This window comes from Paraburkholderia franconis, assembly GCF_009362735.1.
GTDB classification, from domain to species: domain Bacteria; phylum Pseudomonadota; class Gammaproteobacteria; order Burkholderiales; family Burkholderiaceae; genus Paraburkholderia; species Paraburkholderia franconis.
In genome coordinates this window covers 56,817-109,843 of record NZ_WHNP01000030.1, presented here as the reverse complement: position 1 = coordinate 109,843, position 53,027 = coordinate 56,817, and the positions used below count along the sequence as shown (strand labels likewise).

The window sequence follows — 53,027 nt, the reverse complement described above, 5'->3', positions numbered from 1 at the left end:
ATCGCGGCAAAACTCGACGTCGCGCAGATCAGCGACATCACGGCCGTCGATAGCGCGGATACGTTCGAGCGTCCGATCTACGCGGGCAACGCAATCGCGATCGTGCAATCGGCTGATCCGGTCAAGGTCATCACGGTGCGTGCAACGGGCTTCGACCCGGTCGCAGCAGAAGGCGGCAGTGCGTCGGTCGGGAAGATCGAAGCGGCGGCAGACGCAGGCATCTCGCAGTTTGTGAGCCGTGAAGTGACGAAGCTGGACCGTCCGGAACTGACGAGCGCGAACATCATCGTGTCGGGCGACCGCGGTCTGGGCAGCGGCGAGAACTACACGAAGGTGCTTGAGCCGCTCGCCGACAAGCTCGGCGCAGCAATGGGTGCCTCGCGCGCAGCCGTCGATGCGGGCTACGTGCCGAACGACTACCAGGTCGGCCAGACGGGCAAGATCGTCGCGCCGCAGCTGTACATCGCGGTGGGTATCTCGGGTGCGATCCAGCACCTGGCGGGCATGAAGGACTCGAAGGTGATCGTCGCGATCAACAAGGACGAAGAGGCGCCGATCTTCAGCGTCGCGGACTATGGTCTGGTCGGCGATCTGTTCACGCTCGTGCCGGAACTCTGCACGAGTCTCGCGTAAGCCGATCAGCGGGTGGGGCAGGCGATGAGCTTTGAACCATTATCCGATCAGGATTGGGACAAGGTCGCGCACCTGTTCCCTCGGGACAGGATGTGAAGATACGGTCGCGTGCCCCGCGACCCGCGCGAACTCCTGAACGCAATCCTATGGGTGCTGACGCAAAACGAGCGCTGGCATCATCTGCCGCGTGACGGCCCGCCTGCGCAGACGTGCTACATGAAATATCGTCAATGGTGCCGGGATGGCACGCTCGCCGAAGTCGCAGACGCGCTCGGCATTGCGCTTCCCTTATCTCCTGCTACGACAAAGAGCAAGACGAAAGGGGATAGCGAATAGGGGGAAGGCCCGCTCCCGTTGATCCGCCTTTAAGCAAGCGTCCCGAAACACCTGCACGTTCGGTCACGTGCCGATGGACGAGCGGCGTCCAAAGGCACCGATCTCGTCGCATTCTTCTTCGCGCTGCTCAAAACCTGAACTCGGGCCCTGGCGACTTCAACGGAAGACGAGGACAGGAATCGCACTGTGGCTGAGCACCTTCTGCGTTTCGCTGCCCAGCAGAAGGCTGCTGACCCGGTTCCGGCCGTGCGACGCCATGAAGATCACGTCACATTCCAGCTCCATCGCCTTGGCGATGATCCCCAGATAGGGCGACGACGCGGCCGACGTGGCACCGACGCAATGCACGCCATTTTGCGCGGCGGCTTCCTCGATCTTCGCGTGTTCTGCACGGGCCTCGTCCTGCGCGCGTGATGCGTATTCAGGCCACAGTTCGTTATCGGTTGGAATCCACTGGTCGTGTACGCAGGTATAGGGTGTAAGACGCGCGCCACTGATCCGGGCGAACTCGATGGCACTTGCAACGGCCCTGCGCGATACGTCGGAACCGTCAACGGGAAGAAGAATGTGTTTGAACATGGATAGTGAGTTGCGCATCGCGCGGCTGTGACAGAGACAATCAGATCGACACGTGAGCAGTATCCCTCTTCCCGTCGCTCGGGTATTGACGATGGTCATCCGGCCATTTGCCGTCCCGGGTGGCAGAACGCCACAGCATGTCGACAACCTCATCTGAACGCGTGAAAACTCCACGGAGGCGATGCTCGCCGCGGCAAGTGTCGTAAGCCGTGTGCAGCCTGTGTCGAACGCGATGCGCAACTCGATGTCACCCGGCCGTCGCCCTTCGCCGCATTTGCAAGCGGCGGTCCCGATCGCGCTCTCCGCTCAAGGCCTCAAACGCGACGGGCGATCCGTTATTGCCTTGCAGTCACGAGCCTTCACACCACGCCGAACCGTTCCTTCAATTGCGCGGCGCGCGCCCGGCTGACGGGCACGACGCTGCGCTCGGCGTCGTCCATCACGAGGTTCATGTTCTCGTCGGCTTTCAGCATTTCGATTGCATACGGCAGGCTGACGATGTGGCTGCGATGCACGCGCAGAAAGATGCTGCTGTCGAGCCGCAATTCGAGGTCCGCGAGCGACAGGTTCGACAGATAGCGGTCGTCCTTCGTGACGATCGTCGTGTAGTGTCCGTCGCCCTGAAAGCGGATGATGTCTTTCAGGTCGATCAGGATCACGCGGTTCCCGCGGTACACGGGAATCTTGAGCAGCCGTCGCGGCGGCGTGACCGTGCCCGCCAGCGTTTCGGACAAGGGCTCCGTCGTGAGGTCGGTCACGTCGTAGAAGATCATGCAGGTGCCGCACGCGCCGTGCATGTCCGACATGCTCGACACCTTGATCATCAGAATACGGTCAGGAATATTAATCATCATCGCGACGGGCGGCGGCGACTTCACCGGGCAACCGCCCGCGTCGCGCGACTGCAGCAGGAAGCGCAGCTTGTCGCGGCTCTTCGCAGGGTGCAGCTGCACGACGTCGATGCCGAACAGCTTGTCCTGCGCGACGCCCAGCGACTGCTCGCCGGCTGGCCCGAGAATCTGCAGCGCGACGTCGTTGAACGCGGTGACGCGCCCCTGCGTATCGAGCCACACGACGCCCGGATTGAACTGTTCCAGCCGGTGCTGGAAGGTCTCGGCGCGACGCGCGTCGGTGATCGGCATGGCATGATCGAACAGTTTCATCCAGGGTTCTCCCGATGCTCCCGCACCGCTGTGCGCGGCGTCTGCAATGCCGGGACGGTGCATCCGTTTTAAGTCTTTTCCCCCTTTCACGCAAGTTTTCCGGCCGTCGACGCGGCCAGGCTGCCGTTCGGGAAATCACATTGAATTGCTGCGTTGCATTGTGAAATCCTCGGCCTCGGAACGATGACAACTGCAACGAGCCTGCATGGTCGACGAAGGAGACACGCGTGATTCCCCGACCTTTCGAATACCACGCGCCGCAGTCGCTGCCCGAAGCGCTCGCGCTGCTCGGCGCGCACGGCGACACGGCGAAGCTGCTGGCGGGCGGCCACAGCCTGTTGCCGATGATGAAACTGCGTTTCGCGCAGCCCGAGCATCTGATCGACCTCGGCAAGCTCGAGGAGCTTCACGGCATCCGCGAAGAAAACGGCGTGTTGTGGATCGGCGCGATGACGACGGAAAACGAGCTGATCTGGTCCGCGCTGCTGGAGGCAAAGTGTCCGCTGCTCATCGAGGGCGCGAAGCAGATCGCCGATCCGCAGGTGCGCTATCGCGGCACGCTGGGCGGCGACATCACGCACGGCGATCCGGGCAACGATCATCCCGCGCTGATGATCGCGCTCGACGCGTCGTTCGTGCTGCAAGGCGCGCAGGGCGAGCGGGTCGTGCCCGCCGACGGCTTCTTCGTCGGCACCTACGCGACGCTGATCGAGCCCACCGAAATTCTGACGGGCATTCGCATCCCCGTGCCCGCCGCCGGCACGGGTTACTGCTACGCGAAGCTCAAGCGCAAGACGGGCGACTTCGCGACGGCCGCGTCGGCCGTGACGCTGCGCATGCGCGATGGACACGTCGACGACGTGCGCATTGCTCTGACGAATGTCGGCGACACGGTGATCCGCGCAACGGATGCCGAAGACGCATTGCGCGGCCAGCCGTTCGACGATGCACATGTGGACCAAGCCGCGCGCCGCGCGATGGCGGCCTGCAATCCGCTGCCCGATTTGCGCGGCGACGAGGACTACAAGCGGGCGATGGCGGGCGAGATGACGCGCCGTGCGTTGCGGACCGCTTACGAGCGGTCCGCGCATTGAGCACACATCGGGAGAGCGCGACATGAGCAAGAAGACGATGGTGTCGTTCACGCTGAACGGCAGCGAGGTCGACGTGGCGGTCGAGCCGCGCGAGCTGCTGATTCACACGCTAAGGGAAAAGTGCCTGCACACGGGGCCGCACATCGGCTGCGAGACGTCGCATTGCGGCGCGTGCACGGTGGACTTCAACGGCATGTCGGTGAAGTCGTGCACGCTCTTGACCGTGCAGGCCGAAGGCGCGGACGTGAAGACAGTCGAAGGGCTCGCGCAGGGTGGTGAATTGCACGCGCTGCAGGAAGGCTTCATGCAGGAGCACGGACTCCAGTGCGGGTTCTGCACGCCGGGCATGCTGATGCGCGCCTATCGTCTGCTGCAGGAGAACCCAGACCCGACGGAAGCCGAGATCCGCTACTGGATGGCGGGGAACCTGTGCCGCTGCACCGGGTATCAGAACATCGTGAAGGCCGTGCAGTACGCGGCGCGCAAGCTGCGCGACGGCACGGCCGAAAGCTCGCATCCGCTCATCGAGGCGGACGCGGCTCACACGCATTGACGACGGGAGAAACGCCATGGGCAATCTCGACGCCAGTCTCGAACGTCTCGCCGCTCTTGAAGGCATGGGCTGCTCGCGCAAGCGCCGCGAGGACCCGCGCTTCATCCAGGGCAAGGGCACTTACGTCGACGACATCAAGATGCCGGGCATGCTGTTCGGCGTGATGGTGCGCAGTCCGTATGCGCATGCGCGCGTGAAGCGCATCGACAAGTCGCGCGCGCTCGCGCATCCGGGCGTGCACGCCGTGCTCACCGCCGACGATCTGAAGCCGCTCAAGCTGCACTGGATGCCGACGCTCGCGGGCGACGTGCAGGCCGTGCTGGCCGACGAAAAAGTGTGCTTCCAGAATCAGGAGGTCGCATTCGTCGTCGCCGACGATCGTTACGTTGCCGCCGATGCGGCCGAGCTCGTCGAAGTCGAATACGAGGAACTGCCCGCGCTCGTCGATCCGATGAAGGCGCTCGAACCCGACGCGCCCGTGATCCGCGAGGACATTAGCGACAAGGAGACGGGCGCGCACGGCGCGCGCAAGCATCCGAACCACATCTTTACGTGGACGATGGGCGACCGCGACAAGACGGACCGCATGTTCGAAAACGCGGACGTTACGGTGAAACAGGACATCCTGTATCCGCGCGTGCATCCGTGCCCGCTCGAAACGTGCGGCTGCGTCGCGTCATTCGACAAGGTGCGCGGCGACCTCACCGTCTACATCACGTCGCAGGCGCCGCATGTTGTGCGCACGGTGGTCGGCCTGCTGTCGTCGATACCTGAATCGAAGATCCGCATCGTCTCGCCCGATATCGGCGGCGGCTTCGGCAACAAGGTCGGCGTGTATCCGGGCTACGTGACGTCGATCGTCGCGTCGATCGTGCTCGGACGTCCCGTCAAGTGGATCGAGTCGCGCAGCGAGAACCTGTCCAGCACCGCGTTCGCGCGCGACTATCACATGACGGGCGAACTCGCGGCCGACAAGGACGGCCGCATCAAGGCGTTGCGCGTGCATGTCGTGGCGGACCACGGCGCGTTCGACGCATGCGCCGATCCGACCAAATGGCCCGCCGGCATGTTCCATGTGTGCACCGGCTCGTATGCGATCCCGAACGCGTTCGTGTCCGTCGACGGCGTGTACACGAACAAGTTTCCAGGCGGTGTCGCGTACCGTTGCTCATTTCGCGTGACGGAGGCCGTGTATCTGATCGAGCGGATGGTCGACGTGCTCGCGCAGAAGCTCGGCATCGACAAGGCCGAAATCCGTCTGCGCAACTTCATCCGCAAGGAGCAGTTCCCCTATGCGACGCCGCTCGGCCTTGAATACGACTCCGGCGACTACGAGCCCGCGCTGCGCAAGGTGCTGGCCGCCGTCGATTACGACGGGCTGCGCGCGGAACAGGCGCAGCGCCGCGCCGATCCGGACGCCGAATGGCTGATGGGCATCGGCGTCGTGAACTTCACGGAGATCGTGGGCGCGGGGCCGTCGAAGATGTGCGACATCCTCGGCGTCGGCATGTTCGACTCGTGCGAAATTCGCGTGCATCCGGACGGCTCGGCCGTCGCGCGCATGGGCACGATCACGCAGGGGCAGGGGCACCAGACTACGTACGCGCAGATCATCGCGTCGGAGGCGGGCATTCCCGCGTCGCAGATCACAGTCGAAGAGGGCGACACGTCGACTGCGCCGTATGGGCTCGGCACGTATGGCTCGCGCTCGACGCCCGTGGCGGGCGCGGCCGTCGCGCGCGCGTCGCGCAAGATTCGCGAGAAGGCGCGCAAGATCGCGGCGCATCTGCTCGAAGCGAGCGCGGAGGATGTCGAATTCGATCTCGACCGCTTCGTGCTGAAAGGCTCGCCCGACCAGTTCAAGACGGTGAAGGAAGTGGCCTGGGCCGCGTACAACAACGTGCCTGAGGGGCTCGAAATGGGCCTCGAAGCCGTCGACTACTACGATCCGCCGAACTTCACGTTCCCGTTCGGCGCCTATGTGTGCGTGCTCGACGTGAACCGCTACACGGGCGAGATTCGCGTGCGGCGCTTCTATGCGCTCGACGACTGCGGCACGCGCATCAATCCGATGATCATCGAAGGGCAGATTCACGGCGGGTTGACGGAAGGCTTCGCGGTCGCGCTCGGCCAGGAGCTGCCCTACGACGAGTCGGGCAATTTGCTCGGCGCGACGCTGCTCGACTACTTCGTGCCGACGGCCGTCGAGACGCCGCATTGGGAAACCGACTACACGGTGACGCCGTCGCCGCATCATCCGATCGGCGCGAAGGGCGTGGCCGAGTCGCCGCATGTGGGCTCGATTCCGTGCTTTACGTCCGCCGTCGTCGATGCGTTCGCGCACCTCGGCATCACGCATATGGACATGCCGCACAACGCGTATCGTGTGTGGCAGCAATGCCGCGAGCTTGGGCTCACGCGGCCTGGCTGAAGGCATCCGGCGCGGGATGCAGCTTGTTGCATGGGACCGGAGTAAGTGCTCTGCATGGGGCCGGTGTAAGTGCTAAAGCACTAACTCCGGCCGACAGCTAAAGCGCTAACTTGGGTCGACCGCTCTGCATGGGACCCAAGTAGGCGCTAAAGCGCTAACCTGGGTCGACAGGAGGCCCATATGAAAGTCGTACTCGACAAGGCATTCCCGCTCGACGCCACGGCCGACAGCGCATGGCAGCTGATGCAGGACATCGAGGCGGTCGCCACCTGCATGCCGGGCGCGAAGATCACCGAGCGCGTCGACGACACGCGCTATAAAGGCACGATCACGGTGCGGCTCGGGCCCGCGACGATGGCGTTCAAGGGCGACATCGAAGTGCTCGCGCTCGATGCCGCCACGCGCAGCCTGCATCTGCGGGGCAAGGGCACGGACGCGACGGGCGGCTCGGTGGCGACGATGGACCTCACGGCCGCCGTGGAGCCCTCGGACGCGGCCTGCACGCTTAAAGGCAAGAGCGAAGTGACGATGAGCGGAAAGGCCGCGGCGATCGGCGGACGGCTGATGGCGCCCGCGTCGGAGCAGTTGCTCAAGCAGTTCGTCGCGAATTTCGCGGCGCGGCTCGATGCGATGCAAACCGCGAACACCACGCAATCCGATGCGGCAGAAAGCGCCGCCGATGCAGCGACGCCAGCCTCAGCACCAGCGGCGCGCGCGGCCACGCCGCCGCCCGCGCAGGCCGCCGAGCTGAACGGTTTCGCCTTCATCTGGGCGATGATCCGCGACTGGCTGCACGGACGCTTCTCGCACAAGGCGCAAGGCCGCTGAGGCTCGCGATGACGCCGACCGACCGCATGCCCGAGGTCGTCGCGCTACAGGCGCGGCTCGCGAGTCACGGCTTTATCGCCGAGCGCAGCTTCGCGGCCGCGCTGCTGCTGACGATGGAAATGCGCCGCCCGCTGCTGCTCGAAGGCGAGGCGGGCGTCGGCAAGACGGAAGTGGCGAAAGCGCTCGCGCGTCTGCTCGATGTGCCGCTGATCCGGCTGCAATGCTACGAGGGGCTCGATGCGCACGCGGCGCTCTACGAGTGGAACTACGCGCATCAGCTGCTCGCCATCAAGCTCTTCGAGCAGGACGCGCGGCCCATGCGCGACAAGGAGCAGGACATTTTCTCCGAGCGCTATCTGCTCAAGCGCCCGCTGCTCGAAGCGATCACGACGACGCCCGCACCCGTGCTGCTGATCGACGAGATCGACCGCACCGACGAGGCGTTCGAAGCCTATCTGCTCGAACTGCTGTCGGACTTTCAGCTGTCGATTCCCGAGCTCGGCGTGATCCGCGCTATCGAGCGGCCGTTTGTGATCCTCACGTCGAACGGCACGCGCGAAATCTCCGACGCGCTGCGCCGCCGCTGCCTCTATCAGTACGTCGACTATCCGACGTTCCAGCGCGAACTGATGATCGTGCAGACAAAGGTGCCCGGCGTGCCCGACGCGCTCGCGCGCCAGGTCGTCGAGTTCGTGCACGCGGTGCGGCAGATGGCGCTGCGCCGCAAGCCCGGCCTCGCGGAGACGCTCGACTGGGTGGCCGCGCTGCTGCGCCTCGGCGTGAGCGCGCTCGACGAGGACGGCATCGACCGCGTGATGGATTCGCTCGCCGCGCTGGTGAAGACGCGCGAGGATCAGGCGGGCCTCACGCGGCCCGTCGTCGAAAGGCTGGTGGCGTCATGCTGACGGACATCGATCGCGCCTCATCACTCGACGCTCGTGATCTCGCCGCCGTGCTCGTCGCGCGCTATGCAGGCTTCGCGGGCTGGCTGCGCGAGAACGCGTTTTGCGTGACGAGCGCGGACGTCGCCGCTTCGATCGAAGTCGCGCAGCGCATGGGTCAGCTCGACAGCGACGTGCTGCGCTGGAGCCTGCGCGCGCTGCTGTGCTCGCGCGCCCAGGAATGGCGGCGCTTCGACGAACTGTTCGACGTGTATTTCCGCGCGCCGAACCGGCGCAAGATGGTGCAGACGCGTGCGGGCGGCGCAGGTCTGCTGGAACGCGATGAGGCCGCTCAGACGGAAGAGGCGCCGCGCGACGCGAGCGAAGGTGCGCCCGTCTCGCTTGCGAAGCACGGCGGCAGCACACCCGTCGAAGGCGCCACGGCCGACGAAGGCGCCACGCCGAACGAGTCGCTTGCTCACGCGGACTTCCGCCACCTGAACGAACGCAACGAACTCTTTGCGATCGACGCCGCGCTGCGCCGCTTCGCGCAGCGGCTGCGCGGCATCGAAACGCGCCGCGAGCAGCGCGCGAACCAGGGGCGCGCGATCGACCTGCGCTCGACGATCCGCCGCAGCGTGTCGCGCGGCGGCCTGCCCGTCGAGCTCACGTGGCGGCGCAAGCGGCGACAGCGCCCGCGCATCGTGCTGATGCTCGACGTAAGCCGCTCGATGAGCCTCTACAGCTTCTTCTTTCTGCGTTTTGCGCGCGTGTTGAGCGGACGGCTGCCCGATGTGCACAGCTTCATGTTCCATACGCGGCTCGTGTGCGTCGACGAGGCGCTGCGCGATCCCGATCCGCGGCGCGCGCAGGAGCGGCTGCATCTGATCTCGGAGGGCTGGGCGGGCGGCACACGCATCGGCGAAAGCCTCGCCGCGTTCAACGCGCACTACGCGCCGCGCCTGCTGCATGCGCGCACGGCCGTCGTGATCGTCAGCGACGGCTATGACGCCGGTGACAGCGCGCAGCTTGGCAAGTCGCTGGCCGCGATCCGGCGGCGCTGCCGCTCGCTTGTGTGGCTCAATCCGCTTGCGGACCGTCCGGGCTTCGAGCCCGTCAGCGCGGCGATGCAGGCCGCGTTGCCGCACGTCGATCTGTTCGCCGGAGCGCGCGATCTCGCGAGCCTCGAACGTGTGTTTCCTCAAATTCTCGGTGCGCTGCAATGAATGCCGGATCTGTCGAGATGGCTACCAACACTGCCGACCTGCTGCGACTCGAGCAGCAACTGATCGCGACGGGCACGCCGTTCGCCGTCGTCACCGTGATACGCGCAGCGCCGCCCACGTCGACACAGGTCGGCGCGCAGGCGCTGGTCGACGGGGACGGCGTGCTGCACGGCTGGATCGGCGGAGGCTGCGCGCAGACGATCGTGATCGAAGCGGCGCGGCAGTCGGTCCGCTCCGGGCAGCCGAGGCGCGTGCGGATCAGCAACGAACAGTCCGTGCCCGAAGCGGAAGTCGAAGCGCATGCGATGCCGTGCGCGAGCAATGGCGCGCTCGAACTCTTCATTCAGCCGACCGTGCCGGCGCCGCTCGTCGTCGTGTTCGGCGCGACGCCTGCGGCGCATGAGGCGTGTGTGCTCGCGCGGCGCGTCGGGTTGCGCGCGTGCATCGCCGCCGATGTCGCGCGTCCGGGCGAAGCGCGTTTCGATGCAGCGGCGCTGGACCGCGCGGGCGCATCGTTTGCGCTGATCGCGACGCAAGGCGACGGCGACGAGGACGCGCTCGAAGCCGCGCTGCGCAGCACGGTCGCGGCCGTGCTTATGATCGCGAGCCGCCGCAAGGCCGGGCGGCTGCTTGAGACGATGCGCGAGCGCGGCATCGACGAAGCGCGTCTCGCGGCGCTGCACGCGCCGGCAGGACCGGCAATCCACGCGCACACGCCGCAGGAGATCGCATTGGGCGCGGTGGCGGGACTCGTCGCGCTCAGGCACGAAATGGAGCAGGGCGCGGCGATCGCACAGGCCAGTGCCGCCAGCGTTGCGACGGAACCCGTGCCGCGGCTGCCGCCTTGCGAGGCGCTCGGCGCACCTGCCGCCGATGCCGGGCGTTATGTGAACCCCGTGTGCGGAATGAGCATCGACATCGCGACGGCGAAGCACGTCGTCGAATACGGCGGGCGGAAAATCTATTTCTGTTGCGACTGCTGCAAGGCCGAGTTCGAGCGGCGGCCGGAATGCTATCTGGCTGGCTCGCCGGACGATGGGCACATGGAGAAACGATGAGCGCGGCCACCTTTTCCGCCGTCGTGCTCGCAGCCGGCCTCTCTTCGCGGATGGAAGGGCGGCACAAGCTGCTGCTGCCCGTCGGCGGCGAGCCGGCTGTACGGCGCGTCGTGCGCGCCATCGTCGCGGCACAGCCGCAGGAAGTCGTCGTCGTGACGGGCTTCAACGGGCGCGCCGTATTCGACGCACTCGACGGACTCGATGTGCGGTTCCAGAGCAACGCGCGCTACCGCGAAGGGCAGATGACGTCGGTGGCGGCCGGCGTCGCTGCGTTGCAGGCCGCGTGCGATGCCGTCATGGTGTGCCTCGCCGATCAGGTGCTGCTCGGCGCGGCCGACTATCGCGAACTGATCGACGCGTATGCATCGATGCCGCGCGGCTCGATCCTCGTGCCGTCGTTCGGCGGCGCGCGCGGCAACCCGGTGCTGTTTGCTGCGAGCTATGCACCTGAGGTCGTGAGCGGTCACGTGAATCCGGGCTGCCGCAAGCTGATCGCCGGGCACGCCGACGAGGTGTTCGTCTACGAGACGACGCACGACCGGTTCACAGTCGACATGGACACGCCCGACGATTACGCGCGCATCGTCGCGCGGCTCGAACGGGAGGCGCGCGAGCGCGGACGTGAAGCGGGACATGAAGCGCTGGAGAGATGAAGCTTGCTCTCAGCGGCAGGTACGGAACCCCACGAAGATATCGCTACGGTGCGGCAGATAAAAGTTTCGATAACGGGGATTGCGCATCCGGTCGCGTGTGACGAACGACGCGCCGCGCACGCTCCGGTGCGAATGAAACCACGGCGCCGAATAGTCCTCGTATGGGTCAGCGGAAAAGGCCGCATATGGCTCGAAGGGATCGGCCATCCATTCCCACACGGACTCGCCCCACTCGATCAGCTCATTGCATGCGGCGTACTCCCATTCGGCTTCCGTCGGCAAGCGCCGGCCATGCCAGCGGCAAAACGCTTCCGCTTCGTACGCATTGACGTGACAGACCGGCTGCGACAGCGGAAGCGGCTGCCATTGCCCGAACCAGCGATGCTCCCAGCGCGCGGAGCCATTTCTTGCACCCGCTCCCGCCGCTTCGCGCCAACGCTTCGGCGCTTTCAGGCCGGTGCGCTTGAGCCACGCGATTCCGTCGCTCGACCACCAGCGTTCGTTCTCATAGCCGTTCGCCGCGACGAATTCCATGAACTGCGCGTTGCTCACGCATTGTCGGTCGATCTGCGCCGGCCCGACGGACACCGCGTGTCGCCATTTTTCGTTGTCGAACACGAACCCGTCGTCCTGTGATCCGCCCATCTCGAACGTCTCGCTGCCGATCGCGATCTCACTCGTCTCCGCGAGATGCTCGACGGGCCGCATCGCAAGCGGCGCATGCGGCGGATAATCCAGCGTCTGCCGCATGTAGGTCAGCGCCTCGGCATGCATGTCTTCGTGGTACAACGCGAGACGGAAATAATAGAGGTCCTCGTCCGATTCCGTCGATGCGGCGAGCTTCGCGCGCACCTGTTCCAGCACGGTGTCCGCGTAGCCGATAATCTCTGCAAGCGGTGGCAGGTCAAGATGCCAGCGATCGTCGTGCGCGACGCGTCCCGAGTCGAACCATCGGTCAGCGCTTGCGAGCAGCGAAGGGCGCGTGGGAGCGAACCGGCCTTGCGGGCCTCGTTGCGGATCGCGCAGTATCCAGTGTTCCGTGAACCAGGCAACATGCGCGTATTCCCACAGCGGCGGATTGATGCCGGGGTCGCAGGGAACCTGCATCTGCGAGGGTGTCAGATCTGCGAGGATCGCCCATGTTTGCCGATGAGCATCGATGAATGCCGCATCCAACTGGGCTTTGTCCAGTTTACGTGTTGTCACTCTGCCAATCCGTACCACCATGCATCCTCCCATGGCCAGAATATTCATCGCGAGCCCCGCACTGCGCAGCGCCAACAACGGAAACTGGCAGACGGCCAATCGCTGGTTCAGGTTCCTGCGGACAGACTACCAGGTGTCGCTCGACGCCGAATGGCCGCCCACCGATCAACGGCACGAGCCGCCCGCCTGTCTGATTGCGTTGCACGCGCGGCGTTCGGCTCCGAGTATCGCCAGGTTTGCCGAGGCTTGCCCGGATCGTCCCCTCATCGTCGTGCTGACGGGCACCGATCTCTACCGGGACATTCGCGTCGACGAATCCGCGCGCCGCTCGCTCGATCTTGCTACACATCTGGTCGTGCTGCAGGAAGAGGGGCTGGCTGAAATGACGGCGGTGCATCGCGCGAAATGCCGTGTCATTTACCAGTCCGCCCCGGCGCGCAAAACCGAAGTTCCTTCGATGCGCCGACGTCGCACGTTCGACGTCATGCTGGTCGGCCACATGCGCGCGGAGAAAGACCCGCGCACGCCGATGCGCGCGCTCGAGCGTCTGCCCGACGATTCGCGAGTCCGGTTGATCCATATCGGCCGCGCCCTGGAAGACGAGTATCGGCTGGCGGCGCAGGCATTGCAAGCGAGGGCGTGGCCCACGGTGCAGCGCTACGTCTGGTACGAGGGACTGCCGCATGGCGCCACGCTGCGGCGCATTGCGAACGCCGACGCGATGGTCATTTCGAGCATGATGGAAGGCGGCGCGAACGTGATCATCGAAGCGGTGAACGCGGGCGTTCCCGTATTGGCCAGCCGAATTGCGGGCAACATCGGCATGCTGGGCCGCGATTACGACGGCTATTTCCCGCCCGGCGACGACGAAGCGCTGGCTACGCTGCTCGATCGCGCGAGCCGCGACCGAGCGTTTCTCACAGCGCTCCAGCAGCAATGCGCGCGGCGGGCGCCATTGTTTGCGCCCGCCATGGAGCATGCGGCAGTAGTCAGTCTGGTCAGGGATGCACTGGCTCAGGTATCGACATAGCGCATCACCGACCGTGTGAAGCGGGCAGTTGCCGCAGCGTGCGCGCGGCCGCGACCATGTTCGTCAGCGCGGGGATCACTTCTTCCCATGCGCGCGTCTTCAGGCCGCAATCCGGATTCACCCATAAACGCTCCGCAGGAATCCGCTCCGCCGCCTTCTGCATCAGGTTCACGATGTGTTCCTCGCTCGGAATGTTCGGTGAGTGAATGTCGTAGACGCCGGGCCCGATCTGGTTCGGATAGTTGAAGTGGTCGAAAGCATCGAGCAGTTCCATGTCGGAGCGCGACGTTTCGATCGTGATCACATCCGCGTCCATATCGGCAATCGACGCGATGATGTCGTTGAACTCCGAATAGCACATATGCGTGTGGATCTGCGTTTCGTCCTTCACGCCATTCGCGGCGATGCGGAACGATTCCACCGCCCACTGCAGATATGCGTTCCATTGCGGACGGCGCAGCGGCAGCCCTTCGCGCAGCGCGGCCTCGTCGATCTGAATGATGCGCACGCCGGCCTTTTCCAGGTCGAGCACTTCGTCGCGAATCGCGAGCGCCAGTTGATTGCACGACACCGAGCGAGGCTGATCGTCGCGCACGAACGACCAGTTCAGGATCGTGACGGGGCCTGTCAGCATGCCTTTCATCGGCTTGCTGGTTTGCGACTGCGCGTATCGGGTCCATTCGACCGTCATCGCCTTCGGGCGGCTGATGTCGCCGAACAGGACAGGCGGCTTCACGCAACGTGAGCCATACGACTGCACCCAGCCGAACTGGCTGAACGCATAGCCATCGAGCTGTTCGCCGAAGTATTCGACCATGTCGTTGCGTTCGGCTTCGCCATGCACGAGCACGTCGAGGCCGAGCGCTTCCTGTTCCTGCACGGCGCGCGCGATCTCGCGTTCCATCGCCGCGTTGTAGCCGGCCCGATCGAGTGCGCCGCGCTTGAACTCGCTGCGCGCGTGACGGATTTCGTTCGTCTGCGGGAATGAGCCGATCGTGGTCGTCGGATACGCGGGCAGATCGAGAAGTGCCGCCTGCTTTTCGGCGCGCTGCGCATACGCGCTCGCGCGCTTGCCGAGCGCGGCATCGATGCGCGCGATTGCCGACTTCACTGCCGGGTTGTGCACGCGCGGCGAGACGCGGCGGCTTTCGATGGCGGCGGCATTCGCATCGAGCGCATCGGCCACCGATGCGCGGCCGTTGTTCAGCGCGCCGGCCAGCACCGTCAGTTCGTCGAGCTTTTGCAACGCGAACGCGAGCCACGATCTGATGTCGGCGTCGAGCTTCCGCTCGCTGTCGAGATCGACGGGCACGTGCAGCAGCGAGCACGACGGCGCGATCCACAGCCGGTCGCCGAGCATCCGATGCAGCGGTTCGAGCCAATGCAGCGCTGCGTTCAGATCGGTCTTCCAGATATTGCGGCCATTGATCGCGCCAACCGACAGCACCGCCGAATCCGGCAGTTGCGCCGCGACCTGCGCGACTTCATCGCGTGCATTGATCGCATCGATATGCAGGCCATCGACGGGCAGCTTGCACGCGAGTTCGAGATTGTCCTGCAACTGCCCGAAGTAAGTCGCAAGCAGCAGCCGCACGCGCCGTGCCGACAGCGCATCGTATGCGGTGACGAACGCTTCGCGCCACTTCGCATCGAGTTCCGTCACGAGCGCCGGTTCGTCGATCTGCACCCATTCGACGCCCTGCGCCGTGAAGTAATCGAGCAGCGCCGCGTACACGGGAAGCAGGCGCGGCAATAGCGCGAGCTTGTCGGAGCCGTCCTTCGATTTGCCGAGCCACAGATACGTGACGGGCCCGACGATCACGGGCTTCGCGTTCACGCCGACTGCGCGCGCTTGCGCAAGCTGTTCGATGAGACGCGAAGGATCGAGCGAGAACTGCGTATGCGCGTCGAATTCGGGGACGATGTAGTGATAGTTCGTGTCGAACCACTTGGTCATTTCGCCGGCGGCCACGCCGCCGCAGCATGCGTGGTGATCTTCGGCGCCTTGAGTCGAGCGGCCGCGCGCGACCCGGAAGTAGTTGTCGAGCGCATCGCCATGAAAGCCGCGCACGCGCTCGGGCAGATTGCCGAGCGTAAAGCTCATGTCGAGCACCTGGTCATAGAACGCGAAATCGCCGACGGGTACGAAGTCGAGTCGCGCCTGATCCTTCCAGTGACGCGCGCGAAGCTGCGCGCCGGCGGCCTTCAGTTCGTCACGTGACGACTGGCCTTTCCAGTAGCGCTCGAGTGCGAATTTCAATTCGCGGTTTGCGCCGATGCGCGGGAAACCAAGGTTGTGGGTCGTGACCATCGTTGTTATGCCGTCCAGAGAAAGAGTCTGGAACCGATGATAGAATTTTCGATGTATGAATAAAAATGGATTTATTTCATGCGTGCATTAACTCTGTTCATGGAGGCGGGATGCTCGAGCGCAGTCATCTGATGGTGATCAGAGAGGTGGAGCGCCAAGGGTCGCTCACGGCTGCCGCCGACGTGTTGAATCTCACGCAGTCGGCGCTGAGTCATACCGTCAAGAAGCTGGAGCAGCAACTGGGCACGCCCGTCTGGACGCGCGAAGGCCGCTCGATGCGGCTCACACAGGCGGGCCAGTACCTGCTTGGACTCGCGAACCGCATGCTGCCTCAGTTCGAGCACGCGGAAGCGCGCATGAAGCAGTACGCGCAGGGCGAGCGCGGCACACTGCGTATCGGCATGGAATGCCATCCGTGCTACCAGTGGCTGCTCAAGGTGGTGTCGCCGTATCTTGCGCGCTGGCCCGATGTCGATGTCGACGTGAAGCAGCGCTTTCAGTTCGGCGGCATCGGCGCGCTGTTCGGCTATGAGATCGATGTGCTCGTCACACCCGATCCGCTGAAAAAGCCGGGGCTGCGGTTCGAACCGGTGTTCGATTACGAGCAGGTGCTCGTCGTCGCCGATGGGCATGCGCTCGCGAGCGAGCCGTATGTCACGCCCGAGCATCTGGCTTCTGAAGTGCTGATCACCTATCCCGTCGAAACGGACCGGCTCGACATCTACACGCAATTTCTGACACCCGCCAACGTCGTGCCGAAGCGTCACAAGGTGATAGAAACGACGGACATCATGCTGCAGATGGTCGCGAGCGGCCGGGGCGTCGCGGCGCTGCCGCGCTGGCTCGCTGAAGAGTACGCGGGCTGGATGCCGATTGCGCCGCTGCGGCTCGGCAAGAAGGGCGTCGCGAAACAGATCTTTCTCGGCACGCGCGAATCCGATGACGCGATCGACTATCTGACGGCATTCGTCGCGATGGCCCGCGAGACGGAGGCAGAGGCGCGCGTTCGCGCGTAGCGCTGCCGGTGCGCGTCGGCTTCTATCCGCGCGCGTGCCGGGAGGACATCTCCTGCAAGTCCAGATCGTGTTCGAGGACATGCAGCAGCTCGTCGTGGATCAGGCCTGTCCGATGCATGCGCAACAGCTCCGCGCGTCCGCCTGCGATTGCCGCCAGCACGACGTCATAGTGCGCATTGCGCGCGTCGACTGGAAAGCTCGCCGCGTTCTCGTGCGCCCGCGTGATCTGCGCGCGATACGTGTATTGCTCGAGCAGTCGCGGATGAAGCACCGCGCCGTCCGGCGCGTAGACGAGCGGCTTGATTGCCTCCAGTTGCGCCGCCTCGAGTCTCGCCCACGCCTGGGGTTCCGTCAGATAGACGTGCGCGTGCGCATCGCCGGACGGCCTGACCGCTCGAATCACGAGACCGATGGTCGTGCCTTGCAGCAGCACCGTTACGAGAATCACGACGAACGCGGAGAACAGAATCAGGTCGCGGCCGGGTATCGTTTCGGGCAGCGAGAGCGCAATCGCGAGGGTCACGACGCCGCGCATGCCGGCCCAGCTCACGATGGTTGCAGAACGCCAGTCGGCGGGGCGCGAAAGGCGCTTCGAGATGCGATGGAGCGTCGCCTTGATCGCTTCGATGCCGAAGCTCCACATGCAACGCGATACGACGACGGTGACGACGGTCGCCATCGTCGCGGGACCGAGCAGCGCGATCGCGTTCTGAAGGCCGCCGAGCCGCAGCATCACGCCGCGCAGCGACAATCCGATCAGCACGAACACGAGGGCTTCGAAGACGAACACGACGACCTGCCAGAAGGCGGTGCCTCGCGTTCGGACCGTCGCCGAAAACACTTCGTGCTGATGCCAGCCGAGCAGCATGCCGCACGTCACCGTCGAAATGACGCTCGACACGCCGAGCATTTCGCCTGCGATGTAGCTGACCCACGCGGAAATCACGGCTGTCGTGATGATCAGATAGTCATCGTCGAGCAGGCGCAGCAGGCACACGAGCCCGTAACCCACGGCGGCGCCGACCGCAATGCCGCCGAGCGCGAGTCCCGCGAAGCTCAGCACGGCATGCGTTGCGCTGAACGCGCCCGTCAGCGCGGCGGCGATTGCGAAGCGGAACAGCACGAGGCCCGCTGCGTCGTTCAGCAGGCTCTCGCCTTCGAGCAGCACCATCAGGCGGCGCGGCAGCGCCACGCGTTCGAGCACGGCCTTCGCGGCAATCGCGTCGGGCGGCGACACGACCGCGCCCAGCGCAAAGCAGACGGCCCACGGCAACGACGGCACGACGAAATGCACGACCACGCCGACGATCCACGTCGTGAACGCAACCGCGCCGATCGCGAACAGCAGAATGGGCGTGAGGTGCCGCTTGAAGTCGGTCCAGACGAAGTAGTACGCGCCGTCCATCAAGAGCGGCGGCAGGAGCACGATCAGCACGAGATCGGGATCGAGCACGACGGGAGGCAGGCCCGGCGCGAACGCCATCGCGGCGCCACCCACCAGTAGCGCTGCCGCAGGCGGCAGGCGCAGGCGCTTCGCGACCAGTTCCAGCGCGACGATCGCCATCAATGAAAGCAGCACCAGCTTGAATGCCGACACAGCCGACATGATTCCCCCTGTTAGGCGTTTTATCGGTTGAACTTGGACTGCCCGATGCAGATGGCGAGATCATGCACGACGCGAAACGGTTGCGCAGCAGATCTCGCCGCAGCCCGATATATCGATATCGCGTTGACGGAAGTGCGGGAAAAGTGCGCCGCAGCTTCGATGCGAGGCAACGCGACTAATGCGTCTGCTGCGTATCGGCGAGAAAGCGGTGAATCTGCGCGACGACAGCCGCGCCTTCGCCCACGGCCGACGCGACACGCTTCGTCGACCCCGAGCGAACGTCGCCGATAGCGAAGACACCGTCGACGCTCGTCTGCAACGATTGCGATTGCAGGCCGGAGCCGGGAATGTCGGGGCCGGTCAGCACGAAGCCTTTGCTGTCGAGCGACACGCCGCAGGTCTTGAGCCAGCCCGTATTCGGCTCGGCGCCGATAAAGACGAACAGATGATGCGCGGTCATGCTGCCTTCGATGCCGCCTGCGCCGCGATAGTGGATGCGTTCGAGCCGCGCATCGCCTTCGAGCGCTGTCAGTTCGATTCGCGTATGCAACGTGACGTTGGGCAGCGACGTGATCCGCTCGACCAGATAGTGCGACATGCTGTGCGCGAGACTCGCGCCGCGAATGAACAGATGCACGTGCTCGGCGTGCGATGCGAGAAACACGGCCGCCTGCCCCGCGGAATTGCCGCCGCCGACCAGCAGCACGGGCTCCTTGCGGCACAGCCTCGCCTCGATGGGCGTCGCCCAGTAGTAGACGCCGCAGCCTTCGAAGCGCGCCAGGCCCTCGACATCGGGACGCCGGTACTCGGCGCCGCTCGCGATCACGACGGTGCGCGCAGTGATGCGGCGCGTGTCGGCAAGCTCGATAGAAGGCGGCTGGCTGTCGCAAAACAGTGCTTTGACTTCGCACGGAATGCCGATGTGCGCGCCGAACTTCTGCGCCTGGACGAACGCGCGTCCCGCGAGGGCCTGGCCTGTGATGCCTGTCGGAAAGCCCAGATAGTTCTCGATGCGCGAGCTCGTGCCTGCCTGGCCGCCTGGGGCGCGGCAATCGAGCGCCGCAACCGACAGCCCTTCGGATGCGGCATACACGGCTGTCGCGAGACCGGCCGGTCCCGCGCCGACGATGGCCACATCGTAGACGTGCGCCGGATCGAACTCGGGTATCAGCCCGAGACACGACGCGAGCTGCCCTTCGTCCGGGTTGCGCAGCACCGTGCCGTTCGGGCACACGACGAGAGGAAAGTCGTCGGGCTGCGGCGTCAGCCGTTCGAGCAGTGCGATGGCTTCGGCGTCCTGCTGCGCATCGAGCGTCAGACTCGGAAACACGTTGCGCCGCAGGAAGTTCTGCAACGCGAGCAGCCGCGCATTACCGGAAGGGCCGACGAGCACGACGCCGTGTCCACGCTCGATCACGAGCACGCGCCGCAGAATCAGTGCGCGCATGATCTTCTCGCCGAGATCGGCTTCGCTGATCATCATCGCGCTGAGTTCGTCGGGTCTGAGCAAGATCGCTTCGACATCTTCGACTACATGCGCGTCGACGACGGCAGGCTTGTTGGAGAGCTGCGTCACGTCCGACGTGAACTCGCCGCGCTTCGTGTACGTGTGGATGATCCGCTCGTGGCCGAGGCCGTCGCGGCCGACGATGCGGACCTTGCCCGACAGCACGACGAACACGCCAGGACAGAGATGCCCCGCGCGATACAGCAACTCGCCTTTCACGTAACGGCACAGGTTGCCGAAGCGGCGCACGCGGTCGATCTCGGCATCCGCGAGCACGGGAAACATCTGCTGGTAACGCGGATGGTCGCGCACGCTCGGATCTTCGGCGAGCGTGCCGTCGTCGATGGCGCGGCTCGCGTCCGCTGGATGCTGTTGATCGGGCGCTCCGTTTTCAGGCGTTGGCTCGTTGCTCATCGCGGGTTCTCCTCAAGCGGCTGACGGGCGCCGCCAGGCAGCCGGAGGCTCCGCAACGTCGAACAAAAGTGGAATGGCTGCGAAAGATCTTCGCTTGCCTGTCTCGGGCAGCAGGCCGTGCGCGCTGAATGGATTGCGTGCGGGACTGCCTATGCGATTGCATTGAACAGAGTAATCGAGTTGTCGTGGGCAGCCAAGGGGCGATGAAAAGCTTCACGCTCGATGCGCGATTATCGGTGAGCCTATTCGTGTGAACGGGTATACCCCATTGCGCTTTATTCCCGTTGCATTCGCTCGCGCGTGGATCGTCTAGCAGTCGATGGCGCCGGACACTGCATTGAGCAACACGTATCGCGTATTCGTCGTTCCGCGTCGACGTTCGCAGTCGAACGCGCGGGCCGCTCTCGATGCCTCAAGTCCCGCGCTCGCTTTTTTCGTCGGATCAATCAGCGGGAGGACAGCATGAAACGTTCCGATACATATGCTGCCGCGTTCGTATTCCGTGGATTTCTGGCCGCGACAATCGGCGCGATGAGCTCAATGGCTTTGGCGGCCGAAAGCGAAGGGGCCATGTCGAACATTGCGACGGAACCTGTCGCTCCCACCCTTGCCGCGCCTTGTGTCACTGCGGCGTCGGCGGGCAAGGGACAACTGACGTTGCTGGTCCAGTCGCCAACAGGCAGCGCCGTGCGGCTAACGTACGCTGCGAATGACGGATGGAGCGCAAACCCGGCTACGACCGCTGCGGAACAGGTCTCCGAGCGCGTCGGGCCCGTCGACGTATCGCACTCCACCGAAGATCCGGGCTTCGAGCAATCGCCCAGCAAGCCGCTGACGGTGTTCATCGACGGGCCAACCGGCTTCACATACTTGTGGAGCCAGGAGCGCGGCTGGAAGTTCGTCGGTCGGCTGACGGAGCGGATTCAGTAGTGCCGGCGACGTCGATGGTCGCGAAACGTTCGCGCGTTGGCCGCTGCGTGCCTTGCCGAAGCGACCGCGTGCCTGGCCAAAGCGACAGGCCGATCGCGAAGCGCGCCTGACGCGCTTACGCGAACGGCCGCGCGGATCGGGCCTAAAATCACGAGCAGTGCCCGCTGCTGTCGTTTGTTTCTTTGCGCGGGCTTCTCGTGATCGCTTCCATCGACGGCAGACGGCCCATGACCATTCGCGACGCGCGTTTCGTTCGCCCGACGTTGGCTGCGCTTTGCGCGGCTTCGCTCGCAGCGCTTGGCGCGTGCGGCGGCGGCAGCTTTTGCATCGGATTGGACGGCTGTACGGCTTCGAGCACGCAAAGCGTCACGTTGTCCGGTACGGCCGCGACGGGTAGGGCGCTGGCCAGCGCGACCGTGATCGCCAGTTGCGCGCAGGGTTCGGGCTCCACGCTATCGGACGGCGGCGGACACTACAGCGTCACGTTCAATGCGACGCCTCCGTGCATCGTTACCGCGACCTCCGGCAGCACGACGCTGCATGCGCCCGCATTCGCCAGCGGCACCTTCAACACCACGCCCGAGACCGAGCTGATGCTCGTGTACCTTGCCGCGCAACTCGGGACGAGCGAGGCCAATCTGATCGCGGGCTTCCCGGGCAACGCGCAGTTCCAGAAGGTGCTGTCGAACCAGGACGATGTGCTGGCCGCGCAATCGGCTGTCGTGACGAATCTGCAGCAGCACTACGCCGTCACGCTGACGGTGCCCGCGTTTCTCAGCACGCCGTTTGTCGTCGGGCAAGCGGGTGTCGACAGTGATCTCGACCTGCTCGCGAAAGCGGGGGCCATCGACGCGAACGGCATGCCCGATCCTGCCGCCGTCTCGTTGATGTCGACGGCGGGCCAGGCGCATCCGTTCACGGCGACATCGTCGCCTTCATCCGGCACGGGCGGCGCGATGTGATGCGATGATTCGCCGCGTGCCTTTCTTTACTGCGGCCCCCTTGTCGATGCAGCAAAGAAGCGGTCGCTCACACATCCGGTTCGCGAAAGCTGTAAATTGTTCTACGCTATAGAAGCTATGTGCTGAACGTTTCAATCCGTACTCAACGCCGCCGCTCAGGGGACAGTAACGGCGGTTCATTGACGCATCTGCTCGCACCTTTCTTATGGAGGATGAAGATGGCGATTCGACTAGGAGAAGAAGCTCCCGATTTCACTGCGGAAACCACCGAAGGCACGATCCGTTTTCATGAATGGATCGGCGACAGCTGGGCGATCCTGTTCTCGCATCCGAAGGACTTCACGCCTGTCTGCACGACGGAGCTGGGCTATATGGCGGGGCTCAAGCCTGAATTCGAAAAGCGCAACACGAAGATCATCGGACTCAGCATCGATCCCGTTAGCGATCACACGAAGTGGGTCAAGGACATCGAAGAGACGCAGGGCCATGCGATCAACTATCCGATGATCGGCGATGAGGATCTGCATGTTGCGAAGCTGTACGACATGATCCACCCAAACGCGAGCGGCGGTCCGCGCACGGCTGTCGACAACGCAACGGTACGTGCGGTGTTTCTGATCGGACCGGACAAGAAGGTCAAGGCGATGTTCGTCTATCCGATGAGCTCGGGCCGCAATTTCGACGAAGTGCTGCGTCTGCTCGATTCGCTGCAGCTCTCGGCGAAACATACTGTCGCAACGCCTGTGAACTGGAAGCCGGGCGACGATGTCATCATTCCGACTTCCGTTTCCGACGATGCCGCGAAAGAGAAGTATCCGCAGGGCTTCAAGACACTGAAGCCTTATCTGCGTTACGTGCAGCAGCCGAAGTGAGAGGTTGATCGATACGCCGATGCGCGCGCGTTCGAAGCGCGTGTCGGCGTGATACCCGCTTGACAGAGACGATGACGGCAATGGCCGCATGAACGGGCAAGGCGATGAAGCCGACGCCCGGCGCTTCACGATACAAGTTGAGAGAACATAAGCGTGCTGATCTTTAGACAGCTGTTCGACCAGCAATCGTCGACCTACACTTATCTGCTCGCCGATGGCGTCACGCGCGAGGCCGTGCTCGTCGATCCCGTCTTCGAACAGGCGCGGCGCGATGCGGCGCTGCTCGACGAACTCGGCCTGCGTCTGCTTTATACGATCGACACGCACGTTCACGCCGATCACGTGACGGGCGCATGGATGCTGAAGCAGCGCACGGGCAGCCAGATCGCGATTTCAGCGGCAAGCGATGCGCAAGGCGCGGACCGCTATCTGAAGCACGGCGACACGATCGCATTCGGCGCGCGTCATCTCGAAGTGCGCGCCACGCCCGGCCACACGAATGGCTGCATCAGCCTCGTGCTCGACGATCAGTCGATGGCCTTCACGGGCGACTGTCTGCTGATTCGCGGCACCGGGCGCACCGACTTCCAGCAGGGCAATCCGCATGCGCTCTTTCGCGCGGTGCACGAGCAGATTTTCTCGTTGCCCGAGACGTGCCTGCTTTATCCGGCGCACGACTATCGCGGCCTCACGGTGACGAGTGTCGCCGAAGAGCGGCGCTTCAATCCGCGTCTGGGCGGCGAGTTGTGCGAGGACGATTTCGCGGGCTATATGACGAACCTCGGGCTTGCGCATCCACGGCAGATCGATGTCGCGGTGCCTGCGAACATGAAATGCGGTGTCGCGGCAAGCGATCCGTCGAAAAAGCCTGAGCCCGATTGGGCGCCTTTGACGTACACGTTCGCCGGCATCTGGGAAATCCATCCGCAATGGCTCGAAGAACATCTGCAGTTGGTGCAGATCATCGACGTGCGCGAGCGCGATGAATACGACGGCCCGCTCGGCCGCATTCCCGAAGCGAGGCTGATCTCGCTCGGCGAGCTGGCCGCACGTGCGAAGGAAATCGGCAACGAGCGTCCCATCGTCACCGTCTGCCGCGCGGGTGGACGTTCGGCCCAGGCGACCGTGATCCTGCGTCAGGCCGGATTCGAAGACGTCGCCAATCTCGCGGGCGGGATGCTGCGCTGGCGCGCTGAAGGGCGCGTCGTCGAGAACGGCGGCGTGTAGCAAGCAGCGAATTCCGTTACTTGTATTTGTCACGTACCGCTTCGGTCGAATCCTGTCCGTCCGGCAGCGGTCTGACGACCGTATGCGGCCCGCATTCGGCCCGTAAGGTGCCGCTCGTCATATCTATGTTCCTTTTGCCAATCCATCGCTGTTTTCGGACGCGGCAACAGAATGGACACATGCATGCCCCGCCTGTTGAGTTAAGGTCAGCCGAAAGCATCCGTTCGAGCAATCGTCTGGCGTTCATCGTCAACATCGGTCTGGAGGGTGTGCATGCGTATGATGTTTGTAATCGGGCATCTGGGTGACTACCATGTGCCGCGATACGAAGCGCTGAAGAAACTCGTCGAGCGGCGAGGCGACGAGATTTTCCTCGTCGAGATCTTTGGACGCTCGGGCGTCTACGCTTTCCCTCAATTGACCCGCGACGCTTTCTTCGGCAAAGAGCCTGCGCGCGCCGTCACCCTCGAACCCGACATCACCGATGCGGGCGGACACTGGCCGAGCGTCGCATACAAGCTCGCCGGCATCGCGAGAACGCTGAGGCCCGATGTCGTCGTCACGCTCGGCTATCACACGCCTTACTCGCTGTGGCTCTATCTGATACGACGCACAGCGGGCACGTTCCGTATCATCTACATGTCCGATTCGAAGCTCGATGACGGCGTGAGGCATCGCTTCAAGGAACGCCTCAAGCGGGCGCTCGTATGCCGCTTCGACGGCGCGCTCGTCGCGGGAGAAAGACATCGTGCTTATGCGCAGACGCTCGGCATTCCGCTCGAACGCTCGCGCGTGGGCTTCGACGTGATCGACGTCGAGCGCTTCGCGCGGCTCGCGGACAATGCGCGCGCTTGCGAATCCGAAACGCGCCGGCGTTACGCGCTGCCCAGGCGCTACGTGCTGTGCGTGAGCCGCTTCGTGCCGCGCAAGAACGTCGATGTCGTCGTCGATGCATACGCGCGCACGGGACTCGCCGATAAAGGCATCTCGCTGGTGCTGGTCGGCCACGGGCCCGACATGCGCGCGATCGAAGGACGCGTGTCGAGCATGCAGCTCGACGGGAACGTGCGCTTTCTCGATCCCGTTCCGAACGCACAGATGCCCGCCGTGTATGCGTTGTGCGACTTCATGGTGCTCGGCAGCGAGTTCGATCAATGGGGGCTGTGCGTCAACGAGGCGTTCGCCGCATCGAAGACGGCGATCGTCACGCAGACATGCGGTGCAGCGGGCGAACTGGTGAAAGACAGCGTGAACGGATTCGTGGTCGAGCCAGGCAACGCCGATGCGCTCGCTGAAAAAATGCAGACGCTGGCGCTCAACGATGCGCTACGGGACGCGTTGTCGAAGCGGGCGAGACAGTCCGTCGACAAATGGAGTCCTTCGATGTTCGCCGCCAATCTGATGGAGCTGGCCGACCGGCTTCTGTGTTCCGAGCGGCGCGTCCTCGTTTCCGCGAAGCGCTAGCGGCGCCGCTTGCGGCGCAAGGTCAGATCGTGCCGAACAACGCGCGAGGACGATCGCGCAGCGCTTGCGCGAGCGTTTGCAGCGCGCTCACCAGCTGCTCGCGCGACGACGCGCACGCAAGGTTGATCCGCACGCCGTGCTCGACTTCGGCGCGGTCCACGGCAAACGCCGACGAAGGCATCACGACGACGCCGCGCGCCTTCGCGTTGGCGGCGAAGTCGTCCGCGCGCCACGGCGGCGGCAGCCTGAGCCACACGAACATGCACGCGGGATCGGAGTCGAGCCATTCCTGTGGCAGAATCTGGCGCGCCAGATCGTGCCTCACACGAATCTCGGCGAGCTGCGCATCCATGATGCGGCGCGCGGTGCCGTCTTCGATCCATATCGTCGCGATCAGCATCGACATCGGCGCGGGCATCCACGCGGTCGTGCGCACGGCTTCGGCGGCGAGCGCGGAACGCTCGGGCGGGCTCAGCAGATAACCGAGCCGCAGCCCCGGCGCGAGAATCTTCGAGGTCGCAGCGATATGGAACGTCAGCTCCGGGCACAGGCTCGCGAGCGTCGGCAGGCGCTGCGAAACGAGCGGACCGTAGACATCGTCCTCGATGATCGCGACGCCATAGCGGCGCGCGATATCGACGAGCGCCACGCGCCGTTCGAGGCTCATCGTCGTCACGGTCGGGTTCTGCAGATTCGGCACGGTGAAGATCGCCTTGACGGGCACGCGGCTGCAGATGCGCTCCACTTCGTCCGTGATGAGCCCGTCGCGGTCGCTCGGCACGCTGACGATTTCGAACTGGAACACGGGCGCAAGCGCTTTCAGGCCGTAGTACGTGAGACGGTCGGCGATGATCACGCCGTCGGTGCCGATCAGGCTGTTGAGCACGGCATACAGGCCGTGCTGCGCGCCGCTCGTCACGACCAGATGCTCCGGCGACGGCGTGAATCCGGGTGCGGCCGTCCACTTCGCGCCCGCGGCGCGCGCCCACGCGGGCCCCTGCGGCGGCTGATATTCCTGTAGCGACGCATAGCGCGGGTCGCGCGGCAGCTCGGCGAGCGTGACAGCGAGGCAAGACAGGAATTCACCCGTCGCGGGCCGATTGACGGTCAGGTCGATCGCGCCGCCCGGCGTGGCGTTGGGCGCGATGGCTGTTTCGACGCGCGGCATCGCGCCGCCCGTGACGAGCGAGCCGCGCCGCTTGCTGCCGATCACGAGCCCGCGCAGCTGCAACTCCTTGTACGCGCGCGACACCGTCGACACATTGATGCCGAGCTCCGTCGCCAGCTGGCGTTGCGGCGGCAGGCGGCTGCCCGGCGGATAGACGCCGCCGCGAATTTCATCTTCGATTGACGCCGACACCTCGATGTAGGTCGCGCGTTTTGTCTGGGCCTGGTCGCCGTTTGTCTGGTCGACTTCGGCCGTCGCACCGTTGCCGTCCGCTGCCTTGGGTTTGCTGGAAGCCATTGTCTTACCCTGTCTCCATACAAAACAGGTTTTGTATGCCTGCTTGTGCCAGTTCGCCGGATTTTATACCAGATATGCGTCCTTGCCTTGATTTTCAGGTGCGGCAAGGAACGCGCCCAATCCGGCCAGGGAAAGTCCTGGCCACACAATGAGGCTTTTAATTGCACACAAAAAAATGTTGTGTGATTCTTTGAATCAGGTTGAGCAGGTTTTGTGTGGTTTTTGAATCGCTGGATCGGCTGGAAGGAGATACGCATGGCAGAGAGCAGGACAAACGGGCTCGCATCGCGCGGCACACAGGACAACGCGGCGCCGCGTCTCGGCGTCGCGTTGCGTCAGCGGCACGTCACGATGATTTCGCTGGGCGGCATCATCGGCGCGGGGCTTTTCGTGGGCAGCAGCGCGACGCTCAGCACGGTCGGGCCGGCAGCGTGCCTGTCGTATCTCGTTGCGGGCATCGTCGTGCTGATGGTGATGCGCATGCTCGGCGAGATGGCGCTGGCCGTGCCGGGCGTGGGTTCGTTCACCGAATACGCGCGCATCGGGCTCGGCGACTGGGCGGGCTTCACGAGCGGCTGGCTCTACTGGTACTTCTGGGTAATCGTCGTGGCGGTGGAAGCGGTCGCGGGCGCGGCGATCCTGCAGCGCTGGATTCCCGCGCCCGTGTGGATGATCGGGCTCGTGCTGCTGTCGGTGATGACGTTCGTCAACCTGATGTCGGTGAAGTCGTATGGCGAGTTCGAGTTCTGGTTCGCGTCGATCAAGGTCGCGGCCATCATCGTGTTCATCGCGATCGGCGCCGCGTGGGTCTTCGGTCTCGGCCATACGCACGGCGCGGTGCGCAATCTGACGGCGGCGCAGGGCTTTCTGCCGTTCGGCGCGATGTCGGTGTTCGCGGCCGTGCCGACCGTGATCTTCGCCGTCGGCGGCGCGGAAATCGCGACCATCGCCGCCGCCGAGTCCGACAACCCCGCGAAGAGCGTCGCCGCGATGACGCGCTCGGTGATCCTGCGCGTGATCACGTTCTATGTCGGCTCGATGTTCCTGATCGCATGCATCGTGCCGTGGACCAGCATCGTCACGGGCCATTCGCCCTTCGTCGCCGCGCTCGAAACGATGCGCGTGCCGGGCTCGGCGGACATCATGAACGCAATCGTGCTGGTCGCCGTGCTGTCGGCGCTGAACTCGGGGCTGTACGTGTCGTCGCGGATTCTGTTCCGTCTCGCAGGCCGAGGCGATGCGCCGCGCGCGCTGTTGCGCCTCACGCCGTCGCGCGTGCCGCGTCTCGCGGTGTTGCTGAGCAGCGTGGTCGGCTATGTGGCGATCATCGCGGCCATCGTGTCGCCACAGGGCGTGTTCCTGTTTCTCGTGAACGCATCGGGTGCCGTCATGCTGTTCGTCTATCTCGCGACGGCGCTCGCGCAGATTCGCATCCGCCGGCGTCTCGAGCAAAAGGGCGACAAACCCGAGCTGCCAATGTGGCTCTTTCCGTGGCTCTCGTACGTGGTCGTGGCGGCGATCGTCGGCGTGCTGATCGCGATGGGCACGGATGCCTCACTGCGTCCGCAATTGATGGCGAGCATTGCGAGTCTCGCGGTTGCATCGGCGGCGTGGCTGCTCGGCACGAAACGGCGCGCTGCGGATGAAGGCACGCGCACGGGTTATCTCGGTGCCGACGCACGCGCGATGCAAGGAGAACGTTGATGGCGGAAGTGGGCATTGTCGGCGCGGGTTTCATCGGGCTTGCGAGCGCCGGCTGGCTGATGCGCGACGGGCACCGTGTGACGCTGTTCGATCCGTCCGGCGTCGCGCAGGGCGCGTCGTACGGCAACGCGGGCACGTTCGCGCCGTATGGCTGCATTCCCGTGAACAACCCGTCGGTGTTCCGCGATCTGCCGCGCTTTCTGCTGTCGAGCGAGAGTCCGTTCCGCTTGCGCTGGAGTTATCTGCCGCATGTGCTGCCGTGGCTCGTGCGTTTCATGATCAGCTCGACGCAGCGCCGCTACGAAGCAAGCGCAAGCGCGCTCGCCGCGCTGCTTGCGCAGGCGCAGGCGGGCTATGCACCGTTGCTCGAAGAGCGCGATCTGGCGAAGTTCGTGCGGCCGCGCGAGTGCCTGTATCTGTATTCGAGCGGCGCGTCGTTCGATGCGTCGCGCGCTTCGCTGAATCTGCGCGAGCGGCTAGGCGTGTCGTTCGACGTGTTGTCGGGCGAAGAGGTGCGCGACCTGGAGCCTTCGCTCGCGCCGATCTTCGAGCGCGGCGTGCTCTTTCGCGACAGCTGGCATTTCTCCGATCCGCTGGGCTTTCTGCTGTCGCTCTACGACCTGCTCGCCGCGCGCGGCCTCGAACTGGAACGCAAGAGCGTGAGCGCGCTGGCGCCCGCATCGGACGGCGTCACGCTGACGACCGATGACGGCACGCCGCGCCGCTTCGATCACGTCGTCATCGCGACGGGCGCGCGCTCGGCGAAGTTCGCGGCGCAATGCGGCGACCGCGTGCCGCTCGATACCGAGCGCGGCTATCACGTGCGTTATCGCGGCGCGTCGCAACTGATTTCGCGGCCGGTCGGCTGGGCCGAACGAGGCTTCTACATGACGCCGATGGACGAGGGCATTCGCGTCGCCGGCACGGTCGAGCTGGGCGGCTTCAGCGATGTGCGCAACCGTTCGCTGCTCGATCTGCTGACGTTTTCATCGAAGCGCGCGCTGCCTGCATTGCAGCAGCCCGACAGCACGTGGCTCGGCTTCCGGCCCACGCTGCCCGACGGCGTGCCCGTGCTCGGCCGCGCAAGCGCGAGTGAGCGCGTGATCTACGCATTCGGTCATCAGCATCTCGGGCTGACGCTGGCGGGCGTGAGCGGGCGCATCGTCGCGGATCTCGTCGCGCGGCGCGCGCCGCCGCTCGACCTGAGCCGTTACGCGGCGACCCGGTTCTGAACAGAGACACACACGGACGACTTCGACGCGTCGCGCATCGGGTCAGTCGACAGGCAAAACGCGCGGCATTTTCTATCGACAGGAGCGCATCATGAATCGACGTACATGGATCATCAGGCTGGCGGTGTGCGCTCTTGCAGCGCATGCTTCGTTCGCCGCTTCAGTTGCATCGGCCGCCGATCCGGAAGTGGTCAAGATCGGTTTTGTCGGCCCGCTGACGGGGCCCGTCGCGCGGGTCGGCAAGGACCTGCAATACGGTGCGCAACTCGCCATCGACGAAGAGAACGCGAAGCATCCGACCGTTGCCGGCAAGCCCGTCAAGTTCGTGCTCGACGTGCAGGACGACCAGGCCGATCCGCGCGTCGCGATCCAGGTCGCGCAAAAGCTCGTCGACGATGGCGTGGTCGGCGTGATCGGCCATTACAACTCGGGGTGCAGCATTCCCGCGTCCACGGTTTATCACAACGCCAACGTCGCGATGATCACGCCGGGCTCGACCAATCCGCAACTCACCAAGCAGGGCTTCAAGAACGTGTTCCGCACGATGGGGCATGACGGCGTGGGCGGCGTGGTGGCGGGGCACTTCGTCGTCGAGCAGATCAAGGCGAAGCGCATTGGCATCATCGACGACCGCACGGCGTTCGGCCAGGGCCTTGCCGATGCGTTCGAAAAAGGCGCGAAGGAAGCGAACGGCAATATCGTCGACCGCGAATTCACGAACGACAAGGCCGTCGACTTCCGCGCGATTCTGACTTCGCTGAAGAGCAAGAATGTCGATCTGATCTTCTTCGGCGGACTGGACGAACAGGGCGCGATGCTGGTCAAGCAGATGCGCTCGCTCGGCATGACGGCGCAACTGTTCGGCGCGGGCGCGCTGAAGAGCAACGCGTTCCTGCAGATTGCCGGGCCTTCGGGCGAACGCACGCAGGACCTCGAACCCGGTCCCGCGCTCGACAAGCTGCCCGCCGCGCAGGACTTCGGCAAGCGCTACAAGGCGCGCTTCAACCAGGACGTCGAACTGTACGCGCCGTTTGCGTATGACGCCGCGCTCGCGATGCTGAAGGCGATCCACGACGCGAATTCACTCGACCGGCAGAAGATCGTCGACAGCCTCGCCAAGGTTTCGCTGACGGGCGTGACGGGCAAGATCACGTTCGATCCATACGGCGATCTGATCAAGCCGCCCTATACGCTGTTCCAGGTCGAGCAGGGGCAGTGGAAGAGCATCAAGACCGTGGGAGGCGGAGCCTGACGATGGACTGAGAGATGGCGGCGCAGCGTAGATCGCTCGCGCCGCTGCTGTTTTAAGTGCCGCTGACGCATCGAAGCGCAATGGACCGCTTCACAAATCCAGCTCCAGGAAACGCGTGCCCTCGACGGGATTGAACACATACGCCGAGATAGGCCTGAACCCGAGCGACGCGTAAAGCTGCTGGGCCGCCTGCATGGTCGGCAGCGTATCGAGCCGCATCTTCCTGTAGCCCGCTTCTCTGGCCGCGTGCACGACGGCTTGCGCGAGACGCCTGCCGAGCTGCTGGCCGCGGCCTTCCTGACGCACATAGAGGCGCTTCATTTCGCAGATGTCGTACTCGAACGGACGCAGCGCGACGCAGCCGATCACGCGGCCATCGCGCCATGCGAGCAGAATCGCGCCGGCCGGAGGCGCATATTTGCCGGGCAGCGAGGCCAGTTCCGCATCGAATGCCTGAAACGACAGATCGACGCCGAGGCTGTCCGCGTACTCGCGGAAGATGACGCGCACGGCGTCGAGGTCATCGGGGAAGCGGGCGGGGTGGATGGTTGTCATGGAGGAGTTTTATGTCAGGGCGCAGCGGGTTGCCGCCGGCGCGGCAGGCGAGGGGACGCAATGACCGTTGATAAGACGATAGCAGGCCGGATACGCGTCGCTATTGCGAGGAGACTTACGCGTGAATGGTGTACTTCTGGATGAGTGTCGTTATGTGCGTACGCATGCGCCAAGAACGCGCTCGCGCAAGCGCAACTAACGGTCCGGCCCACAACCCCTCCGCCCACTGCTACGCAGCCACACCCGTCTACACGCCGCCCGGCCGATACACCGGATGCATGCGCCGCACAAGAGCCGACTCGTTCGCCAGCGCATCAAGGTAAAACGCGCCAATCTTTCCCGTCACCCTCACCGACACCTATTCGACGACAGTGCTAGTCTTTCCGCTGATCGCGCGTTGGCCGGGACAGCGAACGTCGTCGCTGCCTGGAAACTCCCAGCGCAACACGATGCGCGGCAGGCGGCACTCGCGCGCTGTGCCCGCACGAGTTTTCGCGGACCAGCGCAAGCGCGCACAAGACACAAGCAGCGCCAGCCGACCTGCTCAATCGATACGGACGACCGATGCGAGGTAACGCGCATGAACACACCATCAAGCAACGATGTTGTCTTTCTGTTCGATGTCGACAACACACTGCTCGACAACGATCATGTCCTGCAGGATCTGCGGATGCACATGACGCGCCAGTTCGGCGAGGCCAACAGCTCGCGCTACTGGCAGATCTTCGAAGACCTGCGCGGAGAACTCGGATACGCGGACTATCTCGGCGCATTGCAACGCTATCGCCATGAGCGTCAGGACGACACGCAGCTATTGCTGATGTCCTGCTATCTGATCGACTATCCGTTTGCGAACCGCATTTTTCCGGGCGCGCTCGATGCGCTTCGCTACGCGAGCCAGTTCGGCCAGACGGCGATTCTCTCGGACGGCGATGTCGTGTTCCAGCCGCGCAAGGTGTCGCGCGCGGGGCTGTGGGACGAAGTCGAAGGGCGCGTGCTGATCTACATCCACAAGGAACAGATGCTCGACGACGTGATCGCGCACTTTCCCGCGCGGCACTATGTGATGGTCGACGACAAACTGCGCATCCTCACGGCAATGAAGGAGCAATGGGGCGACCGGCTGACCACGATCTTTCCGAGGCAAGGTCACTATGCGCTCGACGAAGCGGAGATCGCGAAGTATCCCGATCCCGACATCACGATCGAACGGATCGGCGAACTGACGTCGATCGACTTCGACGGGTTGACGGCGAAGCGACGCAAATAGAGCAGACGAAGCGAGACGAGACGATACGTGCGTCAAGCACATCAAGCGCGTCAAGCGCGTCAAGTACGTCCAGCACGTCCAGCACGTCCAGCACGTCCAGCACATCAACCGCGCCGAGCGTTCATTCGCTCATCCACCCGCCGCTCAGATCGCTTCCCTGCAACAGTTCGAGCAGCGTACCCGCGGGATGACTGAGCCGCTTCGCTGCAAGCGCGATGAATTCGACGTCGGGCAGCGCGGGCAGGCTCGCGCTGTTGATGGGCGGCGCGAGCCCGCGCGCGGACACGTACTGCGACTTCGCCGTCAGCCCGAGGCCGCCGCGCGCGGCGGCGATGCAGCCGGCGTGGCTGCTGCTCGTGCACACCACTTCCCAGCCGATGCCTTTCTCCGCGAGCGCATTCAGCACGACGGCGCGCGTGACGCTCGGCTCCGCGACCAGCACCAGCGGCAACGGCTGCCCGACATCGACCACCGTGCCGGGCCGCGCGATCCATTCAAGGCGTGAGCGCAGCAACGGCGTACCGCGCCGCTCGCCGAGGCGCCGCTTGCCGACGAGCAGATCGATCGACCCCGCATCGAGCAGTTCGTACAGGCGGCTCGTCATGCCGATCGTGAGTTCCAGTTCCACATCGGGATGCGCGTGGCGAAACGCGGCGAGCACGTTGGGCAGCGCGCCGAGCGCGATATCGTCGGATGTGCCGAGACGCACGCGCCCCTTCAGCCGCGGCTTGCGAAACTGCGACTCCGCGCGGTTGATGGCCTGAAGGATCACGTTCGCGTGCACGAGCAGCGCTTCGCCATCGGCCGTCATCGCGAGCGAATGGGTATCGCGTATGAAGAGCCGCCTGCCGACGCTCTCTTCGAGGCGCCGGATATGTTCGCTTACGCTCGACTGATTCAGACCGAGCCGTTTGCCCGCTTCGGTGAAGCTGCGGCAGTTCGTGACGGTCGCGAACGTCTTGAGCCAGAGAGGATTGAGCATGACGCATTGTCATCGGCTTTTGCGATGACAGTCAACGTCATCAGGCGCCTTCCCGATTGCCATTGAAATCGATACCATGACGGCTGATGTGGACGAATCGGCCACCAGGAAACACAGCGGGCCCGATTCGGCGAAACGCCCGAAACGCCCGTTTCCGAGGTGCAACCACCGCGACGCCGAAAATGCGTACGTGCTGAACGCAGGTGCCCGAGCGGCCGGGTCGCGCCTCTCCGAACTTCATCATGCCCCGGGATTCCTCACACACCGCGCTACTCTGGATCGTCGCCGCTGCATTCTTCATGCAGGCGCTGGACACGACGATCGTCAACACCGCGCTGCCTTCCATGGCGCAAAGCCTGCACACATCGCCGCTGGCGATGCAGCCCGTCGTCGTCGCCTACACGCTGACGATGGCGCTACTGACGCCCGCATCCGGCTGGTTCGCGGATCGCTTCGGCACGCGCCGCGTCTATTTCGCCGCGATTCTGGTCTTCGTGCTGGGCTCGCTGTGCTGCGCGGGCGCGCATACCCTCGATCAGCTCGTCATCGCGCGCGTGCTGCAAGGCATCGGCGGCTCGATGCTGCTGCCCATCGGACGGCTTGCCGTGTTGCGACGCGTGCCCGGCGAGCAGTACGTGTCGGCGCTGGCGTTCGTATCGGTCGCGGGACAGGTCGGGCCGATCGTCGGGCCGACGCTGGGCGGCTGGCTCACGCAGTCCATTTCGTGGCACTGGATTTTTCTCGTCAACGTTCCCGTCGGCGTGATCGGGCTCTTCACCGTGCAACGCTATCTGCCGCACGATCACGCGACGCATCCGCCGCCATTCGATTTCATCGGCTGCGGACTGCTCTCGCTTGCGACGATCCTGCTTTCGCTCGCCACCGATCCGCCGATGAGCACGCACCGCATCGAATGGTCGGCAGGTCTCGCGGCGGCCGGCGTCGTTGCGGCGCTGGCGTACATTCCGCACGCCCGCTCGTACAAGCGGCCGCTCTTCAGGCTCGCGTTGTTCAGCGAGCCGAACTTCAGCGTCGGACTCGTCGGCAATCTGCTGTGCCGGATAGGATCGAGCGCGGTGCCGTTCATGCTGCCGCTGTTGATGCAGGTGCAACTCGGCTACTCGCCGTTGCGCTCGGGCCTGATGATGCTGCCCGCCGCTATTGCGGGCACCGTCTCGAAGCAATGGATCGCGCCGCTGATCAAGCGTTACGGCTATTCGGCGTTTCTCGCCGTGAACACGGTGATCGTCGGCTCGACGATTGTGGCGTTCGCGCTCGTGTCGAAGCACTCGGCGCCGTTGCTGGAGATCGTGCTGCTTGCCATGTTCGGCGCGGCCAACTCGATGCAGTTCGCCGCGATGAATAGCGTGACGCTCAAAGGTTTGTCGCATGCGGATGCGGGCAGCGGCAACAGCCTCTTCTCGATGGTGCAGATGCTGGCGATCGGCTTGGGCGTGTCGATCGGCGGCGGGCTCGTCAACCTGTTTTCCGCGCAATGGGGCTCGGCGTCGACGGGCTTCATGCTCAGCTTCGTGTGCGTCGGCCTGATCACGCTGTTGTCGGCGCTCGTGTTCCGTCGACTCGATGTGCCGCCCGCGCAGCCTGCCATCGCGGCGCCCACGCACACGGCGCGCTGATCATGCGGCGCTGGATGTCAATGAGCCTCGGGCGTATGCCGCGCCCGCTCGACGAGATGATCGACCATTCGCTGCGCCGCGGGCTGTAGCGATTCGAAATCGCGAAAGCACACGACGAACTTCCGCTTCGCCCATTCGTCCGTCAACGGAATCACGCGCACATCGAGAATGCGCGCATACGTGTCGCCCACTACTTGCGGAATCACGCTGATGCCGAGTTTCGCGGCGACCACGCGAAACGCCGCATCGAAGTTCGACACGACCGCCCTGTACGACACCGTGCCGCCAGCTCGCGCGGCGGCGCGTTGCATCATCATGTGCACGGCCGTCGATGGCGGCAGGCCCACGTGCTCGTAGCCGAGCGTGTCCGCGAAGCGAAGCGTCGAGCGTTTCGCGAGCGGATGGTCCGGATGCACGGCGAGCGCGAGCCGGTCCTCACGATACGGCCGATGCGCTAGCCCTTCGAGATCCACGTTGTCCCAGCACACGCCGACGGACGCCGCGCCTTCGCGCAGCCGCCGCACGAGATCGTGCGACAGCCATTCTTCGACATGCACGCGGATGTTCTCGTGCGCGGGCATGCTCATGAACGACGCGACATCGTCGAGCAGGCTCTCCGCGATCGCCGACGCCGACGCGCACACGCTCACACTGCCGCGCAGGCCGCTGCCGAATGCGGCGATATCGCTCGCGATCCGGTCCATCGTGAACAGCATGTTGCGCGCGTGTTCGAGCAGCGCGACGCCGGCGGGCGTCGGCAGCACGCCGCGTCGCGAGCGCGTGAAGAGCGGCACGCCCAGATCGCTTTCGAGTTGCGCGATCCGCTTGCTGACGGCGGACGGCTCGATATGTTCGTCGTGCGCGGCGCGCGCCATGTTCTTGTGCTCGCAGACGGCTACCACGAGCCGCAATGTTTTCAGGTCGATGTCGCGCAACGGTTGTCTCCTGTCGGCGCCGAATGGGCGCTTGGGCGCATTGCTCCGGTCTATGCCAGAGGGTCGCGCTGCGTTTCCATTTCGGAAATCTGGCGCTTCCAAAATAGCGCTTTATGTATCGGATGGAATGTCTAAAGTTAGCACAACGCCGGCATGCGCAAAGACCGGCATGCAAAACTGGAGACACCCTCGATGCCCTCATTCCCCTCCCGCGTCGTGATCCGCGAAGTCGGCTTGCGCGACGGGCTGCAAAGCATTCAGACCGTTCTTCCCACGGAAAAGAAGATCGAATGGATTGCCGACGCGTATGCGGCCGGTCAGCGCGAAATCGAAGTCGGTTCGTTCGTGCCCGCGCGCCTGTTGCCGCAACTCGCGGACACGGCGGAACTCGTCGCGTATGCGAAGACGCTGCGCGGTCTGTTCGTCTCGGTGCTCGTGCCGAACCTGAAAGGCGCCGAGCGCGCGATCGACACGCAAGCGGACCTGATGCTCGTGCCGCTATCTGCGAGTCGCGCGCATAGCCTTGCGAATCTGCGCAAGACGCCCGACGAGGTGATCGCCGAAGTCGCGCGCATCCGTGCCGCGCGCGACGCAGCGGGCTCGAAGACGCTGATCGAAGGCGGCATCGGCACTGCGTTCGGCTGCACGATTCAGGGCGCCGTCGATCAGGCCGACGTGCTGCGCTGCATGCAGGCGCTGCTCGATGCAGGCGCGGACCGCGTGAGCATCGCGGATACCGTCGGCTATGCGAATCCCGCCGCCGTGCGCGATCTGTTCGAGAAAGCGCGGCGCGTGGCGGGCGAACGCTTCTGGTGCGGCCACTTCCACGACACGCGCGGCCTCGCGCTCGCGAACGTGTATGCCGCGCTCGAAACGGGCGTCGCGCGCTTCGATGCGACGCTCGCCGGCATCGGCGGCTGTCCGCATGCGCCGGGCGCGAGCGGCAACGCATCGAGCGAAGACCTCGCGTTCATGCTCGCGGACATGGGCATCGAAACGGGCATCGATATCGAACGGCTTCTGACGCTGCGCGCGAAGGTAGCGCAGTGGCTGTCGACCGAAACGCTGCACGGCACGCTATGGCTCGCGGGCCTGCCGAAGACATTCAACGGCGGTGCGACGCGCGCCGCGAATCCCATCGTTACCGCCTGAGGTTCAACATGAGCACATCCAGCCGGCTGCCTCTCGAAGGCGTGCGCGTCATCGAATTCACTCACATGGTCATGGGGCCGACGTGCGGGATGATCCTCGCGGATCTCGGCGCCGAAGTCATCAAGATCGAACCGCCAGGCGGCGACAAGACACGCAAGCTGCCCGGCCTCGGCATCGGCTTCTTTCGCACGTTCAACCGCAACAAGAAGAGCGTCGTACTCGACATCAACACGCCCGACGGTCACGCAGCCGCTGAAGAGCTGATCGGCCAGTGCGATGTGATGCTCGAAAACTTCCGGCCGGGGTTGATGCAGAAGCTGGGCCTCGACTACGACACGTTGTCAAAGAAGTTTCCGCGCCTGATCTATGTATCGCACAAGGGCTTTTTGCCCGGCCCTTATGAAAAGCGTCTCGCGCTCGATGAAGTCGTGCAGATGATGGGCGGCCTGTCGTATATGACGGGGCCGGCGGGGCGTCCGCTGCGCGCGGGCACGTCGGTCAACGACATCATGGGCGGCATGTTCGGCGCGATCGGCGTGCTGGCCGCGCTGCGCGAACGCGATTTCACGGGGCGTGGACAGGAAGTGCAAAGCGCGCTGTTCGAGAACTGCGTGTTCCTCGCCGGCCAGCACATGCAGCAGTATGCGATGACGCATGAAGCGCCGCCGCCGATGCCGTCGCGCGTCTCCGCATGGAGCGTGTACGACGTGTTCACGCTCGCGAACGATGAGCAACTGTTCATCGGCGCCGTCAGCGACAGGCAGTTCCTCACGCTGTGCGATGTGATCGACCGGCCGGATCTCGCGAGCGAGCCGCAATTCGCCGACAACGCGATGCGCGTGGCCGTGCGTCCCGAACTGCTCGCGCGTCTTGGCGACATCCTGAAGCACCATCGCGCCGATGAACTCGCGGCAAAGCTCGAAGCTGCGGGCATTCCGTACGCGCACATCGTGCGCCCCGATCAACTGTTCGACGATCCGCATCTGAAGCAAAGCGGCGGACTCGTGCCGATGCAAACCGACGACGGCGGCACGACAGAAGTGGTCCTGCTGCCGTTGACGATGGGCGGCCGGCGGCCGGGCGTGCGTCAGGCGCTGGCGAAAGTCGGCGAGCACACGCAGGAGATTCTTTCGCGGCTGACGGGGCGCGCCGCTGCGTGATCGCGTCGATGGCCGTGCGAACGGAGACCAACTGATACCCACTGACACCAACGAAGCATCGACCATCAGGCATTTAAACCAATCCGACAACTGATGGCGCATTTCAGGAGACAGACAACTATGCAGCGCACGATACCCGCGACAGCGGACAATCCCCCGTTTGCGCCCTCCGAAGCGCAGACCAATCTGCGCGCGGCGGCCGCATTGTCGGCGCGAATGGACCGCTTGCCCGTCACGCGTTACTTGTGGATGCTCGTCCTGCTGATTTCACTCGGCGGATTCTTCGAAGTCTACGATCTGATCTTCACCGGCTACATCGCGCCGGGGATGGCGAAGAGCGGTTTGCTCAAGACGACGACGGATTCGTTCTTCGGGCTTCAGGGCATCGCGGGTTTCATTGCGTCGACGTTCGCAGGCCTGTTCGTCGGCACGTTCTGCTTCGGCTGGCTGCCGGACCGCTTCGGGCGCCGCAAGGTGTTCACGGTCTCGCTGCTGTGGTATTCGGTCGGCTCCGCAATACTCGCGTTTCAGCACACGCCTGAAGGGCTGATCTTGTGGCGCTTCATCACGGGCATCGGCGTCGGCATCGAAATCGTGACGATCGACAGCTACGTCACCGAGCTCGTGCCGCAGCACATGCGTGGCCGCGCGATGGCGTTCAACCAGGCCGTGATGTTCGCGGCCGCGCCTGCCGCGGCGATTCTGTCGTACTGGCTCGTGCCGACCACGTTCGCAGGCATCGACGGCTGGCGCTGGGTCGTGCTGATCGGCTCGGCGGGCGCGGTGATCGTATGGTTCATTCGTCTCGTCGTGCCGGAGAGCCCGCGCTGGCTCGCGAGTCATGGGCATGTCGAAAAGGGCGACCGCGTGGTCAGAAAGATGGAAGCGATGGCCGCGCGTCAATCGGGCCGCGCACTGCCGGCGCCGCTGCCTGCCGTCGAAGTGCCCGCGCATCGCCGCGCGTCGCTCGCGGAATTGTGGCAGCCGCCGTATCGCTCGCGGCTCATCATGTTGATCGTCTTCAACTTCTGCCAGGCGATCGGCTATTACGGATTCGCGAACTGGGTGCCGACGTTGCTGATCGGTCAGGGCATCACGGTGACGAAGAGCCTGCTCTACTCGTTCATCATCGCCATTGCGTTGCCTTCGGGACCGTTGCTCGCGATGCTGTTCGCCGACAGGCTCCAGCGCAAATGGCTGATCGTGGGCTCGGCGTTTGCAGTGGTCGTGTTCGGGCTCCTGTTCGGGCAGATGAAAGCCGTCGTGCCGCTGATCGTGCTCGGCGTGCTCATCAGTCTCGCGGGGCAGACCATCTCCGTTTGCTATCACGCGTATCAGGCCGAGCTTTTCCCGACGCGCATCCGCTGCCGCGCAAACGGGATCGTCTATTCGGCGAGCCGCATCGGCGCAATGATGTCGGGCTTCGTCATCGCGCACCTGTTGCGCGAGTTCGGTGTCGCGGGCGTGTTCGTCGGCATCACCGCATGCATGATCGTCGTGATGATTTCGATCGGCGGATTCGGGCCGAAAACGAATGGCGTCCGGCTCGAAGAGCTTTGCCGTTGAGGTCGCGTTAATCGCCAAAAACAGAAACGCCGGCCGGGTCTTTGGCGACCCGGCCGGCGCTTTGTCGTCATGCAACGGCTAAGCGCGGGAAATTACGCGTGGCCTGCCTTCAGTTGCAAACGGAACTTGTGCAGCAACGGTTCCGTATAGCCGCTCGGCTGCGCGCAGCCTTCGAACACCAGCGCGCACGCTGCCTTGAACGCGATCGAAGCATCGAAGTTCGGTGCCATTGGCTTGTAGTTCGGGTCGCTTGCGTTTTGCTGATCGACGACCTTCGCCATGCGCTGCAAGGTTTCCTTCACGAACTCCGGCTTGACGACGCCGTGACGCAGCCAGTTCGCGATGTGCTGGCTCGAAATGCGCAGCGTCGCGCGGTCTTCCATCAGGCCGACGTTGTGGATGTCGGGCACCTTCGAGCAGCCGACGCCCTGATCGATCCACCGCACCACGTAGCCGAGGATGCCCTGCGCGTTGTTCTCGACTTCCTGGCGGATCTCGTCGTCGCTCCATTGCGCACGTTCGACGACGGGGATGGTCAGCAGCCCGTCGAGCAGTTCGTCGCGCGCGCTCGCGAAGTCCGTGCGTTCCAGTTCTTTCTGCACGGCCTGCACGTCGACCTGATGATAGTGCAGCGCATGCAGCGTCGCGGCCGTGGGCGAGGGCACCCATGCCGTGTTCGCGCCTGCCTTCGGATGACCGATCTTCTGTTCGAGCATCGCCTTCATCAGGTCGGGCATCGCCCACATGCCCTTGCCGATCTGCGCGCGGCCGCGCAGGCCCGCAGCGAGACCGACGAGCACGTTGCTGCGCTCGTACGCGGCGATCCAATTGCTCGACTTCATATCGCCCTTGCGCATCATCGGGCCCGCTTCCATCGAGCTGTGCATCTCGTCGCCCGTGCGATCGAGGAAGCCCGTGTTGATGAACGCGACGCGCGCCGAAGCCTCGCCGATACACGCGGAGAGGTTCACGCTCGTGCGGCGCTCTTCATCCATGATGCCCATCTTGATCGTGTTGCGCGCCAGCCCGAGCAGATCTTCGACGCGCGCGAACAGCTCGCTCGCGAACGCGACTTCAGCGGGACCGTGCATCTTCGGCTTGACGATGTAGATGGAGCCCGTGCGCGAATTGAGCTTGTGCGTGCGGTCGTGCAGCGCGCACAGCGTCGTGACGACGGCGTCGAGGATGCCTTCCGGAATTTCGCGGCCGTCGCGATCGAGCACGGCCGGGTTCGTCATCAGATGGCCGACGTTGCGGATGAACAGCAGCGAGCGTCCGTGCAGGCTGACGTGCTGGCCGTTTGCGCCCGTGTACTCGCGGTCCGCGTTCAGGCGGCGCGTGAACGTCTTGCCGTTCTTCGTGACTTCTTCCGTCAGCGTGCCGACCATCAGGCCGAGCCAGTTGCGATAGAGCTGCACCTTGTCGTCGGCGTCGACGGCGGCAACCGAGTCCTCGCAGTCGATGATCGTGCTGACAGCCGCTTCCATCAGCACGTCCTTGACGTGCGCGGGATCGGTCTTGCCGATCGAATCGTTTGCGTCGATCTGGATTTCGAAGTGCAGGCCGTTGTGCTTGAGCAGCACAGCCGACGGCGCATTCGCATCGCCCTGATAGCCGACGAACTGCGCCGGGTCTTGCAGCGCGGTCGCGCCGCTCTTCAGCGCGACGCTGAGCTTGCCGTTCTCGACGCGGTAGCCGGTTGCGTCCTTGTGCGAACCGTTCGCGAGCGGCGCGGCATCGTCGAGGAACTTGCGCGCATACGCGATCACGCGCGCGCCGCGCACCGGGTTGTACTTCGCGGCGCGCTCGGCGCCGTCGGTTTCGTCGATGGCATCGGTGCCGTAGAGCGCGTCGTAAAGGCTGCCCCAGCGCGCGTTCGCCGCGTTCAGCGCGTAACGCTGGTTCGACAGCGGCACGACGAGTTGCGGGCCCGCCTGTTCGGCGATTTCGCGGTCGATGTTCTCCGTGCTGGCCTTCACGCTCGCAGGCGCCGGCACGATATAGCCGATGCTTTCGAGGAAGCTGCGATACGCGCGCAGGTCGCGCACCGGGCCCGGATTGGCGCGATGCCATTTGTCGAGTTCGACCTGCAGGCGGTCGCGTTCGGCGAGCAGCGCGCGGTTCTTCGGCGCGAGGTCGTGCACGATGGCATCGAAACCGGCCCAGAATGCGGCGCTATCGACACCGGTTCCAGGCAGGGCTTCCTTTTCGATGAACTGTTCGAGGTTCGCGGCGACCTGCAATCCGCCGCGTTGAGTCATTTGAGTCATGGGCTGTTCCAAGAGGGGCGAGATTTCGACTAGCTTCGGGGCGGCGTTCAACCATTCGCACCGGTGGCAACGGCCGCGGCACCGGCCTTTGCCACTTGCGCATCCTGATCGGCCTTCACGCCGGAAACACCGACGGCGCCGACCACCTGACCATTTACCACAACGGGCACGCCGCCTTCCAGCGTACCCGAGAGCGGTGCGCTCAGGAACGCGGTGCGGCCGCCGTTGATCATGTCTTCATACTGCTTCGATTCGCGGCGGCCCAGCGCGGCCGTGCGGGCCTTCTCCGTCGCGATGTAGGCGCCGATGGGCGCGCAGTTGTCGAGGCGCAGCAGCGCGAGTTGATGGCCGCCGTCATCGACGACGGCAATGGCGACGGCCCACTGGTTGCGTTCGGCTTCGGCGCGCGCCGCTTCGATGATTTTCGTCGATTCGGCGACCGTCAGAAGGGATTTTGTCTGCATATTGCATTTCCTGAAACGATTGAGGTGACTTCCATCTACAGACCGGTCGCGAGTCGCGGATCGACATGACAGGCGGCGCACGCACGTACGATTTACGCGCGTGCGAGGTCCAGTCTTATATATGACTTGGGGTCCATTGTTCCGCGTTCTTGGCTGCTTGTCGACCCGGTGGAACACTGGTCTTACCAGTTTTTTCTGTCCCCTTGTAGGTCTTGTCATTACGCGGCATTGGCACGCAAGCGCCGCGCCAGGGAAAACCCGCGCCGGCCACCGATGCGCTTGACCCTCGGTCGAGCTGCGCGAATACTACTAAGATGTTAGTGAATCGACGGATGCAGCCAGGCTATGTTCGTAATCCACGATCACCGGATTCATCTCGAAGGCGAGCCGCTCGCACGTGATATCGATGCGCCCACCGTGAGCGCGCTGCTGGCGGATGGAAGGGCGTGTCGTCCGCCCGTGGGCGGCGCGGTTTATGGCACGTTGCTGAACGATCGTGCCGCGCTCGATGCGTTGGGTGACGCCGTCCATGCTCCGCCGTACAAGGCGCCGCCGAAAGCGCCCGTTCTGTACGTGAAGCCGCGCAACACGCTCGCAGGGCACGGCGCGCAAGTCGTCGTGCCTGACGATGAGCATGGCGTGCAGGTCGGCGGATCGCTCGGCATCGTGATCGGGCGCACGGCGTGTCGCGTGAGCGTCGAGCAGGCGCTGGAATTCGTCGCGGGATACACCGTCGTTGCGGACCTTTGCGTGCCGCATGCAAGCGTTTATCGGCCATCGGTGCGGTTTCGCGCGTGCGATGGTTTCTGCGTGACCGGTCCCGCCGTGATCGCGCGACGGCACGTGGCCGCGCCGGATGCGCTGCGTATCGCGATCGGCATCGAAGGACAGCGCGCTTTCGAAGCGAGCACTTCGACTTCGATTCGCAACGTCGCGCGATTGATCGCCGACGTGACCGACTTCATGACACTTTCCCCCGGCGATGTGCTGACGCTGGGTGTCCCGCATGGCGCGCCTGTCGCATACGCGGGCGACAAGGTGCGCATTGCGATCGGCGCATGGACGCCGTTGCGCTTCTCGATGACATCGAAAGAAGGAGACGAACGATGATGCGCGGCCGAGTTGCGTATGCAGGCGCCATTCACGAGGCGTATCCACATGAGCGCGGTGTGCGGCTCGCCGATGGCCGCGTCTGTCGAGAAGAAGAAGTCGTATGGCTTGCGCCCGTCGAGCCCGGCACGATCTTCGCGCTCGGTCTGAATTACGCGGAGCACGCGAAGGAGTTGCAATTCTCGAAACAGGAAGAGCCGCTCGTGTTTCTGAAGGGACCGGGCAGCGTGATCGGTCATCGCGGCGTGACGCGCCGTCCCAATGATGTGACGTTCATGCACTACGAGTGCGAACTCGCCGTGGTGATCGGTCGGCCCGCGAAAGAAGTCAAACGCGATGAAGCAATGCAGTACGTCGCCGGCTACATGATCGCGAACGACTATGCGATCCGCGACTATCTGGAGAACTACTACCGCCCCAATCTGCGTGTGAAGAATCGCGACGGCTCAACGGTACTCGGCCCATGGTTCGTCGATGCGGCCGACATTGCCGATGTCACACAGCTCGAGTTGCGCACCTATGTGAACGGCACGCTGCAACAAAAGGGCAATACGCGCGACCTCGTCACCGACATTCCCGCGCTGGTCGAATATCTGAGCAGCTTCATGACGCTCGCGCCCGGCGACGTCATTCTGACAGGCACGCCCGAGGGCGTCGTCAATGTGAATGCGGGCGACGAAGTCGTCTGCGAGATCGACGGCCTCGGCCGTCTCGTCAACGTGATTGCTTCCGACGCGGACTTCAACCGCGACTGACTGTTTAGGACATGCCAATGCGAATCGAACATCTGATCAACGGCGAATCGACGAAAGCGCGTGACTACTTCGAGACCGTGAATCCGGCGACGCAAGAAGTACTGGCCGAAGTCGCGCGCGGCACGGGCGAAGAGATCGACGCGGCTGTGCGCGCAGCGAAAGACGCGTTCCCCGCATGGGCCGCGAAGCCCGCAGCCGAGCGCGCGAAACTCGTGCGCAAGCTCGGCGAACTGATCTCGAAGCACGTGCCCGAGATCTCGGACTCGGAAACGCGCGACACAGGTCAAACGATTTCGCAAACGCGCAAGCAACTGGTGCCGCGTGCCGCCGACAACTTCACGTATTTCGCGGAGATGTGCACGCGCGTCGATGGCCATACGTATCCGACCGATTCGCATCTGAACTACACGCTGTTTCATCCCGTCGGCGTGTGTGCGCTGATTTCTCCGTGGAATGTCCCGTTCATGACGGCCACGTGGAAGGTCGCGCCGTGTCTCGCGTTCGGCAATACGGCTGTGCTGAAGATGAGCGAGCTGTCGCCGCTCACGGCCTCGATGCTCGGCAATCTCGCGCTCGAAGCGGGGATTCCCGCGGGTGTGCTGAACGTCGTGCACGGCTATGGCAAGGAAGCGGGCGAACCGCTCGTCGCACATCCCGATGTGCACGCCATTTCGTTCACCGGCTCGACGGCAACTGGCAATCGCATCGTGCAGACGGCGGGTCTGAAGAAGTTCTCGATGGAGCTGGGCGGCAAGTCGCCGTTCGTGATCTTCGACGATGCCGATTTCGAGCGCGCACTCGATGCCGCCGTGTTCATGATCTTCTCGAACAATGGCGAGCGCTGCACGGCGGGCTCGCGGATTCTCGTGCAGAAATCGATCTACGCGAAATTCGCGGAGCGCTTTATCGAACGCGCGAGACGTCTCGCGGTTGGCGATCCGCTCAGTGAGAGCACGATCATCGGTCCGATGATCAGCCAGGGCCATCTCGCGAAAGTGCGCAGCTATATTGAGCTGGGGCCGAAGGAAGGCGCGACGCTCGCGTGCGGCGGACTCGATGCGCCATCGTTGCCCGACGCGCTGAAGCAAGGCAACTTCGTCGCGCCTACTGTATTCGTCGACGTCGACAACCGCATGCGTATCGCGCAGGAAGAGATCTTCGGGCCGGTCGCGTGCCTGATTCCGTTCGACGACGAAGCGCACGCCATTCGCCTCGCCAACGATATCTCGTACGGCCTGTCGAGCTATGTATGGACCGAGAACACGGGTCGCGCGCATCGCGTGGCGGCAGCGATCGAAGCGGGCATGTGCTTCGTGAACAGCCAGAACGTGCGTGATCTTCGCCAGCCGTTTGGCGGCACGAAGGCTTCAGGTGTTGGGCGTGAAGGCGGCACGTGGAGCTATGAAGTGTTTCTCGAACCGAAGAACGTGTGCGTGTCGCTTGGATCGCATCCTATTCCGCGCTGGGGCGTTTGATTTTTTTGCACGCTAATCTTCCGCAGGTAGCAGCTTCGCATGAGACTGAAGTAAAAGGAGACCGCGATGGGCAAGCTCGCACTGGCTGCCAAAGTCACGCATGTGCCTTCGTTGTATCTGTCCGAGCTCGATGGACCGCACAAGGGTTGTCGACAGGCGGCCATCGACGGGCATCGTGAGATCGGCCGGCGTTGCCGCGAACTGGGTGTCGATACGATCGTCGTGTTCGATGTGCACTGGCTCGTCAATAGCGAGTATCACATCAATTGTGCGCCGAAATTCGAAGGCATCTACACGAGCAATGAACTGCCGCATTTCATCAACAACATGGCGTATGCGTATCCCGGCAATGTGAGGCTCGGTCAGCTGATTGCCGAAGTCGCGAATGAAATGGGCGTGAAAACGCGCGCGCATAGCGAGACGTCGCTTGACCTCGAATACGGCACGCTGGTGCCGATGCGTTACATGAATTCGGATCAGCGCTTCAAGACGATATCGATCGCGGGATGGTGCATGTGGCACGACCTGCCGACGAGCGCGCGCTTCGGACTCGCGGTGCGCAAGGCCATCGAGGAACGCTACGACGGTACTGTTGCGATTCTCGCGAGCGGTTCGCTCAGCCATCACTTCGCTAACAACGGCACGGCCGAGCAGTTCATGCACAAGGTGTGGGACCCGTTTCTCGAACAGACCGACCGGCACGTTGTGTCGCTATGGGAGAAGGGCGACTGGAAGACCTTTTGCGGCATGCTGCCGCTCTACAACGAGAAATGCTGGGGCGAAGGCGGCATGCACGACACGGCGATGCTGCTCGGCGCACTCGGTTGGGACCGCTACGAAGGCAAAGCCGAAGTGGTAACGCCTTATTTCGGCAGTTCGGGCACCGGGCAGATCAACGCGATTTTTCCCGTGACGCCGTTGCCGGCCGAATTGCTCGAAGGAGTTTGAACGTGCCACATCTCACGCTCGAATACAGCGCCAATCTCGCGAACGACGACAGCATCGGCGAGTTGTGCAGAAAGCTCGCGGAAAGCCTCGACGCGCAACGCGAGAACGGTCAGCGCGTTTATCCGCTCGGCGGCATACGCGTGCGTGCGCTGCGTTGCGAACAGTATTGCATCGCGGATGGCAGAGAAGATGCCGCCTTTCTGCATGCGAACCTGAAGATCGGCGCGGGTCGCTCGGAGGTCGTAAAGAAAGCGACAGGCGATGCGCTATTCGATGTCATCAAGCAGCACTTCGCCGAAGCCTTCGAAAAGAAGGGCGTTGCGCTGTCGCTCGAAATCAGCGAATTCAGCGAAGCGGGCACGTGGAAGCACAACAATCTGCATGCGCGCCTGAAGGGCTGAGCGCGAATGCCTTGCATGGGACTGGAATTGATCATGCTAGACCAGACGACCATTCGCGAACTCGCGGCGAAGCTCGACCACGCCGAGAAAACGCGCACGCAATTGCGGCATTTTTCCGCTGCCTATCCGGAGATGACGATCGAAGATGGCTACGCGATCCAGCGCGAATGGGTGAAGATGAAACTGGCCGAAGGCCATGTGATCAAAGGGCGCAAGATCGGCTTGACGTCGCGCGCGATGCAGCGCTCTTCGCAGATCGATGAGCCGGACTATGCGCCGCTTCTCGACAGCATGTTTATCGAAAGCGGGCAGGACATTCGTGCGGATCGCTTCATTGCGCCACGCGTCGAAGTTGAACTGGCGTTCATTCTCGCGAAGCCACTCAAAGGCCCGGGCGTGACGCTGTTCGACGTGCTCGACGCGACGGCATACGTGACGCCCGCTGTCGAGATCATCGATGCGCGCATCGAGCAGTTCGACCGCGACACACGCGCGCCGCGCAAGGTCTTCGATACGATCTCGGACTTTGCCGCGAATGCGGGCATCGTGATGGGCGGCCGTCCCGTGCGCCCGATGGATGTCGATCTGCGCTGGGTCGGCGCATTGCTCTACAAGAACGGTGCCGTCGAAGAGAGCGGTCTTGCAGCGGCTGTGCTCAATCACCCGGCGACAGGCGTTGCGTGGCTCGCGAACAAGATCTCGCCGTATGACGAGAGCCTGAATGTAAACGACGTGATACTCAGCGGCTCATTCACGAGTCCGGTTTCCGCGCGCGCCGGCGATACGTTCCATGTCGATTACGGCCCGTTAGGCGGTATTGCGCTCAACTTTGTCTGAGGGCTCGCGATGGAACGCGTTCAGAATCGCTTCAAGCGCGCATTGGCGCAAGGCAAGCCGCAATTCGGATTGTGGGCGGCGCTTGCCGATGCGTACGTCGTCGAACTCCTCGCGACGGCGGGTTTCGATTGGCTGCTCATCGACAATGAACACGCACCCAACAATGTGCGCAGCACGCTCGCGCAATTGCAGGCAGTGTCGGCGTATCGGTCGCATCCTGTCGTGCGGCCGGTCAAGAGCGATGCAGCGATGATCAAGCAGTTGCTCGACATCGGTGCGCAGACCTTGTTGCTGCCGATGATCGATACCGAGGAACAGGCGAAAGCGGCTGTCGCGGCGACGCGTTATCCGCCGCAAGGCGTGCGCGGTGTCGGCAGTGCGCTTGCGCGGGCGTCGCGCTGGAACCGTGTGCCCGATTATCTGGCCACTGCTTCGGATGAGTTGTGCGTGCTGGTGCAGGTCGAGACACTGCAAGGGCTGTCGAATCTGGATGCGATTGCGAACGTCGATGGCGTGGACGGCGTATTCTTCGGGCCTGCGGATCTGAGCGCGTCGATGGGCTTTCTCGGCAAGCCTGGCGAACCCGTCGTGCGTGAGGCGATTCGCGAGGGCATTCGAACGGTGCACGCGGCGGGCAAGGCGGCGGGCGTGCTCGCGCCGGATCGCGCGTTCGCCGCCGAATATCTGGAAGCGGGCGCGACGTTCGTCGCCGTTGGTACCGATACGGGTCTGCTCAGCCGCGCGGCCGCCGATCTTGCGGCCTCATACATCGGAGACGAGAGGCGCGCGGATACGACTGTAAAGGGCGGGTACTAGCGTCGCGTGGATGCGTTCGATGCGGAGGCGGCACCATGACGTCATCGATCAAAATCAAACTCGTGCTCTTCGACATGGAGGGCGTGTTGTCCCATTACGACCGTGCAGCGCGGACCGATCGAATGTCGTTGATCACGGGCAGGCCGCCCGAGGCCGTGCGCCACGCGATCTGGGGCTCAGGGCTCGAAGCGCGCGCCGATGCCGGGGAGATCACCGACGACGAGTATCTGCTCGAACTCGGCAATCTGCTGGGTTGTCCCGTCAGCCGCGACGACTGGCTCGTTGCGCGCCACGCGTCGATCACGCCTAACGCCGAATCGCTCGCCGTCGCTGCACGGATCGCCACGCGTCGCAAGATCGCCGTGCTGACCAACAACTGCCGTCTCGTCACCGATCACATCGGCTATCTCAACCCGCCTGTTGCGCAACTTTTCGGCTTGCATGTCTATCCGTCGGCTGCGTTCGGTGCGGCGAAGCCCGCCGTCGAAGCGTATCTCGGCTGTGTCAGTCATCTGGGTGTTGATGCGAGCGAAACGCTTTTCATCGACGACTCCGAAGCCAACGTCACAGGCGCAATCGACGCCGGTTTGCACGCATATCAGTTCGTCGATGCGGATGCGCTATCGCGAGAGCTTGCGCGATTCGATCTGTTCTAGCGCGCTTCTATCGAGGCGACTTCGTGCGCCGGATGAAACGCTGTTCGATGACCGTCTTTCCCCACTGCGTACCGTCCGCCTCTTCGGCCAGCGTGAAGCCGAACGCCTCATACAGATGACGCGCGGCGTCGAGGCCCTTGAACGTCCAAAGGTAGGTCTCGTCGAAGCGTTCGTCGACGAAGGCCATCGCGCGTCTCATCAATTGCCGGCCCAGACCTGAGCCGCGCAGCGAATCGTCGACGATGAACCAGCGCAGGTGCGCGATGCGCGTCGATGCATCCGAGTCGATGGCGACCGACGCAAGCGTGCGCGCGTTGTCGACGACGAGCCACAGTCCCTTATCGGGATCGGGCAATGACTCTGCGAACGCTGCGAGCTCTGTCGCGACGCGCTTTTCGAAGAACACGCCGAAGCCTGTGTGCTGTGAGTAATAACGCCCGTGAAGACTCGCGATGTCGCCGATGCAGCCGGGGTAGTAGCCCTCGACGATTTGCACGTTCGGCGTCGATGGCGTCTGATTCTCCCTGGCATCGTTGTCCTGCGCGAGCGCGCTCGCATACAGCGACAACGCGCGCACCAGCGCCTGTTGATCGGAGGGCGCGAGCTTGCGCAATGCGCTCGATACCTGATCGGTTGCGAACTTGTCGATTTTCTTGCGCAGCTGCTGGCCTGCTCTCGTCAGATAAAGCTCCGACGAACGCCCGTCCTCGCTCGATGCCGTGCGCTCGACGAGCCCCGCCGATTCGAGCTTTCCGATCTGTCTGCTGGCATTCGACTTGTCGAGGCGCAGAAGATGAGCGAGATCGCGCGCCTGCATGCCGGGCGTGGCGCCGATTTCGAGGATCGCGTGCACGGCCGACGGCGCAAGATCGCTTTCCGCGAGCGTGGATCGCATGAAACCGAGTTCGCGAACGAGCTTGCGCGAGAACTCCCGCAATTCGAGGATGGTCTTGTCGCGCGATTGAGAAGGTTTATCGATGATATCCACCACGGCTCCCAGAGTTGCGCTTCGCAACTACTATAGTTGCGAAGCGCAACTTACGCAAGGAGTGTGATTTCTCTACGCCTCGCTTATCTGTATGTGATAGAGCCCCCACGGACACAGTACGAAGCGGTCTTTCAGCGGCTTCGTCGCGAGTTGTGGAATGTTGTCGGCGTCGTAGATTGCCCATAAAGGACCGAGTCCGCCCAATGGCATCGGCTTGCCGTCCATGTGAGTCGCGACGATGAATTTCCAGGCGCGCATGTTGTCGAGCGTCGTCAGCACCGTATAGCCATCGACGGCACGCAATAAAATCCTGGTGTCGCCGAAAGTGGGTGCGCCGGCCTGTTCGAGTACGTTCGTCAGCAGTGGGCCGCTTAACGTGTGCTGCTTCGCGTCGTATTCGATCGTCGGCTTGATCGTCACAACGGGCAGGGCGGCGACGGACGGATAATCGAACGTATAAGCCTCCGGAAATTTGACGAGTTGCTTCGCCATCAATTGATCGAAGGCCGGATCGAGTGCGCCGCGATTCGTGCGCTTGATCGCACCCGAGATCGTCAGGATCGCGGACGCCGCCGCGCAAGCGGGATGCTTCGTGTTCGTGGCGGCGAACGCAGGCGTCACGGCTGCGCCGAATGCAGCGGCGCCGGTCAGGAACTGACGTTTGTTCATGTTCATTTGCTCCGCTGATGAGCCTGTGTCCAGGCGATTGCCGGTCGACGCGAAGGTCTGCGCTGGCGCGTGCGCGTTTCATGATGCTCTGCGGTTTTTACAGGCGCAACGTTAAACCTGCGGTCGCCAAACCTTTCACCGATGCTGACGCGGCAACGCGTCGGCGTAGAATCGAATCGCGTTGAATGCGGCTTTTCATTCAATCCGCGCCCATTCCACGGAACCGGGGAGGATCGCGCATGAAAGACGAATCGCAAGGCGAATTGGCGCCGCTCGTCGTGGTGCATCCCGACAGGGAGATTGCAACGAGTCAGCGCCTGCCGTATTTCGTGGGCATTTCGGCGACGACGACGGGCGCGCAGGCGTTGTCGATGCACCTGATCGTGGTCCCGCCTGGCGGACACGCTGAACCGCACATTCACAGCGGCTACGAAACGGGAATCTATGTTCTGGAAGGGCGCGTGGAAACGCGCTACGGGCCGGGCTTGCGTCAGTCAGTCGTAACGGAAGCCGGGGACTTTCTCTTCATTCCGCCCGGCGTGCCGCATCAGCCTTTCAATCTCAGTACGACGATGCCGGCTCGCGCAATAGTCGCGCGCAATCATCCTGAGGAACACGAGCAGGTGGTGCCCTACGATCCGTCCAGCGCGCCATAGCAGCGTGTTCAAGACGTATCAGAAAAGCTGAACGATTCGATGCGGATTACGCGTTTTTCTTACGCTGGCGATTGCGGCATAGTAGTCACACG

Annotated in this window: 48 protein-coding genes; 34 read left to right on the top strand and 14 right to left on the bottom strand. The window is 63.9% G+C overall.

Features of this window, described 5'->3' with window-relative positions:
• Positions 1 to 633 (top strand): electron transfer flavoprotein subunit alpha/FixB family protein (locus GCT13_RS27765; RefSeq protein ID WP_152763491.1); only part of this gene is annotated, 633 nt, incomplete at its 5' end.
• Positions 634 to 741: 108 nt separating this feature from the next.
• A complete protein-coding gene (locus tag GCT13_RS51300; protein ID WP_407670863.1) occupies positions 742 to 969 on the top strand; it encodes a transposase in 228 nt (75 codons plus the stop codon).
• 156 nt (positions 970 to 1,125) lie between these two features.
• On the opposite strand, the gene GCT13_RS27755 is transcribed toward GCT13_RS51300, so the two are convergent.
• Positions 1,126 to 1,548 (bottom strand): universal stress protein, encoded by a 423-nt coding sequence (locus tag GCT13_RS27755; protein WP_152763490.1) that lies wholly within the window; start codon positions 1,546 to 1,548, stop codon positions 1,126 to 1,128.
• A 359-nt stretch (positions 1,549 to 1,907) separates the two neighbouring features.
• Positions 1,908 to 2,711, bottom strand: a complete 804-nt coding sequence (locus GCT13_RS27750; RefSeq protein WP_152763488.1) for a PAS domain-containing transcriptional regulator — start codon at positions 2,709 to 2,711, stop codon at positions 1,908 to 1,910.
• Positions 2,712 to 2,938: 227 nt separating this feature from the next.
• Here GCT13_RS27750 and GCT13_RS27745 point away from each other — a divergent pair, with 227 nt between their 5' ends.
• The 8 genes from GCT13_RS27745 to GCT13_RS27710 all read left to right on the top strand — a co-directional run bounded on the left by GCT13_RS27745 (position 2,939) and on the right by GCT13_RS27710 (position 11,435).
• Positions 2,939 to 3,805: an FAD binding domain-containing protein gene (locus tag GCT13_RS27745; RefSeq protein WP_321574662.1), complete on the top strand. Its 867-nt coding sequence runs from the start codon at positions 2,939 to 2,941 to the stop codon at positions 3,803 to 3,805.
• 22 nt (positions 3,806 to 3,827) lie between these two features.
• Positions 3,828 to 4,358 carry a (2Fe-2S)-binding protein gene (locus GCT13_RS27740; protein ID WP_152763486.1) on the top strand — a complete coding sequence of 177 codons (531 nt, stop codon included), beginning with the start codon at positions 3,828 to 3,830 and terminating at the stop codon, positions 4,356 to 4,358.
• A gap of 16 nt (positions 4,359 to 4,374) precedes the next feature.
• A complete protein-coding gene (locus GCT13_RS27735) occupies positions 4,375 to 6,789 on the top strand; it encodes an aerobic carbon-monoxide dehydrogenase large subunit (protein ID WP_152763484.1) in 2,415 nt (804 codons plus the stop codon).
• Positions 6,790 to 6,969: 180 nt separating this feature from the next.
• On the top strand, positions 6,970 to 7,617 hold the full coding sequence (locus tag GCT13_RS27730) for an SRPBCC family protein (protein ID WP_152763482.1): 648 nt from the start codon (positions 6,970 to 6,972) through the stop codon (positions 7,615 to 7,617).
• Between the two features lie 8 nt (positions 7,618 to 7,625).
• Positions 7,626 to 8,522, top strand: a complete 897-nt coding sequence (locus GCT13_RS27725; RefSeq protein WP_152763480.1) for an AAA family ATPase — start codon at positions 7,626 to 7,628, stop codon at positions 8,520 to 8,522.
• Positions 8,516 to 9,724: a vWA domain-containing protein gene (locus tag GCT13_RS27720; protein WP_152763478.1), complete on the top strand. Its 1,209-nt coding sequence runs from the start codon at positions 8,516 to 8,518 to the stop codon at positions 9,722 to 9,724. The genes GCT13_RS27725 and GCT13_RS27720 overlap by 7 nt, the downstream gene beginning before the upstream one ends.
• Positions 9,725 to 9,741: 17 nt before the next feature.
• Entirely contained in the window at positions 9,742 to 10,782 is a 1,041-nt protein-coding gene (locus GCT13_RS27715; RefSeq protein WP_152763476.1) for an XdhC family protein, read from the top strand.
• On the top strand, positions 10,779 to 11,435 hold the full coding sequence (locus tag GCT13_RS27710; RefSeq protein WP_152763474.1) for a nucleotidyltransferase family protein: 657 nt from the start codon (positions 10,779 to 10,781) through the stop codon (positions 11,433 to 11,435). Before GCT13_RS27715 ends, GCT13_RS27710 begins: the two co-directional genes overlap by 4 nt.
• A gap of 9 nt (positions 11,436 to 11,444) precedes the next feature.
• Here the strand turns inward: GCT13_RS27710 and senA are convergent, their stop codons facing one another.
• Positions 11,445 to 12,641 carry a selenoneine synthase SenA gene (gene senA / locus GCT13_RS27705; protein ID WP_321574661.1) on the bottom strand — a complete coding sequence of 399 codons (1,197 nt, stop codon included), beginning with the start codon at positions 12,639 to 12,641 and terminating at the stop codon, positions 11,445 to 11,447.
• A 19-nt stretch (positions 12,642 to 12,660) separates the two neighbouring features.
• On the opposite strand from senA, the gene senB reads away from it, so the two are divergent.
• The gene (gene senB, locus GCT13_RS27700) at positions 12,661 to 13,671 is read left to right on the top strand and encodes a selenoneine biosynthesis selenosugar synthase SenB (protein ID WP_152763470.1); all 1,011 of its coding nucleotides are present in this window, start codon (positions 12,661 to 12,663) and stop codon (positions 13,669 to 13,671) included.
• 4 nt (positions 13,672 to 13,675) lie between these two features.
• Here the strand turns inward: senB and metE are convergent, their stop codons facing one another.
• Positions 13,676 to 15,982, bottom strand: coding sequence for a 5-methyltetrahydropteroyltriglutamate--homocysteine S-methyltransferase (gene metE / locus GCT13_RS27695; protein ID WP_152763468.1), 2,307 nt, complete (start codon positions 15,980 to 15,982; stop codon positions 13,676 to 13,678).
• Positions 15,983 to 16,047: 65 nt separating this feature from the next.
• Between metE and GCT13_RS27690 the strand changes: the two genes are divergently transcribed.
• Complete coding sequence (locus tag GCT13_RS27690; protein WP_193727770.1) at positions 16,048 to 16,998, top strand: LysR family transcriptional regulator; 951 nt, start codon at positions 16,048 to 16,050, stop codon at positions 16,996 to 16,998.
• A gap of 22 nt (positions 16,999 to 17,020) precedes the next feature.
• Here the strand turns inward: GCT13_RS27690 and GCT13_RS27685 are convergent, their stop codons facing one another.
• Positions 17,021 to 18,604, bottom strand: a complete 1,584-nt coding sequence (locus tag GCT13_RS27685; RefSeq protein ID WP_152763463.1) for a Na+/H+ antiporter — start codon at positions 18,602 to 18,604, stop codon at positions 17,021 to 17,023.
• Positions 18,605 to 18,779: 175 nt separating this feature from the next.
• Positions 18,780 to 20,525 carry an FAD-dependent oxidoreductase gene (locus tag GCT13_RS27680; RefSeq protein ID WP_152763461.1) on the bottom strand — a complete coding sequence of 582 codons (1,746 nt, stop codon included), beginning with the start codon at positions 20,523 to 20,525 and terminating at the stop codon, positions 18,780 to 18,782.
• Between the two features lie 462 nt (positions 20,526 to 20,987).
• Here GCT13_RS27680 and GCT13_RS27675 point away from each other — a divergent pair, with 462 nt between their 5' ends.
• From GCT13_RS27675 to GCT13_RS27655, 5 genes are all read left to right on the top strand, one after another.
• Positions 20,988 to 21,455 carry a hypothetical protein gene (locus GCT13_RS27675; RefSeq protein ID WP_152763459.1) on the top strand — a complete coding sequence of 156 codons (468 nt, stop codon included), beginning with the start codon at positions 20,988 to 20,990 and terminating at the stop codon, positions 21,453 to 21,455.
• Between the two features lie 227 nt (positions 21,456 to 21,682).
• Complete coding sequence (locus tag GCT13_RS27670; protein WP_152763457.1) at positions 21,683 to 22,417, top strand: hypothetical protein; 735 nt, start codon at positions 21,683 to 21,685, stop codon at positions 22,415 to 22,417.
• A 218-nt stretch (positions 22,418 to 22,635) separates the two neighbouring features.
• The gene (locus GCT13_RS27665; protein WP_152763456.1) at positions 22,636 to 23,289 is read left to right on the top strand and encodes a peroxiredoxin; all 654 of its coding nucleotides are present in this window, start codon (positions 22,636 to 22,638) and stop codon (positions 23,287 to 23,289) included.
• 156 nt (positions 23,290 to 23,445) lie between these two features.
• Positions 23,446 to 24,516, top strand: coding sequence for an MBL fold metallo-hydrolase (locus tag GCT13_RS27660; protein WP_152763503.1), 1,071 nt, complete (start codon positions 23,446 to 23,448; stop codon positions 24,514 to 24,516).
• Between the two features lie 273 nt (positions 24,517 to 24,789).
• Complete coding sequence (locus GCT13_RS27655; protein WP_152763454.1) at positions 24,790 to 25,980, top strand: glycosyltransferase family 4 protein; 1,191 nt, start codon at positions 24,790 to 24,792, stop codon at positions 25,978 to 25,980.
• 22 nt (positions 25,981 to 26,002) lie between these two features.
• Here GCT13_RS27655 and GCT13_RS27650 read toward each other — a convergent pair whose 3' ends face one another.
• Complete coding sequence (locus GCT13_RS27650) at positions 26,003 to 27,445, bottom strand: aminotransferase-like domain-containing protein (protein ID WP_152763451.1); 1,443 nt, start codon at positions 27,443 to 27,445, stop codon at positions 26,003 to 26,005.
• A gap of 255 nt (positions 27,446 to 27,700) precedes the next feature.
• On the opposite strand from GCT13_RS27650, the gene GCT13_RS27645 reads away from it, so the two are divergent.
• From GCT13_RS27645 to GCT13_RS27635, 3 genes are all read left to right on the top strand, one after another.
• The gene (locus GCT13_RS27645) at positions 27,701 to 29,149 is read left to right on the top strand and encodes an amino acid permease (RefSeq protein WP_152763449.1); all 1,449 of its coding nucleotides are present in this window, start codon (positions 27,701 to 27,703) and stop codon (positions 29,147 to 29,149) included.
• Positions 29,149 to 30,381, top strand: a complete 1,233-nt coding sequence (locus GCT13_RS27640) for an NAD(P)/FAD-dependent oxidoreductase (RefSeq protein WP_152763447.1) — start codon at positions 29,149 to 29,151, stop codon at positions 30,379 to 30,381. Before GCT13_RS27645 ends, GCT13_RS27640 begins: the two co-directional genes overlap by 1 nt.
• Positions 30,382 to 30,472: 91 nt before the next feature.
• Positions 30,473 to 31,633 carry a branched-chain amino acid ABC transporter substrate-binding protein gene (locus tag GCT13_RS27635; protein ID WP_152763445.1) on the top strand — a complete coding sequence of 387 codons (1,161 nt, stop codon included), beginning with the start codon at positions 30,473 to 30,475 and terminating at the stop codon, positions 31,631 to 31,633.
• Between the two features lie 90 nt (positions 31,634 to 31,723).
• On the opposite strand, the gene GCT13_RS27630 is transcribed toward GCT13_RS27635, so the two are convergent.
• Entirely contained in the window at positions 31,724 to 32,188 is a 465-nt protein-coding gene (locus GCT13_RS27630; protein ID WP_152763443.1) for a GNAT family N-acetyltransferase, read from the bottom strand.
• Between the two features lie 580 nt (positions 32,189 to 32,768).
• On the opposite strand from GCT13_RS27630, the gene GCT13_RS27625 reads away from it, so the two are divergent.
• On the top strand, positions 32,769 to 33,458 hold the full coding sequence (locus tag GCT13_RS27625; protein WP_152763441.1) for an HAD family hydrolase: 690 nt from the start codon (positions 32,769 to 32,771) through the stop codon (positions 33,456 to 33,458).
• A 121-nt stretch (positions 33,459 to 33,579) separates the two neighbouring features.
• Here the strand turns inward: GCT13_RS27625 and GCT13_RS27615 are convergent, their stop codons facing one another.
• A complete protein-coding gene (locus GCT13_RS27615; RefSeq protein ID WP_152763439.1) occupies positions 33,580 to 34,440 on the bottom strand; it encodes a LysR family transcriptional regulator in 861 nt (286 codons plus the stop codon).
• Positions 34,441 to 34,643: 203 nt separating this feature from the next.
• Here GCT13_RS27615 and mdtD point away from each other — a divergent pair, with 203 nt between their 5' ends.
• A complete protein-coding gene (gene mdtD / locus GCT13_RS27610; RefSeq protein ID WP_321574660.1) occupies positions 34,644 to 36,077 on the top strand; it encodes a multidrug transporter subunit MdtD in 1,434 nt (477 codons plus the stop codon).
• A 17-nt stretch (positions 36,078 to 36,094) separates the two neighbouring features.
• Here mdtD and GCT13_RS27605 read toward each other — a convergent pair whose 3' ends face one another.
• Positions 36,095 to 37,012, bottom strand: coding sequence for a LysR family transcriptional regulator (locus tag GCT13_RS27605; RefSeq protein WP_152763435.1), 918 nt, complete (start codon positions 37,010 to 37,012; stop codon positions 36,095 to 36,097).
• A 192-nt stretch (positions 37,013 to 37,204) separates the two neighbouring features.
• On the opposite strand from GCT13_RS27605, the gene GCT13_RS27600 reads away from it, so the two are divergent.
• The 3 genes from GCT13_RS27600 to GCT13_RS27590 all read left to right on the top strand — a co-directional run bounded on the left by GCT13_RS27600 (position 37,205) and on the right by GCT13_RS27590 (position 40,890).
• Positions 37,205 to 38,164 (top strand): hydroxymethylglutaryl-CoA lyase, encoded by a 960-nt coding sequence (locus tag GCT13_RS27600; protein ID WP_152763434.1) that lies wholly within the window; start codon positions 37,205 to 37,207, stop codon positions 38,162 to 38,164.
• Positions 38,165 to 38,172: 8 nt separating this feature from the next.
• The gene (locus tag GCT13_RS27595; protein ID WP_152763432.1) at positions 38,173 to 39,324 is read left to right on the top strand and encodes a CaiB/BaiF CoA transferase family protein; all 1,152 of its coding nucleotides are present in this window, start codon (positions 38,173 to 38,175) and stop codon (positions 39,322 to 39,324) included.
• A gap of 120 nt (positions 39,325 to 39,444) precedes the next feature.
• Entirely contained in the window at positions 39,445 to 40,890 is a 1,446-nt protein-coding gene (locus tag GCT13_RS27590; protein WP_152763430.1) for an MFS transporter, read from the top strand.
• A gap of 92 nt (positions 40,891 to 40,982) precedes the next feature.
• Here the strand turns inward: GCT13_RS27590 and GCT13_RS27585 are convergent, their stop codons facing one another.
• The gene (locus GCT13_RS27585; protein ID WP_152763428.1) at positions 40,983 to 43,160 is read right to left on the bottom strand and encodes a malate synthase G; all 2,178 of its coding nucleotides are present in this window, start codon (positions 43,158 to 43,160) and stop codon (positions 40,983 to 40,985) included.
• Between the two features lie 47 nt (positions 43,161 to 43,207).
• Complete coding sequence (locus GCT13_RS27580; protein WP_152763426.1) at positions 43,208 to 43,624, bottom strand: heme-binding protein; 417 nt, start codon at positions 43,622 to 43,624, stop codon at positions 43,208 to 43,210.
• A gap of 345 nt (positions 43,625 to 43,969) precedes the next feature.
• Between GCT13_RS27580 and GCT13_RS27575 the strand changes: the two genes are divergently transcribed.
• The 8 genes from GCT13_RS27575 to GCT13_RS27540 all read left to right on the top strand — a co-directional run bounded on the left by GCT13_RS27575 (position 43,970) and on the right by GCT13_RS27540 (position 50,622).
• A complete protein-coding gene (locus GCT13_RS27575) occupies positions 43,970 to 44,734 on the top strand; it encodes a fumarylacetoacetate hydrolase family protein (RefSeq protein WP_152763424.1) in 765 nt (254 codons plus the stop codon).
• Entirely contained in the window at positions 44,731 to 45,489 is a 759-nt protein-coding gene (locus tag GCT13_RS27570; RefSeq protein WP_152763422.1) for a fumarylacetoacetate hydrolase family protein, read from the top strand. The genes GCT13_RS27575 and GCT13_RS27570 overlap by 4 nt, the downstream gene beginning before the upstream one ends.
• 17 nt (positions 45,490 to 45,506) lie before the next feature.
• The gene (hpaE, locus tag GCT13_RS27565; protein ID WP_152763420.1) at positions 45,507 to 46,964 is read left to right on the top strand and encodes a 5-carboxymethyl-2-hydroxymuconate semialdehyde dehydrogenase; all 1,458 of its coding nucleotides are present in this window, start codon (positions 45,507 to 45,509) and stop codon (positions 46,962 to 46,964) included.
• Positions 46,965 to 47,030: 66 nt separating this feature from the next.
• Positions 47,031 to 47,912 (top strand): 3,4-dihydroxyphenylacetate 2,3-dioxygenase, encoded by an 882-nt coding sequence (gene hpaD / locus GCT13_RS27560; protein ID WP_152763418.1) that lies wholly within the window; start codon positions 47,031 to 47,033, stop codon positions 47,910 to 47,912.
• Between the two features lie 2 nt (positions 47,913 to 47,914).
• Entirely contained in the window at positions 47,915 to 48,313 is a 399-nt protein-coding gene (locus tag GCT13_RS27555; RefSeq protein ID WP_321574659.1) for a 5-carboxymethyl-2-hydroxymuconate Delta-isomerase, read from the top strand.
• Between the two features lie 33 nt (positions 48,314 to 48,346).
• Complete coding sequence (hpaH, locus tag GCT13_RS27550; RefSeq protein ID WP_152763414.1) at positions 48,347 to 49,150, top strand: 2-oxo-hept-4-ene-1,7-dioate hydratase; 804 nt, start codon at positions 48,347 to 48,349, stop codon at positions 49,148 to 49,150.
• 9 nt (positions 49,151 to 49,159) lie between these two features.
• Entirely contained in the window at positions 49,160 to 49,966 is an 807-nt protein-coding gene (gene hpaI / locus GCT13_RS27545) for a 4-hydroxy-2-oxoheptanedioate aldolase (protein ID WP_152763412.1), read from the top strand.
• 35 nt (positions 49,967 to 50,001) lie between these two features.
• Positions 50,002 to 50,622 carry an HAD family hydrolase gene (locus GCT13_RS27540; RefSeq protein WP_152763410.1) on the top strand — a complete coding sequence of 207 codons (621 nt, stop codon included), beginning with the start codon at positions 50,002 to 50,004 and terminating at the stop codon, positions 50,620 to 50,622.
• A gap of 7 nt (positions 50,623 to 50,629) precedes the next feature.
• On the opposite strand, the gene GCT13_RS27535 is transcribed toward GCT13_RS27540, so the two are convergent.
• Complete coding sequence (locus tag GCT13_RS27535; protein ID WP_321574658.1) at positions 50,630 to 51,610, bottom strand: bifunctional helix-turn-helix transcriptional regulator/GNAT family N-acetyltransferase; 981 nt, start codon at positions 51,608 to 51,610, stop codon at positions 50,630 to 50,632.
• 72 nt (positions 51,611 to 51,682) lie between these two features.
• Positions 51,683 to 52,279: a molybdopterin-dependent oxidoreductase gene (locus tag GCT13_RS27530; RefSeq protein WP_152763408.1), complete on the bottom strand. Its 597-nt coding sequence runs from the start codon at positions 52,277 to 52,279 to the stop codon at positions 51,683 to 51,685.
• A gap of 239 nt (positions 52,280 to 52,518) precedes the next feature.
• On the opposite strand from GCT13_RS27530, the gene GCT13_RS27525 reads away from it, so the two are divergent.
• On the top strand, positions 52,519 to 52,935 hold the full coding sequence (locus GCT13_RS27525) for a cupin domain-containing protein (RefSeq protein WP_152763406.1): 417 nt from the start codon (positions 52,519 to 52,521) through the stop codon (positions 52,933 to 52,935).
• Positions 52,936 to 53,027: the final 92 nt, after the last annotated feature.

Bases quoted from the DNA above. Each gene is read 5' to 3' on its own strand.
- GCT13_RS27755 (WP_152763490.1), bottom strand. From the start codon at position 1,548: ATGTTCAAACACATTCTTCTTCCCGTTGACGGTTCCGACGTATCGCGC.
- GCT13_RS27750 (WP_152763488.1), bottom strand. From the start codon at position 2,711: ATGAAACTGTTCGATCATGCCATGCCGATCACCGACGCGCGTCGCGCC.
- GCT13_RS27740 (WP_152763486.1), top strand. From the start codon at position 3,828: ATGAGCAAGAAGACGATGGTGTCGTTCACGCTGAACGGCAGCGAGGTC.
- GCT13_RS27735 (WP_152763484.1), top strand. From the start codon at position 4,375: ATGGGCAATCTCGACGCCAGTCTCGAACGTCTCGCCGCTCTTGAAGGC.
- GCT13_RS27730 (WP_152763482.1), top strand. From the start codon at position 6,970: ATGAAAGTCGTACTCGACAAGGCATTCCCGCTCGACGCCACGGCCGAC.
- GCT13_RS27725 (WP_152763480.1), top strand. From the start codon at position 7,626: ATGACGCCGACCGACCGCATGCCCGAGGTCGTCGCGCTACAGGCGCGG.
- GCT13_RS27720 (WP_152763478.1), top strand. From the start codon at position 8,516: ATGCTGACGGACATCGATCGCGCCTCATCACTCGACGCTCGTGATCTC.
- GCT13_RS27715 (WP_152763476.1), top strand. From the start codon at position 9,742: ATGGCTACCAACACTGCCGACCTGCTGCGACTCGAGCAGCAACTGATC.
- GCT13_RS27710 (WP_152763474.1), top strand. From the start codon at position 10,779: ATGAGCGCGGCCACCTTTTCCGCCGTCGTGCTCGCAGCCGGCCTCTCT.
- senB (WP_152763470.1), top strand. From the start codon at position 12,661: ATGCATCCTCCCATGGCCAGAATATTCATCGCGAGCCCCGCACTGCGC.
- metE (WP_152763468.1), bottom strand. From the start codon at position 15,982: ATGGTCACGACCCACAACCTTGGTTTCCCGCGCATCGGCGCAAACCGC.
- GCT13_RS27690 (WP_193727770.1), top strand. From the start codon at position 16,048: ATGGATTTATTTCATGCGTGCATTAACTCTGTTCATGGAGGCGGGATG.
- GCT13_RS27685 (WP_152763463.1), bottom strand. From the start codon at position 18,604: ATGTCGGCTGTGTCGGCATTCAAGCTGGTGCTGCTTTCATTGATGGCG.
- GCT13_RS27680 (WP_152763461.1), bottom strand. From the start codon at position 20,525: ATGAGCAACGAGCCAACGCCTGAAAACGGAGCGCCCGATCAACAGCAT.
- GCT13_RS27675 (WP_152763459.1), top strand. From the start codon at position 20,988: ATGAAACGTTCCGATACATATGCTGCCGCGTTCGTATTCCGTGGATTT.
- GCT13_RS27670 (WP_152763457.1), top strand. From the start codon at position 21,683: ATGACCATTCGCGACGCGCGTTTCGTTCGCCCGACGTTGGCTGCGCTT.
- GCT13_RS27665 (WP_152763456.1), top strand. From the start codon at position 22,636: ATGGCGATTCGACTAGGAGAAGAAGCTCCCGATTTCACTGCGGAAACC.
- GCT13_RS27655 (WP_152763454.1), top strand. From the start codon at position 24,790: ATGCGTATGATGTTTGTAATCGGGCATCTGGGTGACTACCATGTGCCG.
- GCT13_RS27650 (WP_152763451.1), bottom strand. From the start codon at position 27,445: ATGGCTTCCAGCAAACCCAAGGCAGCGGACGGCAACGGTGCGACGGCC.
- GCT13_RS27645 (WP_152763449.1), top strand. From the start codon at position 27,701: ATGGCAGAGAGCAGGACAAACGGGCTCGCATCGCGCGGCACACAGGAC.
- GCT13_RS27640 (WP_152763447.1), top strand. From the start codon at position 29,149: ATGGCGGAAGTGGGCATTGTCGGCGCGGGTTTCATCGGGCTTGCGAGC.
- GCT13_RS27635 (WP_152763445.1), top strand. From the start codon at position 30,473: ATGAATCGACGTACATGGATCATCAGGCTGGCGGTGTGCGCTCTTGCA.
- GCT13_RS27630 (WP_152763443.1), bottom strand. From the start codon at position 32,188: ATGACAACCATCCACCCCGCCCGCTTCCCCGATGACCTCGACGCCGTG.
- GCT13_RS27625 (WP_152763441.1), top strand. From the start codon at position 32,769: ATGAACACACCATCAAGCAACGATGTTGTCTTTCTGTTCGATGTCGAC.
- GCT13_RS27615 (WP_152763439.1), bottom strand. From the start codon at position 34,440: ATGCTCAATCCTCTCTGGCTCAAGACGTTCGCGACCGTCACGAACTGC.
- GCT13_RS27600 (WP_152763434.1), top strand. From the start codon at position 37,205: ATGCCCTCATTCCCCTCCCGCGTCGTGATCCGCGAAGTCGGCTTGCGC.
- GCT13_RS27595 (WP_152763432.1), top strand. From the start codon at position 38,173: ATGAGCACATCCAGCCGGCTGCCTCTCGAAGGCGTGCGCGTCATCGAA.
- GCT13_RS27590 (WP_152763430.1), top strand. From the start codon at position 39,445: ATGCAGCGCACGATACCCGCGACAGCGGACAATCCCCCGTTTGCGCCC.
- GCT13_RS27585 (WP_152763428.1), bottom strand. From the start codon at position 43,160: ATGACTCAAATGACTCAACGCGGCGGATTGCAGGTCGCCGCGAACCTC.
- GCT13_RS27580 (WP_152763426.1), bottom strand. From the start codon at position 43,624: ATGCAGACAAAATCCCTTCTGACGGTCGCCGAATCGACGAAAATCATC.
- GCT13_RS27575 (WP_152763424.1), top strand. From the start codon at position 43,970: ATGTTCGTAATCCACGATCACCGGATTCATCTCGAAGGCGAGCCGCTC.
- GCT13_RS27570 (WP_152763422.1), top strand. From the start codon at position 44,731: ATGATGCGCGGCCGAGTTGCGTATGCAGGCGCCATTCACGAGGCGTAT.
- hpaE (WP_152763420.1), top strand. From the start codon at position 45,507: ATGCGAATCGAACATCTGATCAACGGCGAATCGACGAAAGCGCGTGAC.
- hpaD (WP_152763418.1), top strand. From the start codon at position 47,031: ATGGGCAAGCTCGCACTGGCTGCCAAAGTCACGCATGTGCCTTCGTTG.
- hpaH (WP_152763414.1), top strand. From the start codon at position 48,347: ATGCTAGACCAGACGACCATTCGCGAACTCGCGGCGAAGCTCGACCAC.
- hpaI (WP_152763412.1), top strand. From the start codon at position 49,160: ATGGAACGCGTTCAGAATCGCTTCAAGCGCGCATTGGCGCAAGGCAAG.
- GCT13_RS27540 (WP_152763410.1), top strand. From the start codon at position 50,002: ATGACGTCATCGATCAAAATCAAACTCGTGCTCTTCGACATGGAGGGC.
- GCT13_RS27530 (WP_152763408.1), bottom strand. From the start codon at position 52,279: ATGAACAAACGTCAGTTCCTGACCGGCGCCGCTGCATTCGGCGCAGCC.
- GCT13_RS27525 (WP_152763406.1), top strand. From the start codon at position 52,519: ATGAAAGACGAATCGCAAGGCGAATTGGCGCCGCTCGTCGTGGTGCAT.